At 61.6% G+C, this 56,533-nt stretch carries 51 protein-coding genes and 1 pseudogene (2 of these 52 cut by a window edge); 19 read left to right on the top strand and 33 right to left on the bottom strand.

The features are described from left to right. From ACQY1K_RS03450 to ACQY1K_RS03425, 6 genes and pseudogenes are all read right to left on the bottom strand, one after another. On the bottom strand, positions 1–318 hold the start of the coding sequence (locus ACQY1K_RS03450) for a F0F1 ATP synthase subunit A (RefSeq protein WP_062453688.1). 435 nt of this gene lie to the left of the window's left edge; 318 of the gene's 753 nt are visible here — the first part of the coding sequence; the start codon lies at positions 316–318; its stop codon lies beyond the left edge, outside the window. A 63-nt stretch (positions 319–381) separates the two neighbouring features. Further along, positions 382–735 (bottom strand): annotated as a pseudogene (locus ACQY1K_RS03445) (AtpZ/AtpI family protein). A gap of 242 nt (positions 736–977) precedes the next feature. Next, on the bottom strand, positions 978–2,153 hold the full coding sequence (locus ACQY1K_RS03440; protein WP_209903671.1) for a cell wall hydrolase: 1,176 nt from the start codon (positions 2,151–2,153) through the stop codon (positions 978–980). 251 nt (positions 2,154–2,404) lie between these two features. Then, entirely contained in the window at positions 2,405–4,306 is a 1,902-nt protein-coding gene (locus ACQY1K_RS03435) for a potassium transporter Kup (RefSeq protein WP_430258313.1), read from the bottom strand. 272 nt (positions 4,307–4,578) lie between these two features. Continuing rightward, the gene (locus ACQY1K_RS03430; RefSeq protein WP_184653999.1) at positions 4,579–5,745 is read right to left on the bottom strand and encodes an Mrp/NBP35 family ATP-binding protein; all 1,167 of its coding nucleotides are present in this window, start codon (positions 5,743–5,745) and stop codon (positions 4,579–4,581) included. Positions 5,746–6,124: 379 nt separating this feature from the next. Next, positions 6,125–6,859, bottom strand: a complete 735-nt coding sequence (locus ACQY1K_RS03425; protein ID WP_062453693.1) for a helix-turn-helix transcriptional regulator — start codon at positions 6,857–6,859, stop codon at positions 6,125–6,127. A 189-nt stretch (positions 6,860–7,048) separates the two neighbouring features. Here ACQY1K_RS03425 and ACQY1K_RS03420 point away from each other — a divergent pair, with 189 nt between their 5' ends. Continuing rightward, the gene (locus tag ACQY1K_RS03420) at positions 7,049–7,942 is read left to right on the top strand and encodes an SMP-30/gluconolactonase/LRE family protein (protein WP_430258312.1); all 894 of its coding nucleotides are present in this window, start codon (positions 7,049–7,051) and stop codon (positions 7,940–7,942) included. A 227-nt stretch (positions 7,943–8,169) separates the two neighbouring features. After that, positions 8,170–8,778, top strand: a complete 609-nt coding sequence (locus tag ACQY1K_RS03415; protein WP_184654001.1) for a PRC-barrel domain-containing protein — start codon at positions 8,170–8,172, stop codon at positions 8,776–8,778. A gap of 90 nt (positions 8,779–8,868) precedes the next feature. On the opposite strand, the gene ACQY1K_RS03410 is transcribed toward ACQY1K_RS03415, so the two are convergent. The 3 genes from ACQY1K_RS03410 to ACQY1K_RS03400 form a co-directional block, all read right to left on the bottom strand. Further along, a complete protein-coding gene (locus ACQY1K_RS03410; RefSeq protein ID WP_430258311.1) occupies positions 8,869–10,914 on the bottom strand; it encodes an FAD-dependent oxidoreductase in 2,046 nt (681 codons plus the stop codon). A gap of 124 nt (positions 10,915–11,038) precedes the next feature. After that, complete coding sequence (locus tag ACQY1K_RS03405; protein ID WP_062579341.1) at positions 11,039–12,394, bottom strand: putative bifunctional diguanylate cyclase/phosphodiesterase; 1,356 nt, start codon at positions 12,392–12,394, stop codon at positions 11,039–11,041. 111 nt (positions 12,395–12,505) lie between these two features. Next, positions 12,506–14,188 carry a response regulator gene (locus tag ACQY1K_RS03400; protein WP_430258310.1) on the bottom strand — a complete coding sequence of 561 codons (1,683 nt, stop codon included), beginning with the start codon at positions 14,186–14,188 and terminating at the stop codon, positions 12,506–12,508. A gap of 326 nt (positions 14,189–14,514) precedes the next feature. On the opposite strand from ACQY1K_RS03400, the gene mutL reads away from it, so the two are divergent. Together mutL and ACQY1K_RS03390 are read left to right on the top strand one after the other, a co-directional pair. Beyond that, positions 14,515–16,326 carry a DNA mismatch repair endonuclease MutL gene (mutL, locus tag ACQY1K_RS03395; protein ID WP_430258309.1) on the top strand — a complete coding sequence of 604 codons (1,812 nt, stop codon included), beginning with the start codon at positions 14,515–14,517 and terminating at the stop codon, positions 16,324–16,326. Positions 16,327–16,405: 79 nt separating this feature from the next. After that, on the top strand, positions 16,406–16,639 hold the full coding sequence (locus tag ACQY1K_RS03390; protein ID WP_062579337.1) for a DUF2093 domain-containing protein: 234 nt from the start codon (positions 16,406–16,408) through the stop codon (positions 16,637–16,639). Between the two features lie 32 nt (positions 16,640–16,671). Here the strand turns inward: ACQY1K_RS03390 and lpxK are convergent, their stop codons facing one another. From lpxK to ACQY1K_RS03360, 6 genes are all read right to left on the bottom strand, one after another. Then, complete coding sequence (gene lpxK / locus ACQY1K_RS03385) at positions 16,672–17,712, bottom strand: tetraacyldisaccharide 4'-kinase (RefSeq protein ID WP_430258308.1); 1,041 nt, start codon at positions 17,710–17,712, stop codon at positions 16,672–16,674. A 3-nt stretch (positions 17,713–17,715) separates the two neighbouring features. Next, positions 17,716–18,474 carry an HAD family hydrolase gene (locus ACQY1K_RS03380; RefSeq protein ID WP_430258307.1) on the bottom strand — a complete coding sequence of 253 codons (759 nt, stop codon included), beginning with the start codon at positions 18,472–18,474 and terminating at the stop codon, positions 17,716–17,718. Beyond that, on the bottom strand, positions 18,474–19,802 hold the full coding sequence (gene waaA / locus ACQY1K_RS03375; protein ID WP_062453702.1) for a lipid IV(A) 3-deoxy-D-manno-octulosonic acid transferase: 1,329 nt from the start codon (positions 19,800–19,802) through the stop codon (positions 18,474–18,476). The genes ACQY1K_RS03380 and waaA overlap by 1 nt, the downstream gene beginning before the upstream one ends. Before the next feature lie 167 nt (positions 19,803–19,969). Beyond that, positions 19,970–20,206, bottom strand: coding sequence for a DUF4170 domain-containing protein (locus ACQY1K_RS03370; RefSeq protein ID WP_062454846.1), 237 nt, complete (start codon positions 20,204–20,206; stop codon positions 19,970–19,972). 62 nt (positions 20,207–20,268) lie between these two features. Next, positions 20,269–21,072: a 3'(2'),5'-bisphosphate nucleotidase CysQ gene (locus tag ACQY1K_RS03365; RefSeq protein ID WP_430258306.1), complete on the bottom strand. Its 804-nt coding sequence runs from the start codon at positions 21,070–21,072 to the stop codon at positions 20,269–20,271. A gap of 3 nt (positions 21,073–21,075) precedes the next feature. Beyond that, positions 21,076–22,422, bottom strand: coding sequence for a TldD/PmbA family protein (locus tag ACQY1K_RS03360; protein ID WP_430258305.1), 1,347 nt, complete (start codon positions 22,420–22,422; stop codon positions 21,076–21,078). Between the two features lie 110 nt (positions 22,423–22,532). Between ACQY1K_RS03360 and ACQY1K_RS03355 the strand changes: the two genes are divergently transcribed. Next, entirely contained in the window at positions 22,533–24,341 is a 1,809-nt protein-coding gene (locus ACQY1K_RS03355; protein WP_062453704.1) for a monovalent cation:proton antiporter-2 (CPA2) family protein, read from the top strand. On the opposite strand, the gene ACQY1K_RS03350 is transcribed toward ACQY1K_RS03355, so the two are convergent. The 3 genes from ACQY1K_RS03350 to ACQY1K_RS03340 are packed head-to-tail and all read right to left on the bottom strand — an operon-like array spanning position 24,342 to position 28,042. Continuing rightward, positions 24,342–25,226, bottom strand: coding sequence for a patatin-like phospholipase family protein (locus ACQY1K_RS03350; RefSeq protein ID WP_430258304.1), 885 nt, complete (start codon positions 25,224–25,226; stop codon positions 24,342–24,344). It lies immediately after the preceding gene. A 20-nt stretch (positions 25,227–25,246) separates the two neighbouring features. After that, on the bottom strand, positions 25,247–25,807 hold the full coding sequence (rsmD, locus tag ACQY1K_RS03345; protein ID WP_113109555.1) for a 16S rRNA (guanine(966)-N(2))-methyltransferase RsmD: 561 nt from the start codon (positions 25,805–25,807) through the stop codon (positions 25,247–25,249). 3 nt (positions 25,808–25,810) lie between these two features. Then, positions 25,811–28,042: a pseudouridine synthase gene (locus ACQY1K_RS03340; protein ID WP_430258303.1), complete on the bottom strand. Its 2,232-nt coding sequence runs from the start codon at positions 28,040–28,042 to the stop codon at positions 25,811–25,813. 144 nt (positions 28,043–28,186) lie between these two features. On the opposite strand from ACQY1K_RS03340, the gene ACQY1K_RS03335 reads away from it, so the two are divergent. Further along, the gene (locus tag ACQY1K_RS03335) at positions 28,187–28,639 is read left to right on the top strand and encodes a nucleoside deaminase (RefSeq protein ID WP_113165577.1); all 453 of its coding nucleotides are present in this window, start codon (positions 28,187–28,189) and stop codon (positions 28,637–28,639) included. Positions 28,640–28,652: 13 nt separating this feature from the next. On the opposite strand, the gene ACQY1K_RS03330 is transcribed toward ACQY1K_RS03335, so the two are convergent. Further along, positions 28,653–29,291, bottom strand: a complete 639-nt coding sequence (locus tag ACQY1K_RS03330; RefSeq protein WP_092662408.1) for a hypothetical protein — start codon at positions 29,289–29,291, stop codon at positions 28,653–28,655. Positions 29,292–29,426: 135 nt separating this feature from the next. Continuing rightward, entirely contained in the window at positions 29,427–32,408 is a 2,982-nt protein-coding gene (ileS, locus tag ACQY1K_RS03325; RefSeq protein ID WP_430258302.1) for an isoleucine--tRNA ligase, read from the bottom strand. 297 nt (positions 32,409–32,705) lie between these two features. Between ileS and ACQY1K_RS03320 the strand changes: the two genes are divergently transcribed. Continuing rightward, positions 32,706–32,930: a hypothetical protein gene (locus ACQY1K_RS03320; RefSeq protein WP_113109552.1), complete on the top strand. Its 225-nt coding sequence runs from the start codon at positions 32,706–32,708 to the stop codon at positions 32,928–32,930. 5 nt (positions 32,931–32,935) lie between these two features. Here the strand turns inward: ACQY1K_RS03320 and ACQY1K_RS03315 are convergent, their stop codons facing one another. After that, positions 32,936–33,175: a BrnA antitoxin family protein gene (locus ACQY1K_RS03315; protein WP_092661361.1), complete on the bottom strand. Its 240-nt coding sequence runs from the start codon at positions 33,173–33,175 to the stop codon at positions 32,936–32,938. On the opposite strand from ACQY1K_RS03315, the gene ACQY1K_RS03310 reads away from it, so the two are divergent. After that, positions 33,169–33,507, top strand: a complete 339-nt coding sequence (locus tag ACQY1K_RS03310) for a DUF1902 domain-containing protein (protein WP_430258301.1) — start codon at positions 33,169–33,171, stop codon at positions 33,505–33,507. The two genes, ACQY1K_RS03315 and ACQY1K_RS03310, sit on opposite strands and share 7 nt — an antisense overlap. Before the next feature lie 200 nt (positions 33,508–33,707). Here the strand turns inward: ACQY1K_RS03310 and ACQY1K_RS03305 are convergent, their stop codons facing one another. The 3 genes from ACQY1K_RS03305 to chrA form a co-directional block, all read right to left on the bottom strand. Beyond that, a complete protein-coding gene (locus ACQY1K_RS03305; RefSeq protein WP_430258300.1) occupies positions 33,708–34,688 on the bottom strand; it encodes a bifunctional riboflavin kinase/FAD synthetase in 981 nt (326 codons plus the stop codon). Positions 34,689–34,701: 13 nt separating this feature from the next. Then, the gene (locus ACQY1K_RS03300) at positions 34,702–35,550 is read right to left on the bottom strand and encodes a TIGR01459 family HAD-type hydrolase (RefSeq protein WP_184654017.1); all 849 of its coding nucleotides are present in this window, start codon (positions 35,548–35,550) and stop codon (positions 34,702–34,704) included. 145 nt (positions 35,551–35,695) lie between these two features. Next, on the bottom strand, positions 35,696–37,045 hold the full coding sequence (gene chrA / locus ACQY1K_RS03295; RefSeq protein WP_430258299.1) for a chromate efflux transporter: 1,350 nt from the start codon (positions 37,043–37,045) through the stop codon (positions 35,696–35,698). 158 nt (positions 37,046–37,203) lie between these two features. On the opposite strand from chrA, the gene groES reads away from it, so the two are divergent. From groES to ACQY1K_RS03280, 3 genes are all read left to right on the top strand, one after another. Beyond that, positions 37,204–37,500, top strand: coding sequence for a co-chaperone GroES (gene groES, locus ACQY1K_RS03290; RefSeq protein WP_062453716.1), 297 nt, complete (start codon positions 37,204–37,206; stop codon positions 37,498–37,500). A gap of 59 nt (positions 37,501–37,559) precedes the next feature. Next, positions 37,560–39,206: a chaperonin GroEL gene (gene groL / locus ACQY1K_RS03285; protein ID WP_062453717.1), complete on the top strand. Its 1,647-nt coding sequence runs from the start codon at positions 37,560–37,562 to the stop codon at positions 39,204–39,206. 239 nt (positions 39,207–39,445) lie between these two features. Continuing rightward, positions 39,446–41,380, top strand: a complete 1,935-nt coding sequence (locus tag ACQY1K_RS03280; RefSeq protein WP_092661349.1) for a methyl-accepting chemotaxis protein — start codon at positions 39,446–39,448, stop codon at positions 41,378–41,380. A 118-nt stretch (positions 41,381–41,498) separates the two neighbouring features. Here the strand turns inward: ACQY1K_RS03280 and ACQY1K_RS03275 are convergent, their stop codons facing one another. Continuing rightward, positions 41,499–41,819, bottom strand: a complete 321-nt coding sequence (locus ACQY1K_RS03275; protein ID WP_062453719.1) for a hypothetical protein — start codon at positions 41,817–41,819, stop codon at positions 41,499–41,501. A gap of 267 nt (positions 41,820–42,086) precedes the next feature. On the opposite strand from ACQY1K_RS03275, the gene ACQY1K_RS03270 reads away from it, so the two are divergent. Further along, positions 42,087–42,533: a DoxX family protein gene (locus ACQY1K_RS03270; protein ID WP_062453720.1), complete on the top strand. Its 447-nt coding sequence runs from the start codon at positions 42,087–42,089 to the stop codon at positions 42,531–42,533. Positions 42,534–42,605: 72 nt separating this feature from the next. On the opposite strand, the gene ACQY1K_RS03265 is transcribed toward ACQY1K_RS03270, so the two are convergent. From ACQY1K_RS03265 to hisS, 4 genes are all read right to left on the bottom strand, one after another. Continuing rightward, on the bottom strand, positions 42,606–43,223 hold the full coding sequence (locus ACQY1K_RS03265; RefSeq protein WP_430258298.1) for a class I SAM-dependent DNA methyltransferase: 618 nt from the start codon (positions 43,221–43,223) through the stop codon (positions 42,606–42,608). Beyond that, positions 43,223–43,918 carry an ATP phosphoribosyltransferase gene (gene hisG, locus ACQY1K_RS03260; protein WP_062579299.1) on the bottom strand — a complete coding sequence of 232 codons (696 nt, stop codon included), beginning with the start codon at positions 43,916–43,918 and terminating at the stop codon, positions 43,223–43,225. The genes ACQY1K_RS03265 and hisG overlap by 1 nt, the downstream gene beginning before the upstream one ends. Continuing rightward, positions 43,918–45,033, bottom strand: a complete 1,116-nt coding sequence (locus ACQY1K_RS03255) for an ATP phosphoribosyltransferase regulatory subunit (RefSeq protein ID WP_430258297.1) — start codon at positions 45,031–45,033, stop codon at positions 43,918–43,920. Before ACQY1K_RS03255 ends, hisG begins: the two co-directional genes overlap by 1 nt. 199 nt (positions 45,034–45,232) lie before the next feature. Then, positions 45,233–46,753, bottom strand: a complete 1,521-nt coding sequence (gene hisS / locus ACQY1K_RS03250) for a histidine--tRNA ligase (protein ID WP_430258296.1) — start codon at positions 46,751–46,753, stop codon at positions 45,233–45,235. Positions 46,754–46,900: 147 nt separating this feature from the next. Here hisS and relB point away from each other — a divergent pair, with 147 nt between their 5' ends. The 4 genes from relB to ACQY1K_RS03230 are packed head-to-tail and all read left to right on the top strand — an operon-like array spanning position 46,901 to position 49,096. After that, positions 46,901–47,131, top strand: a complete 231-nt coding sequence (relB, locus tag ACQY1K_RS03245) for a type II toxin-antitoxin system RelB family antitoxin (RefSeq protein WP_430258295.1) — start codon at positions 46,901–46,903, stop codon at positions 47,129–47,131. 33 nt (positions 47,132–47,164) lie between these two features. Further along, positions 47,165–47,917, top strand: coding sequence for a hypothetical protein (locus tag ACQY1K_RS03240; protein ID WP_430258294.1), 753 nt, complete (start codon positions 47,165–47,167; stop codon positions 47,915–47,917). Positions 47,918–47,956: 39 nt separating this feature from the next. Then, positions 47,957–48,331 (top strand): CopM family metallochaperone, encoded by a 375-nt coding sequence (gene copM / locus ACQY1K_RS03235; protein WP_430251984.1) that lies wholly within the window; start codon positions 47,957–47,959, stop codon positions 48,329–48,331. 60 nt (positions 48,332–48,391) lie between these two features. Continuing rightward, positions 48,392–49,096, top strand: coding sequence for an HAD family hydrolase (locus ACQY1K_RS03230; protein ID WP_062453728.1), 705 nt, complete (start codon positions 48,392–48,394; stop codon positions 49,094–49,096). Here ACQY1K_RS03230 and ACQY1K_RS03225 read toward each other — a convergent pair. Then, the gene (locus ACQY1K_RS03225) at positions 49,083–49,724 is read right to left on the bottom strand and encodes a DNA-3-methyladenine glycosylase I (RefSeq protein WP_062453729.1); all 642 of its coding nucleotides are present in this window, start codon (positions 49,722–49,724) and stop codon (positions 49,083–49,085) included. The genes ACQY1K_RS03230 and ACQY1K_RS03225 overlap by 14 nt on opposite strands. Before the next feature lie 188 nt (positions 49,725–49,912). Here ACQY1K_RS03225 and ACQY1K_RS03220 point away from each other — a divergent pair, with 188 nt between their 5' ends. Together ACQY1K_RS03220 and ACQY1K_RS03215 are read left to right on the top strand one after the other, a co-directional pair. Beyond that, positions 49,913–50,707, top strand: a complete 795-nt coding sequence (locus tag ACQY1K_RS03220; protein ID WP_325261771.1) for a L,D-transpeptidase — start codon at positions 49,913–49,915, stop codon at positions 50,705–50,707. A gap of 149 nt (positions 50,708–50,856) precedes the next feature. After that, positions 50,857–51,558 carry a L,D-transpeptidase gene (locus ACQY1K_RS03215; protein WP_244473998.1) on the top strand — a complete coding sequence of 234 codons (702 nt, stop codon included), beginning with the start codon at positions 50,857–50,859 and terminating at the stop codon, positions 51,556–51,558. Between the two features lie 205 nt (positions 51,559–51,763). Here the strand turns inward: ACQY1K_RS03215 and glcF are convergent, their stop codons facing one another. The 3 genes from glcF to ACQY1K_RS03200 all read right to left on the bottom strand — a co-directional run bounded on the left by glcF (position 51,764) and on the right by ACQY1K_RS03200 (position 55,830). Beyond that, the gene (gene glcF / locus ACQY1K_RS03210; RefSeq protein WP_430258293.1) at positions 51,764–53,080 is read right to left on the bottom strand and encodes a glycolate oxidase subunit GlcF; all 1,317 of its coding nucleotides are present in this window, start codon (positions 53,078–53,080) and stop codon (positions 51,764–51,766) included. Positions 53,081–53,159: 79 nt separating this feature from the next. Beyond that, positions 53,160–54,356, bottom strand: a complete 1,197-nt coding sequence (locus tag ACQY1K_RS03205) for an FAD-binding protein (protein ID WP_430258292.1) — start codon at positions 54,354–54,356, stop codon at positions 53,160–53,162. Positions 54,357–54,396: 40 nt separating this feature from the next. Next, positions 54,397–55,830: an FAD-linked oxidase C-terminal domain-containing protein gene (locus ACQY1K_RS03200; protein ID WP_113109538.1), complete on the bottom strand. Its 1,434-nt coding sequence runs from the start codon at positions 55,828–55,830 to the stop codon at positions 54,397–54,399. Positions 55,831–56,122: 292 nt separating this feature from the next. Here ACQY1K_RS03200 and ACQY1K_RS03195 point away from each other — a divergent pair, with 292 nt between their 5' ends. Next, positions 56,123–56,533 carry the 5' portion of an NUDIX hydrolase gene (locus ACQY1K_RS03195; protein WP_174195683.1) on the top strand. Its footprint extends 96 nt past the window's final position, so the window shows 411 of its 507 coding nt (coding positions 1–411); it begins with the start codon at positions 56,123–56,125; the stop codon falls past the right edge of the window.

Raw genomic sequence — 56,533 nt, 5'->3', positions numbered from 1 at the left:
GTAAGGGAACATGCCGAGCAGGTTTGCCGTAAGCACGAACATGAACAGCGAGAAGACCAGCGGGAAGAACTTCATGCCGTGGCTGCCGGCGCCTTCGCGCAGCATGTTGGCAATGAACTGGTAGGACATTTCGGCGACCGACTGAGCGCGGCCCGGGATCAGGCTGCGGGCGGACGATGCGAAATACAGGAAGCCGGCTGCGCAGGCGACCGTAGCAGTCATGAACAGCGATGCATTGGTAAAGGATAAGTCGATACCGCCGATCTCGATCGGGACGATCTTGCTGATCTGGAACTGATGGATCGGATCGTTTGCCACCGCTTACCCTCTTTCATATGCCGCCATGCCGGCGGCTCAATTCGTGTTGCGAAACCGAGCATGTTAGTGCCCTGCCCCGTCCCCGCTGCCTTTTTTCCGCAAGGGCGGCGGCTCGGCCACCTTGCCCACGGATCGAAGCACGTTCAGAACACCGGCGCAGAAACCAAGAAGGAGAAGAATTATCATCCCCCACGGCGACGTGCCGGCATAGTAATCCAGTCCATAGCCCAGAATGGCGCCGACTGCGACAGCCGAGATGAATTCGGAGGAAATCTTGAAGCCGAGGGCCATGCCCTTTCAACTTTCTTCAGATTGCGCTTCCCGCTTCGCCTCTACCGCGTCACCAGCCTTCCGATCCGCCAATTGTGCGGACAGACGCTTTCGGCGTTCTTCCAGACCATCCTCGCGGTTGTCCATCCTCACGTCCTCCCATCCGCCCTTGTTCGGAGCGGACCAACCGCAACAGCAGCCAGCGGGGTTTCGCGCCTTCCGGCCCGCTTCTAAGTCGCGCGCAACATAGTTTTGAGAGGACTTATAGTCAAGGCGGTGCCGGGCCTTGATTCAGGGGAAATTAACACTTCGATTTCAATCGGTTATCGCTGAATTCCCGGCAACATGGCAAAACCTTCGCGGGAATATTCACAGATCGGCCGGGTTTATCAGCTCCAACCACCACCATAGGTACGGTAAAACACGTGCAGACCGATGCGTCCGACCTTTTTCATGGTCTTTGCCCAGTTCGGACGCACATAGACCGCGTGGTAGTGAGTGGCCGAGCCGACTTCCGGCAACCAGATCTTGCCGGCGGTCACCGCCATCGCTACTTCCTGGGCTGTTTCGAAATGATCCGGCGCGCGGATTCGATCCGGAATGTTGTCGCAGGCGAAGGAGAACTGGCAGCGGTTGCGCCAGTCTTCGTTCTGATAGACGACGTCGCAGATGCTTTTCGGATAGTGCGGATTGCGGACGCGGTTGAGAATAACCTGTGCGACCGCGGCCTGGCCACGCACTTCTTCTCCGCGCGCTTCAAAATAGATTCCGGCGGCCAGGCATTGCTGCTGCTTGGGCGAAAACGATTCTTCCGGCAGCGCCGTTGCTGCCCAGGCGTGGTCTTCCGGGCCGATCGGCGGAATGAAGCGGCCGGTTTCGGGCTTTGCGCCGAGGATCGCATCGAAGGGTGACTTGCGTGAGAAGTCGGGCTTGGCCGGTGCATAGGCGGTTGCCAGCACATCGGCCTTTTCGTTGGTGATGAGATCGGCGAGCATCGAAGGAAGACCGGGCTCCTTTACCTCGTCCTTGCGGAAATAGAATTCGGCGAGCTCGACCGGCTGGTCGTCGGCTTCGGCTTTGACGAAGGCGGTCATTTCATCGCTGGCATCCACAGGCGTGGTCAGTGAGCTGGAACGCTCGAGGATCGACCCGGCCGAAAAGGCCTTCGGCGGCTGCATCTGTTCGACGGCTACGATCCGGCTCTTCTTTTCCGCGCGGTTGACGCGGTCTTCGTCCGGCGTGTCCTCACCTGACTTCTCGTTGCCGGTGAATGCAACGCGGCGACCGTCGGGCAGCGTCATGCCGGCATCGCCGCCGAGCACGGAACCGCCACCCGGAAAGGCAAGCGATGCGTTATGAAGGGAGCCGGCCGGCGAGTTGGTCATGACCATGCGCCACTGGTCGCGGCCGCGGTCGATGCCGGAGAGGAGATCGGTGAGATCGCCTTGTGCGGGAACGGCTGGAAACACCAGCCAGGCAGCAAGTCCAAGGACGCCAGGCGCCAGCCAGATATCGCGGCGCGACAGGGCACGGTGCAAAAGAGACTTCGTCCGAGCCGCCGGCATGGCCACTTTAGAGGACTTTCGACGCTGTACGGTCTTCGAACGCAAAACCGGCTACTCCACAAGGCAGGTCAACCAGGGACCTCAATGACTGATCGATGGGTCAAACATCAATCATTAACCTTGATGAGCAGTTAACGCTTATAGACAGAATCCCTTGTAACGCTGGGATTTGGGCATTTTCACTTAAACGTCAGAGGCTCGTGTCCGAAATGCCACGCGGGTTTTAGGCGACCTCTCCGTCACCCTTTCCGTCAGATGATGACGTGCGAACCCAGTTCGACGACGCGGTTGGCCGGCAGGTGGAAATAGTCGGACGGATCGGTTGCGGCATTGGCGAGCGCGATAAACAGCCGGTCCTGCCACATGGGCATGCCGGAGGCTGCGTCCGGTACCAGCTTGCGTCGGCCGAGATAGAACGACGTCGACATGATATCGAACTTGAAGCCGGTCTTTCTCAAATAGGCAAGCGACTGCGAGACATTGTGGGATTGCATGAAGCCGAATCGCAGCTCGATCACCGTAAAACGATCCGACAGCTTCTCGACCCGGTAGCGGTCCTCGATCGAGACGCGCGGCTTGTTGACCGTGATGATGGTCAGGATGACGTTCTTCGCATGCAGCACGTGATTGTGCTTGATGTTGTGCAGCAAGGCCGCGGGTGCCGTCTGCGGATCACCGGTCAGGAAGATGGCGACGCCGGGCACGGACACCGGAGCATGATCGCTTTTCTTTTCCACCATGGGGATAAAGGTCTGCAGCGGCACATCGATGCGGCGGGTCTTTTCGAACAGGATCGCAGCACCCCGCTTCCAGGTCCACATGACGACGGTAAAGCCGATCGCCATCATGACCGGCACCCAGCCGCCATCATGGATCTTCAAGAGATTGGCGCCCAGGAAAACGAATTCGAGCAGCAGAAGCGGCGCGAGCACAAGGGTTGCCAGCACACGCGGCCAGCGCCATCTCAGCCGAACGAACTCGAACGCCATCAGCGTCGTCACCACCATGGCGCCGGTTACCGAGATGCCGTAGGCGGTGGCCAGAGCATCGGAGCTCTCGAAACCAAGAACCAGCGCGATGACGCCGACCAGAAGCAGCGTGTTGACGCCCGGCAGGAAGATCTGGCCGGTATTGGTTTCCGAGGTGAACAGGATCTGCATGCGCGGCAGATATCCGAGATGGATCGCCTGGCGCACCAGCGAGAAGGCGCCGGTAATGACAGCCTGGCTTGCGATGATGGTGGCGCAGGTGGCGAGAATGATGACCGGAACGAGCGCCCATTGCGGGAACATCAGATAGAACGGATCGCTCATCGCTGCGGGATGGCTCAGCACCATGGCGCCCTGACCGAGATAATTCAGCGTCAGTGCCGGAAAGACCAAAACGAACCAAGCCCACTGGATGGGACGGCGACCGAAATGGCCGAGATCAGCATAAAGCGCTTCCGCGCCGGTCACGGTCAGAAAGACGGCGCCGAGAACGACGACGCCGGCAAAGCCTTCTTCGCTCATGAACTGGAAGGCATGCAATGGATTGAAGGCGGCAAGAATACTAAGGTCGTCGAAAATATGCACCAGGCCGATGCCGCCCATGACGAGAAACCAGACGGTGGTGATCGGTCCGAAGAACTTTGCCACCATGCCGGTGCCCTTCGACTGGATGGCAAACAGCGCAACCAGGATGGCAATTGAGATCGGCAGAACGGCACTTTCGAAATGCGGGGATACGTATTTCAGGCCTTCCACCGCAGACAGGACCGACAGCGCCGGCGTGATCATCGCATCGCCCAGAAACAGCGCGGCGCCGATCAGTCCGAGCAGCATCAGGACAGCCCGATTACCGCACGCGCCTTTGGTCATGAGCGCCAGAAGCGACAGCGTGCCGCCCTCGCCATCGTTATCGGCACGCAGGAGAAACAGAACGTATTTGAAGGTGACGATGATAGTCAGCGTCCAGATCATCAACGAGATGAGGCTGATGATTTCCATCTGCGTGACGCCGTCATGGGCGACGGGCTTCAACGCCTCGCGAAAGGCATAGAGCGGACTCGTGCCGATATCGCCATAGACGACACCGACCGAGCCGAGCGCAAGCGCGAACAGCCCATGTCCTTTGGTTTTCTCGGCGGCACTATGTTCTGCTGGGTGGCCCATTCGGCATCTGGCGTTCGAGCCAGCCTTTCAACGGAAAAATGCGGATACTTCGCTCCGCCCGCGAAGAGCAAGGAAGCGCCCTCCGGCGGGAGGCGCCTATAAAGACAGCAATTGCACAAGGCAAGGGCTGCAACTGCACGCTTTCACTATCGCCGCAGACGTCTAGCGGCGATGTTTAACAATTTAGAAACAAAAAGAGAGGCGATTTCAGAGTATTGACCGCCACTGACCGTGTATTCCTGCCCGGGAGACCGTCCAAACTCGAATAGGTTCTATTCGAAAACGATGGCAGGCGCCTTGCGCAGCGGCTTGCCCTTAATCTCTGCCCAGGCCTTGGATGCGATCTCCCGATAAACGGCGGCGGATGCACTGTCCGGATCGGAAACGACGACCGGCGTGCCCGCGTCGGAGCGTTCGCGGATGTCCATCGTCAAAGGGATTTCGCCGAGGAAGGGAACGCCGATGCGCTCGGCTTCCGACTTTGCGCCACCATGGCCGAAGATGTCGTAGCGGGTGCCCGTATCGGGAGCGAGGAAGTAGCTCATGTTCTCGATGATGCCGAGGATAGGTATCTCGACCTTGCCGAACATGGCGATGGCCTTGCGGGCGTCGATCAGGGCGAGATCCTGCGGCGTCGAGACGATCACGGCTCCCGCAAGCGGCACCTGCTGGGCGAGCGTCAGCTGCACGTCGCCGGTTCCAGGCGGCATGTCGATTACGAGAATATCGAGCTCGCCCCAGCCGACTTCGCGCAGCATCTGCAGCAGTGCCGACTGGATCATCGGGCCGCGCCAGATCATCGCGGTGCCCTCCTCGACCAGAAAGCCGATCGACATCGCCTTCAGACCATAGTTCTGCATCGGGGCGATCTTCCGGTCTTCAAGCTGCTGCGGCTTGCCGGAGATGTTGAGGAGACGCGGGATGGACGGGCCGTAGATATCCGCATCGAGAATGCCCACCTTGAGACCGTTGGCCTGGAAACCGAGTGCCAGATTGACTGCTGTCGTCGATTTGCCGACGCCGCCCTTGCCGGACGCTACCGCGATGATGGCACCCACGCCCGGAACGCCGGCTTTCGGTGCGGGCTGTCTCGGCCCGGGTGTGGCGGGGGTGTGCGGATGCGCGTGACCGGCGGCAGACGCTTGCGGCTTTGGCGGAGGTGCCGTCTTCGCAGGTGCCGTTCCAGCTCTGCGATCGGCCGTCAGCGTAACCAGCGCGCCGTTGACGCCCTGCATCGCGGCGACCGTCCGTTCGGCGGCCATGCGCAGCGGCTCGAGTTCGGTTGCGCGATCGGCCGGCACCGTAATCGAGAAATAGACCTTCTTGTCGGAGATAAAGACGTCGGAGACCATTCCGCGAGAGACGATATCACCCTCGAGGTCGGGTCCGCGAACCTTCGCGAGAACCGCCAGAACCTGTTCCTTGGTGACGTCGGACATTGCCTGCTCCTGATAGCGATCTCGACACAAACTGCCCGCGCCGGATCCAAGGCTTATATAGGAAGTGTCACCGGTCTCGAGCAAGACGCTTCGTTGAAACGCCCCACGTCAGAAAAAAGAAAGCCGCTACCCGGATGGCAGCCAGACGGCGCCCCGGGTAGCGGCTTGTTTTTATCGCGCCTCTTGGGACGCTTTCAGCCCCCTCTGGACCTGCCTGTAGACAAGCACGAACCATGCCAGACCGTAATGCGGATGTTTACGTAGTCGAAACAGGGTGTTAGGGACAAGCAACTCGAGAGCGTTGGGAATTTGCCCAGTGAACGATCAATTGACCGCGTAGAAAACAGAGGCGTTGATCAAATAATGATCGCCCGCATCGTTACTTGATGATGCCGGATCGCAACGCCTTGGCAACCGCCTGGGTGCGGTTGACGGTATCGAGCTTGCGGGCCGTGCGGTTGAGATAATGGTTTACGGTGTGCTCGGAGAGTCCAAGGATCTCGGCAATTTCCGCGCTGGTCTTACCCGCAGCCGTCCAGTTCAGGCAATCGACTTCGCGTTCGGTCAGGACATCGTTGGTCTTGACGTCGAGGCTGCGGATCTGCGCCAGCTGTTCATAGACGTGAACCGAGAGATAATGCAGTTCCATCATCTGCTGCTGGTCAAATGTCTTGCCCGTACCGCCGAAGCAAACGGCGCCGCGATTGCCGAGCCGGTCATGGACGGGGAAACAGGCGCCGCGCTGGATGCCGAACCCGGAAAAGATCTGCGTGACCTCGTCGCTCGAATTGATCACGCCGCGATCGCTCGAGAGATCGAAGACGAAGGGCGTCGTGAACTTGCGCAGATGTGCAAGGCCGGAGCTGGTCTGCATCAGACCGCTTTTGTCGAACTGCGACATCAGCTCCGCCGGCCAATTGGTAACGACGGTATTTTCGGACAGTTCGCGAGACGTGATCGACGGAAGGTTGAGAACCATGAAGGTGCGACAGTTATAATACTGCGTCACTCGCTTCAGGAACCGGATGACATCAAACTGGGTCTGCAGGGTGGCGATTTCGGCGACACTGCCGTCGAGAAAGGACATCTCTTCGGCTTTTTCGGTCTTAGACATATACTGCTTCTTGCTCCGACCAGACCTTACGCACGCAAACGTCACCACGTGATGGTGATAGGTTCTCGCATTTGCGAATCTTGTCGCATGGTTTCAGGAATTTGTCAGGGAAAATCTGATGACGCGGCTAGCCATCGCGGCGGTTCGCGTTAATTCTGCAACGAACAGAAGCTTCTGCGGAGGATGCCCGTGACCACAGCCGATTTTGTCTCTCACCCGTTCCAGGGTAGCGTATTGTCCTCGACGCCTTGTGAACTTGGCGAAGGAGCCAGCTTTGATGCGGACACCGGGACGATCTGGTGGTTCAGCATTCTCGAAAAGCAGCTTCGCTCGCTCGACATCAACACCGGCAAAGAATCTGTGCAGATCCTCCCCATAATGGGGAGCGTTCTCGTGCCGGTCGACGCCGAGCGGCAGCTGATCGCCTCCGATCAAGGGCTCTTCATACGGGATCGCGCCACCGGCGAACTGACCCTGCACTGCGACCTCGAGAAGGACAAGCCGGACAACCGCTCCAACGACGGCCGGCTGCACCCTTCCGGTGCGCTGTGGATCGGCACGATGGGGCGCACCGCTGCGGAAGGCGCGGGTGCGATCTATCATGTCGTGGGCGGCAAGGTCACGACGCTGTTTGACAAGATGAGCATTCCGAATGCGATCTGCTTTTCGCCGGACGGAAGCATCGGCTATTATGTCGACACGCGCATCAACCACCTCATGCGTGTCGACCTTGATCCATTGACCGGACTCCCGACGTCAAAACCCACCCTCTTCATCGATGGCAGCGGCAGCCCCGGCGGAATGGATGGCGCGATCTGCGATCAGGACGGCACGATCTGGAACGCCCGCTGGGGTGAAGGTGCGGTCGACCATTATGGTCTGGACGGTGTCCTTCTCGCGCGTTTCGAAGTGCCCGCCAAGAGAACGACCTGCCCTGTCGTGATCGGAAATGGGCGCTTGGCTGTCACATCAGCCTGGGAGGGAATGGACCAGGACGCCCGAACCTCCGATCCGCTGGCGGGAGCGTTGTTCGAACTCGCCGTTCCAGTCACGCTTGGTCAGGAACCCCGATACTCGGCCTGACTTTAAGGATCTATATTCTCGCTGATAAAGCCCCAAACCCGCCAAGTGCTGAAACGTTCCGCAGTCTCTGCCTAATAAAACGGCATGGAAATGCGGAACCAAACCGGCGTTTCGGCCATTTCCCTACCGAAGCCAAGCAGAACGAACGCGTCCTTCTTGGTCGAGACGGCCCTTCAATCCGAGAAGCCGTCCTTCACGACGAATTAGATGGAAAAGGTAGGAACACGATGAAAAAGACTCTCAGCACGATCGCCGCAGCAGCCGTTCTCATGGCGTCCACCACACTTGCGCCGGCTTTTGCCCAGACGGCACAGCCTGCTCCGGCGACACCGGCAGCACCTTCGGCACCGGCCGATACCACGACAACGACTCCGGCTGCACCAGCAGGTGGCATGGCTGCCACTGCAGACGGCAATTACCTGACCGAACAGGCGACCACCCAGGTCAGCGCCAACGATTACATCGGCAAGTCGATCTACAATTCGGCTAACGAAAGCATCGGTGACGTCAACGACCTCCTGTTTGAAGAAAACGGCGGACTCGTTGCAGCAGTTGTCGGCGTCGGCGGCTTCCTCGGCATCGGCGAAAAGGATGTAGCCCTTCCGATCAGCAAGCTGACGCTCACCCGCGATGCACAGAACAACAACGAAGTGCGTCTGTCGACCACCGAAACGGCCGAAGCGCTGAAGTCTGCTCCAGAGTTCAAGACACTGGACGACAAGCAGGCAGCATCCGACACATCGACCACGTCGTCCACGATGAACCCGGCTCCGGGAACTCCGGCAGCACCGGCTGAAAATGGCGCCACAACTCCGTCGACGGCTCCTAAGAACTAATTTTAGGGACCTGGAACGGGCTACACGCCACGTGACAGACGATTGAATGGAAGAGGCGGCATTGATAATGCCGCCTTTTTCGTGCGCGGTTTACAGAAGCGAGCAGTATCGCAGCGCATCGTAGATCGCTGCATGGACATTGCGGCTTGCCACAGCGTCGCCGATCCTCACGAGATCGAAAGCCGCGCCGGGGTTCTTCGGCAGCAGCGGCGCTCTTCTGTTAATCAGCATCGCGTAGTCCACGGCGCCAAGATTGCGCGAGAGCGGCTTCAACTCGAAATAGAGATCCGCGTTCGCGGCCGTGCCGTGCTCGACCACGACCTGTGCGACACGCCTTTCCTCGACCACATCCTTTGCGTAATCGGATCCGAGGCTTGCCACCAATGCATTGCCGTCACGCCGCACCGACTTCAACCGCGTGTTGATCGTCACGCGGACACCCTTCTCGGCAAAAATCCGTGCGTAGGGGACATGGTTCATGCCCCCCATCTCAGGTGCGAAGAAGCGTTCGGGGGAGACAAGCTCGAGATCCGCGCCTGATGTGGCGATGACTTCGGCGGCACTCATACCCGGATGGCCGCCATTGTCATCGAACAGCAGAACCGGGCCTGCGGGTTTGGCAGATCCGGCGAGAATATCCCAGCTGGAGGTCAGAAGCTCTTCGCCCGCCTCAAGTTGCGGCGATTGCGGTATGCCGCCGGTTGCGACGACGACGAGTTCGGGCTCGAGTTCGAGGACATCGTCGGCGCCGGCAAACACGTCGTAGCAAATCTCGACACCCAACCGCTCAAGCTCCGCCAGCCGCCAGTCGATGATGCCGATCATCTCGCGGCGGCGCGGATTGCGAACCAGAAGATTGATCTGGCCACCCGCCTCCCCCGTTGCCTCAAGCACGGTGACGGAATGGCCGCGCTCTGCCAGCACGCGGGCCGCCTCGAGCCCGGCAGGACCGGCACCGATCACGACGGCCCTTCGGACAGCTGCTGACTTTTCGATCACATGCGGCAGCAAGGCTTCGCGCCCCGTCGCCGCATTGTGGATACAGAGAGCCTCTCCTCCCTCGTAGATGCGATCCAGACAGTAGGTCGCACCGACGCAGGGGCGAATGGTCGCCTCCTTGCCACTTGCTACCTTGTTCGCGATATGCGGATCGGCAATGTGGGCACGGGTCATGCCGACCATGTCGAGCTTGCCTTCGGCGACCGCATGCCGGGCCGTTGCAACATCGGCGATACGGGCCGCATGAAAGACCGGGAATTTCGTCGCCTTCCTGACATCGCCGACAAAGTCGAGATGCGGCGAGGATCGCATGCCCTGGATCGGGATAACCTCGTTCAGATCCGCATCGTGATCGATATGGCCGCGGATGACGTTCAGGAAGTCGATGCCGCCCGACGCCACCAGCCGGCGGGAGATCTCGATCCCCTCTTCGCGGGAAAACCCCTTGTCCCAGTTCTCGTCGGCAACCAAGCGGATGCCGACGATGAAATCCGGACCGACGGATTTGCGCACCGCATCGATCACCATGGTCGAAAACCGCATGCGGTTTTCGAGCGATCCGCCGAACGCATCGTCGCGGTGGTTGGTGGCGGGCGACCAGAACTGGTCGATCAGGTGGCCGTAGGCTTCGATCTCGATGCCATCGAGACCCGCCGCCTGCATGCGGCTGGCGGCATCGGCATAGTCTGCAACGATGCGCTCGATATCCCAGTCCTCGATCTCCTTCGGGAAGGCGCGGTGGGCGGGTTCGCGAATGGGAGATGGCGCCAGCACAGGAAGCCAGGCCCCCTTGTTCCATCCGGTCCGGCGCCCGAGATGGGTGAGCTGGATCATCACCGCCGTGCCGTATTCATGACAGTCATCGGTGAGCTTCTTCAGCCACGGCACGATGTCGTCGCGATAGGCGTGCAGGTTGCCGAATGCGGGTGGACTGTCCTGCGAGACGATCGCGGAACCTGCGGTCATGGTGAGCGCGATGCCGCCCTTTGCCTTTTCGAGATGGTAGAGCCTGTAACGATCCTTCGGCATGCCGTCTTCGGAATAGGCCGGTTCGTGCGCCGTCGACATGAAGCGGTTCTTGAGGGTGAGATGCTTCAGCTGAAACGGCTGCAGAAGGGGATCGTTCGAAACGGACATGGTGATCTCGCAATGCGGCTTGCAAAACCACATCATCGCGCAGCGGACAGCCCCGTGCGAGCATCAGACGCGGCGCGGACTGTCCACTCCGCGCCCTCTCCTCAACGGTGGTGGAGGCGGAAGATCAGTCCCGTTCGGGGGTCATGAAGTCGCGGTGATGGGTGCTCAGATAGCGCAGCGTCGAGGCCGTATCGGCGGGTCTGCCGTGGTAATAGCCCTGCCCCATGGCACAGCCCAGCGATCGCAGCATTTCCGCTTCTTCCGGCTGCTCGATGCCCTCGGCGACCACTTCCAGTTCCAGACCGTCGCACATGGCGATGATCGCCCTGACGATGTGTCCAGAGGCACGGTCCGAGGTGATGCGGGAGACGAAGGCGCGATCGATCTTGACCTTGTCGAAGGTGAAGTCGCGCAGACGTCCGAGACTGGACTGACCGGTGCCGAAATCATCGAGCGAGATGCGCGCGCCTGCCTTGCGAAGATCCGTGATGATGCGCTCTGCCGTATCGGCCGAGGTCATCACGGCGGTTTCGGTGATCTCGAATTCCAGCCGATGCGGATCGAGCCCGACGCGGGCGAGCGTCGAAAGGATGCTTTCCGTGGTCGTCGGGTCCATCAGCTGGGCGGAGGACAGATTGAAGGACAGGAACAGATCCCGCGGCCAGGACAGCGCTGCCTCGGCTGCCTTGCGCAGCAGGGTTTCCGACAGCGCATCGATGAAACCGCGCTCTTCGGCAAGCGGCACGAAGACGGCGGGCGATACGAAACCGAGATCCTTGTCGTTCCATCTCGCGAGTGCCTCGAACCCGACGACCGATCCATCGTCCAGGCGCACGATAGGCTGGAAATGGACATCCACGGCATCGCTGATGATCGCATGGCGCAGCGCCTGTTCAAGCTGCGTCGCGCGCATCATCTCCTGCGCGATTTCCTGGGAATAGACCGTGATCTGGCCGCGACCGCGGCGTTTGGACCGGTAAAGCGCGGTTTCAGCGCTCTTCAGCAGTTCCTCGAAATGCTCGCCGGCGAAGGGGTAGATGGCAAAGCCGAAGGACGCCGAGAGACGCACATTGCGATCCCCCAGATCATAGGGTGCGGAAAGAACATCCCGGATCATCTGGCCGATCCGTTCGGCACCGGTGCGCTCGAAGACGAGCGGCAGCACGAAGGCAAACTCGTCGCCGTCGTGACGAGTGACCGTTGCGCCATCCGGAATGCAGGCCTTGAGGCGATGCGCCACCTGGCAGAGGATCTCGTCGCCCGCTTCCATACCGAACAGGTCGTTGATCGGCTTGAAACCATCGAGATTGGCAATGCAAACAGTAAACGGGGCGGGATCGGCTGCACGCTCTGCGGCGAGAAGGTGAACCTTGTCGCGCATACGGTGTCGGTTTCCAAGACCCGTAAGCGGGTCGCTATAAGCCTTGGCCTGCAGCTCATGCTGACGGAGCTGCGGCAACGGGTTTTCCGCCAACGTCATAAGTTTATCCGCTTGCACCACATTTGATAGGCGACGATGCGGGACAAAGCTTAACATTTCATAGCGGAACCGTAGCGTTTCGGGATAGCCGCCCGCGCTTCCGATCCATGCTCAAGACAGCATCTGCTGCGAACCGGCAACGACGAGAAATTTCGCGAACAGGGTTTCCAGCACATCGGGACTGATCGGCTTCAGGATCACGTCGTCCATTCCCGATGCAAAGCATTCCTCGCGGTCGCGGTCGAATGCCTGGGCGAGGACGCCCACGATCGGTGTCGACGCTTGCCCTTCTTCCTCGAGCGTGCGGATCGCCCGCGCTGCCTCGAAGCCGTTCAGGGTCGGCAGAGTGACATCCATCAACACCAGCGAGGGACGAAGCTCGTGCCACATCCTGACCACCTCTTCTCCATCGACCGCAATCGCATAGCGGTACCCGAGGCTTTCGAGGATCTGCGAGAACACGATCTGGTTCACCTCGTTATCTTCAGCAACAAGGATATCGACGCAAGGCTGACGGTCATCGGGCAGTATCTGCCAGTTGTCTTCTTCGTCCTGTTCGACAGGTCCATGCAACTTGGTCAGTTCGCGGCTGAGGGTCGGAACGAGGTGCTCTTCGAGAGCCGCAGCATCGAAGGCCACGACCTGTTTGTCGTAATCCGAGCCGATGGCGCGGCAGGCGGACGCCAGATCGCGATCCGCGACGATGAGATCGACCCTGACCGCGGCGTTGGACACGAGTTCGAGGCAAAGCGCCAGTTCGTGTTCATCAACGACCGAGGATGCCTCGACCTGAAAATCCGCAAGGATCGCCTTCGCGGTTCCGGTGAAAAGCGGGTCGCTCGAGACGATCAGGATCTGGCTGCCGGCGATATCGGGATCCGCGCCCTGCAAAGCGTCGCGCATCTTGGTCTTGCGATGCAGCTTGGCGGAAAACAGATTGGGGTCGTCGAACAAGCGGATAAAGCCACGCCCGTCCTCTTCCACCTCTACCATCCGGGAAATGTCCTGCATGGCGGTGACGAGATAGTAGCGGCCCGGCTTGCCGATCCGGTACTTGTTGGCGACGATCACCATCTGCGAGCCATCCGGACGCGTCAGACGCTCCGGGAGCTGGATCTCCTCGCCGTCTTCCACCACCCGGCGGTTGATACCGTCGAGCCGCTGGGCCAAGGCCGGAGCATGGATGTCGGTCCCCGTGCAGCCGAGCAGCGCTTCGGCCGGGAGATCATGAAACCGGCAGGCAGCCTTGTTGACGGCGACGAAGGCGAGATTGGTGTCCTTGACCATGACCGGGAACGGCAGGTTGTCGAGGATATCCTCGGTCAACTGCACACGCTCCATGTCGGCGCGCCACTGCTCTTCGCGCTTGCGCTGTTCGGAAACGTCCCGGAGGATGCAGACGCCGTAGCCTGACGGCAGGCGCCGTTTGGCAAGACTGATCCAGCGATCGGCACCACGGCGCATCAGCGCCTCGTGCCGCTCCTTCCAGAGCGTGGCAATATTGTCGGAAATCCAGTCGTCGCGGCTGAGCAATCGTTTTGTGCCGCCGGTCTCGGACATGAACCGTCCGCCGCCGTCATAGATGGCACCAAGGAGATCGCGCAGCCGTGTACCGGGTGCAAGGACGCTGTCAGGAATGCCGAGAAGGATGGTCAGTTGTTGACCGGCAAAGATCAACAGGTCGTTCTTGTCGTAGACGACAAGGCCGCCTGAGTGCCCACCCGAGATCGCCTCGGAAATCACTTCCATCATCGCAGTCTGAATGTCCGCGTCCGCCGACGCCAAATCATTCATGTGACAAAACCCCCTGTGTGTTCACAGACTCGGCCAATCGCCGGCACCATGCGGTGCAATCCGTCTCAATTAATCAAGTCGGGTAAGACACATGCTGGCTTCAAGTCCTCGAACAAAGGGCCGATCCTCGTGTACGGGTGCCCAGCCGGCCCATACATCGGTTCCTCTGCGGAGAGCTGGCGCTCTCCCGGGTTCATCCTGTTCAACTCAGATTGAATATCGGTTTTCGGTTAAGGCCGAATTAAGATAGGCTTGCTGCAGGGCTTGCAGGGGACAAACCATCCGGCAGCCTTTCCTTCCCGCCGGAAATCCTTGAAAATAGCGCCATGTTCATCAAGCAGCTTTCCGAAACGCTTATCAACCAGATCGCTGCCGGCGAGGTCATCGAGCGACCCGCAAGCGCTGTCAAAGAACTGGTCGAAAACGCCATCGATGCGGGTGCGACGCGCATCGAGATCGCCACGGCGGGCGGTGGCAAGTCTCTTCTGCGCGTCACGGACAATGGATCGGGCATGGAGCCCGCCGATCTCAACCTCGCGATCCGCCGCCACTGCACCTCGAAGATCGCGACGACGCTCGACGATATCAGAACGCTCGGCTTTCGCGGCGAGGCACTGCCGTCGATCGGGTCGGTCGCGAAACTCACGATCACCAGCCGGCGCCAAGGTAGCGACAGCGGCTCGCAGGTGTCGGTGACCGGCGGCAAGACGACCGCGGCGCGGCCGGCACCGGCCAATCCCGGCACGGTGGTCGAAGTTCGTGACATCTTCTTTGCGACGCCGGCGCGCCTGAAATTCCTCAAGACCGAACGGGCGGAAGCCGGTGCGATCACCGAAATCGTCAAGCGGATGGCGATCGCTTTTCCGCATGTGCGTTTCGTTCTGTCGGGCTCCGACCGCACCACGCTGGACCTGCCGGCGACCGGCGAGGACCATCTGGCGCGCATGGCGCAGGTTCTCGGGGCCGAGTTTCGCGACAACGCGATCGAGATCGACGCGATGCGCGAGGATGTGGGCCTGACCGGCTTCGTCGGCCTGCCGACATTCCACCGGGGCAATTCGGGACATCAATACGCCTTCGTCAACGGACGGCCGGTGCAGGACAAGCTTATCCTGTCGGCCATCCGCGGCGCCTATGCGGAGCGGATGCCGTCCGGTCGCTATCCGGTGGCGGTTCTGTCCATCACGCTCGATCCGGCGCTGGTGGATGTCAACGTACACCCGGCCAAGGCCGACGTCCGGTTTCGCGATCCGGGGCTGGTACGCGGGCTGATCGTCGGCGCCATCCGCGAGGCGTTGCACCGCGAGGGCGACCGGGCGAACACGACCGGCGCATCCGGCATGATGCAGGCGTTCAGGCCGGGGTTTTCATCCGGCCACGCCTATCGGCCCCCGACGCCAGCGCCCTGGAGCCCTGCGGCATCGCCGTCCCGGCCGCTGCAGGCACCGTTCGGCTTCGGGGAACGGGCGCAGCAGGATTTCGACGGTCTAACCATGCCGGCGGCCCGCACGGACGATGCCATATCTGAAACGGTGCATGTCCCGGAGGACCGGCAGCGCCACCGGCTGGGTGCGGCCCGTGCGCAGGTGCACGAGAACTATATCGTCGCCCAGACGGAAAACGGCCTCGTCATCGTCGACCAGCATGCGGCCCATGAAAGGCTGGTCTACGAGGCGCTGCGTCAGGCTTTGAACGACAAGCGGCTGGCGTCCCAGGTTCTGCTCATTCCGGAGATCGTCGATCTGCCGGAAGAGGAATGCGACCGGCTGATGATGCATGCGGAAGAACTCGACCGGCTGGGGCTGGCAGTCGAGCGGTTCGGTCCCGGCGCGGTTGCCGTGCGCGAGACGCCGGCGATGCTGGGCGAAGTGGATGCATCCTCGCTGATCCGCGATCTCGCCGACGAAGTGGCTGAATGGGGCACGGCCGGTGCCCTGCGCGGCAAGCTCGAATATGTCGCGGCCACCATGGCCTGCCACGGCTCGGTGCGCTCAGGGCGCAGGCTTCGGCCCGACGAGATGAATGCACTTTTGCGCCAGATGGAGGCGACGCCGGGTTCCGGCACCTGCAACCACGGCCGCCCGACCTATATCGAACTCAAGCTCTCCGACATCGAACGCCTGTTCGGGCGGACTTGAAGGCGCGCCAGACGCGGTGTAGGGAATGACGGCATAACGCGCGAGCAATCCGATGTTTTTTCGCAGGAGACGCAGACAGATGAACCGGTTCGAAGGCGGCAGCTTCCGCGAGGCGAAAATCCGGTACCTGGATGGCGACTACCAGATCGTCAGCAGCGGTTCATACGTGATCTGCGCGATGACGGGTGCTCAGATCCCGGTTGACGAGCTCAAATACTGGAGCGTGGCGCGCCAGGAAGCCTATGCCGATTGCGCGTCCTCGCTGGAAGCCGACAAGCGCGCCGGCCTGCTGCCGAACCAGAGCCGGGCTTAAGCACAATCAACCGACGCGCGTTTGCGCCCTGATCAGGGTTTCACGCCGCTCTTCAGGCGACGCTCCCGAAACCTTGCGAAAGCCGCATCGATGATCTGGCCGGGCGCTTTCGGATTGTCGAAGCGCATCTCCACGTCCACCACCTGTACCCGGTTGAGCAGTTTTTCGGCCGGACCGTGATGACCGACGAGACGCACCGCGTCCTTGGCCGTCGTCACGAGATGGAGCCCGTCCCTGTCGGCTTCCTCTAGCAGGCTTTCGATTTCATCCGCCGTGAAGAAATGATGATCCGGGAACGACTGGCGCTCTGAAATCAACCCGCCGACGCTGTTGACGGTGCGGTAGAATTTCTCCGGATCGGCAATCCCGGTAAAGGCGAGAAGATTTGTGCCCGCCAGCGACTGGCCGGGGCTTGGATCGAGTGTCGCGACGTGGACCTGCTTGCCGGCGCGCGATGCCTGGCGCACGATCCTGTCGGCCGCGTCGCCGGTGCCGACCTTGAGGATGGCGGAGGCCTGGCGCATCTGCTCGGCCAGCGGTGCCCGCACGGGACCGCCCGGCACGAGATGGCCATTGCCGATGCCGCGGACGGAATCGATCACGACAAGCGCGAAATCGATCGAGAGACGGGCGCTCTGGAACCCGTCATCCATGATGATGAGATCGGCGCCGTTTTGCGCCAGCATTCTCGCACCGTCCACGCGGCGGCGGGAAATGACGGTCATCGCTTCGCGCTCGAGAAGCAGCGCTTCGTCGCCGACGGCTTCGGCCCTGTGTTTGGAGCGATCGACCATTGTCGTGACGTCAAGCGATCCGCCATAGCCACGGGTGAGGAAACCGGGCGTGAGGCCCTTCGCCTTAGCGGCGCGGGCAAGCGTGATCGCCGTCGGTGTCTTGCCGGCACCGCCGACGGTGAAGTTTCCGACGCAAATGACCGGCAGCGGCGCCTGCGCCCGCTTCGACTTCGCCATGCGGCGGCCGGAGACGGCACCATAGACAAACGACACCGGCGACAGCGCCCAGACGCGCCAGTCGGCCTTGGTCCACCAGAATGGCGGTGCTTCGGAAACCACCGCTCAGCCCGCCGCAGCCGGTGCCGAGCCCGGCAAGAGGGCGGCAAAGGCAGTAATATCGTCGAGGCAGAGATCGGCGGCAGTCGACAGCGTCTGGCGCGAACCGGTCCCGGTCAAAACCGCGACCTTGATGCCGGCGCCGGCCGCCTCGCCCATATGCATGTCGTGATTGTTGTCGCCGACCATCGCCACCTGTTCCGGTTCGAGACCGACGACCTCGCAGAATTTCAGGAACATGCCGGGTTTGGGCTTCACACCAAAACCGCTGTCATAGCCGCAGATGAAATCGACATGATCGATAAAGCCGAAACGGATCGCCGTCTGGCGGATGGCTTCCTCATTGTCGCTGGAGGCGATGCCGAGCTTCAGGCCGCGTGCCTTCAGCGCGCCGAAGAAGGCGGCGAGATCGGTGACCGGAACGGAATATTCGGCAGAGCGAACGAAGAGTGCATCGAGCTGACGGGTGAGATCTGCCACATCCATGGGGGCGCCTGCGGACACGAAACCTGCGGCGATCTCGGCGGCATTGCCGGCCGCAAGCAGGCTATCGGCACGGGTGTGGCCGGATACGGGATCCATGCCGCCGGCTTGCAGGAGGCGCATTTCGAGATCCGCATCGCCGCCCGACGCGATGCGGGCCGCTTCGCGGTTCACCGGGCCCCAGCTCGCATCATAGTGCAAAAGCGTGCCGTCCTTGTCGAACAGGATGCCGGCGATATGCGAGAAGTCCATATCCGCCACGTCGCTTGTCGCCCCGGCCATCAGCGTGCAGCACCGGCGGCGGCTGTCTTCGGCTGAAGCCTGGCGCTGACGGTGAGCGGATTGACGTAAGGTTCGAGCGCCTTGACGGTCTTGGCCAACGCGCCGCGCATTTCGTCCATCGCGTCATGGCCGGCTTCGACCATCTTGCGGCGGGCAAGGTCGTTGATCATCAGGTAATGCACGGCCTTTGCCAGCATCTCGACATCGCGGACCATCCGGGCGCCGCCCTTCTTGACCAGATGCTGGTAGGCATCGCGGAAATTGTCGATGTTCGGGCCGGACAGAACCGCAGATCCGAGCATGGCCGGCTCCAGCGGGTTCTGGCCGCCCTCGTTGGTCAACGACTTGCCGACAAAGGAGATTTCGGTCAGCCGCAGATAGAGACCCATTTCGCCGATGGAATCGCCGAGGAAAATATCGGTTTCCGGCGTGATCGTGTCGTTGCGCGAGCGGCGGGCGACGGTGAGCCCCTCCGCCTTCAGCATCTCCTCGATCGCATCTGCGCGATCCGGATGACGGGGCACGAGGATGGTCAACAGGTTGCTTTTCGGCTTCAGCGCCCGATGCACGGTGGCGGCGGCCTTTTCCTCGCCATCGAACGTGGAGATCGCAGCCCAGGTCTTGCGCTCGCCGATTTCGGCCTTGTAGCGGGCCAGGAGCTCCTCGTCGCATGGCGGCGGGTCGGTATCGGTCTTGAGGTTGCCGGACACGATCACCGGCCAGGCGCCGAGATCACGGAAACGCTCCGCATCGAGATCGGACTGGGCCACCACGAGGGCCAGCTTTTCGAACAGCGCTTCGGCGATGGTATTGTGATTGTGCCAGCGCGTGAACGAGCGATCCGACAGCCGGGCATTGACGCGGATCTGCGGGATCCGGCGGCGTGCCAGTTCGGCGACCGTCGTCGGCCAGATTTCGGACTCGGCCGTAATGCACGCATCCGGCTTCCAGTAGGAGACAAAGCGCTTGATGGAGAATTTTAGATCGAACGGCACATATTGATGAATGACTTCATCGCCGAGCCTGGCATCGACCAGTGCTGCGGATGTAACGGTCCCTGTCGTCAGCAGGACATGGATCTCGCGACGGCGAAGTTCGCGGATCAGCGGCATGATCGACATGGTTTCGCCGACGCTTGCGGCATGAACCCAGACCAGCGGTCCGCGCGGGCGCGGCAGGCTGGCATAGCCGAGCCTTTCGAGACGGCGCGAGGAATCTTCCTTGCCCTTCATCGACCTGTACGTGAGGTACGGCCCGGCAAATGGATAAAGCGCGATGCCGGCCAGACGGTATCCCGCCAGGGCCATGCGAGCCATACTGCCGCTCATCGCTTTTGCCCCCACTGCATGATGGCCGTCATCAATCCCGGTCGTCCTTCTGATATCGTATCAGTCGCCGAATTTCTGTCATGCACAAATGCGTCAAAAAGGGGTCCCGGACCCTATGTTCCAGACCCTGGCATTTCGAAACCTGGCAGATCAGGCTTGCTTCAGCGTTACTTGGGGCCCGGCTCGAGCAGGCGGTGCATGTGAACGATGAAATAGCGCATCTGGGCGTTGTCGACCGTCTGCTGTGCCTTGCTGCGCCAGGCCGTCAGGGCCGTTGCATAATCGGGATAGATGCCGACGATATCCAGCGCCGCAAGATCCTTGAACTGAACCTCTTCGAGGCTCGAAAGTTCGCCACCGAAAACCAGATGCAGAAGCTGTTTCTTGTCAGTCGTCGCGGTCATGTCCATCCTGTCCCGTTTATCCTCTCCGCCCGATCCTCATCTGCGGCATTACGCCACAAAGGTCAAGCGGCCGGAAATCGCTGGATCTGCGGCAATAGCCGTTCCAGTGCATGCTCTGCGCCAGCCACCAGCATCTCGTGGCGGACCTGCCGCCGGTTGTAGGTGAGCGGGCTTCCCGCAATGTCGGTCAACCGGCCGCCTGCGCATTCCAGGATAAGGTCGGCGGCGGCGAGATCCCAGTCATGCGAGTTGCGCTTGACGACGGTGCCATCGAGGCGTCCGTCCGCGACCATCGCCAGCCGGTAGGCGAGCGACGGGATATGCCGATGGCGTTCGACATGGCTGCGGAACGGCAGATCAAATTTCTTCACAAGGTTTTCATCGGCAGCGATCACAAGCTTATCATGATCATCCTTGGTAACAGAGATCGGCGCACCGTTGCGGATCGCCTGACCGCCCTTGACGGCAAAGAACTCCTCGCCGAGCGCCGGCGCTACCAGAACGCCCGCCACGGGTCGGCCGTGATGGACGACGGCGACCGAGACGCACCAGGTCTTTTCGCCATTGATGAAGGCGCGGGTGCCGTCGATCGGATCCACCACGAACAGCGTGTCGAGTGAAAGCCTGGCGTCGTCGTCATCCGTTTCTTCGGACAGCCAGCCGTAATTGGGACGGGCGGTCAGAAGCAGGCTCTGGAGAATGTCGTTTGCCGCAAAGTCTGCGGCACTGACGGGCGACGAGCCCTCGTTTTTCCACCAGACTTCCGGCGACTGGCCGAAAAAGCCATGCGCGATCTCGCCGGCCTGACGGGCGGCATCGCGGATCAGGTCCAGATCTTCAAGCCATTGCCCTTCCGCGCCAGCCATCGGTCAGCGTCCCGCCAGCGTCATGCCTTCGATTGCGATCGTCGGAGAGGCAGTGCCGAACTTGCGGTCGATATCGTTTGCCGGCGTCATCCGCATGAACATGTCCTTCAGATTGGAGGCGATCGTGACTTCGGAGACCGGATAGGCAAGCTCGCCATTCTCGATCCAGAAGCCGGTCGCGCCGCGCGAATACTCGCCGGTGATCATGTTGACGCCCTGGCCGATCAGTTCGGTGATGTAGAAACCGGTGCCGATCTGGCGGATCAGGTCTTCAGGCGAAATGTTGCCCGGTTCCAGCGCGAGGTTCGTGGAGGCCGGGGTGACGGACGTGCCGCCGCGCACGCCGCGGCCATTGGTCGGGAACCCGATCTCGCGTCCTGTCGAGGTGGAGAGGAACCAGTGGTTCAGCACGCCGTCCTCGATCATCACCAGACGCTCGCCCTTCACACCCTCGCCATCGAAGGGGCGCGAGGAGGAACCGCGCACGATCAAAGGATCGTCGGTGATATTGAGGCCTGGTTTCAGCACCTGCTGGCCCATCTTGTCGCGCAGGAAGGATGTCTTGCGGGCAACCGATCCGCCGTTGATGGCGCCGGCGATATGGCTGACGAAGCCGCGCGCGATGCGGGGTTCGAAGACGACGGTGACATTGCTGCCGGTATCGACCTGGCGCGGATTGATGCGCTTGACCACCCGCTCGCCGGCACGCCGGCCGATCAGCTTCGGATCATCGAGATCGGCTGCAAACAGACGGCTGTCGAAATCGTAGTCGCGCTCCATCTTCGTGCCTTCGCCGGCGATGACGCTGACGGAGCGGCCGAAGCGGCTGGCCATGTAGGAGCCGGAAAATCCGTGCGAGGTGACGAGAACCATTCCGCCCATTCCGGCGGAGGCGCCAGATCCCGATGAATTGGTGACGCCTGCGACATCGCGGGCTGCCTGTTCCATCTCGAGCGCGACCTCGCGCATCGTATCGGCTGAGACTTCGGTCGGGTCGAACAGGTCGAGATCGGGGTAGTCTCTTGCAAGGTCCTTTTCATCCGCCAGGCAGGCAAAGGGATCCTCGGGCGAGACCTTCGCCATCGCCACTGCGCGTTCGGCCAGCACCTTCAGATCGAAACCCGGGTTGGCGGAAACGCTTGCAACCTTGTTGCCGACGAAGACACGGAGCGAGAAGTCGTCGCTTTCCGACGATTCGGTTCCTTCCACCTTTCCGAGCCGGACGCTGACGGAACTGGAGCGGGAGCGGACGACCACCGCATCCGCCTTGTCGGCGCCCGCCGCCTTGGCCAGATCGATCAGTTCGCCGGCACGCGCCAGAAGGGAGGCGGAATCGATTTGCGAGGTCATGTTTGCAAGCCTTTCGTTTGCACACCATTTATTGTGCACCGACCGAAGCATCAAGGGCAGCGTTCCGATTCCCCGGTTGACGTTCCGCATTCCCGACCTGAAAGTGCCCTATGACTGCAAACGGCTCCCACTTTACAGAAATGTTGATGCTGCTTGCGGGTGCGGTGATCGCCGCCCCGCTGTTTCGCAGGCTCGGTCTTGGCACCGTGCTTGGATATCTCGCGGCCGGCATCCTGATCGGTCCGGTGCTGCAACAGGTGACCGATACGCAGGAAGTGCTGCATGTCGCGGAATTCGGCGTCGTGTTCCTGCTCTTCGTCATCGGGCTGGAGCTGAAACCCTCGCGTCTGTGGCAGATGCGGGCCGATGTGTTCGGGCTTGGGCCGGCGCAGGTGGCGATATCGGGTGGCATCCTGAGCGGGTTCGCCTACCTGTCGGAAATGGCGGACTGGCGCGGCAGCCTGATGATCGGCTTCGGGCTTGCCCTGTCGTCCACCGCCTTTGCGCTGCAGATCCTCAATGACACAGGTGAGATGAACAGCCGCTACGGGCAGCGCTCCTTCTCCGTTCTCTTGTTCCAGGATCTGGCGATCGTGCCGCTTCTGGCGTTGATCACAATCCTGGCACCCGGCACCAGCGAGGCAGCCGCCACCCCGATGCTGGACTTTGCAATCGCTGTCGCTGCCGTGGGCGCCATGGTAATTGCCGGCAAGTACCTGCTGACACCGATGTTCCAGATCATTGCCAGCAGCGGTGCCCGCGAGGTGATGATTGCCGCCGCCCTTCTCGTCGTGCTCGGTTCGGCGGCTGCGATGCAGGCCGTCGGTCTGTCGATGGCGATGGGTGCTTTCCTCTCCGGCGTCATGCTGGCGGAATCCTCCTATCGGCACGAGCTGGAAGCGGATATCGAACCCTTCCGCGGCCTGCTTCTGGCGCTGTTCTTCGTCGCTGTCGGGCTTTCGCTCGAAGTCCAGGTGATCTTCGAAAACCTTGCCTTCCTGATCCCGGCCGTTGCCGTGTTCATGGGCGTGAAGGCGGCCGTGGTCTACGCTCTCTCGCGTCTGTGGGGTTCGCCGCCCAATGACGCGCTGAAGATCGCGTTCCTGTTGCCGCAGGGTGGCGAGTTCGGCTTCGTGCTGTTTACCACCGCGACCGCGGCGGGCCTCCTCTCTTCCGCCACCGCTTCGCTTCTGATTGCCGGCGTGACGCTGTCGATGGCGCTGACGCCGCTTGGCTCTGCGCTTGCTAGGCGCCTGCAGAAGAGCGAGACGCGCGAACATCTGGAGGAGGATTTCGAAGGCGCCGGAGCCGATGTGCTGATGATCGGCTTTTCCCGTTTCGGCCAGATCGCGGCGCAGATCCTGCTTGCCGGCGGCAGTTCCGTGACTGTCATCGACGACAGTCCGGAGCGTATCCGGCAGGCGGCCAATTTCGGCTTCCGGATCTATTTCGGCGACGGTGCCCGCAAGGACGTTCTGATCGCGTCCGGTATCGAGAAGACGAAGATCGTCGTCGTAGCAACCCAGAAACGGGAAACGACGGACCGGATCGTCGACCTGATTGCGTCGGAATTTCCCGATGTGCGCCTGTTCGTGCGGTCCTACGACCGGGTTCATTCGCTGGCGCTGCGCGAAAAGAACGTCGAATACGAGTTGCGCGAAACGCTGGAGTCCGGGCTGCTGTTTGGGCGACGGACGCTGGAAGCGCTCGGCATGAGCGAGGCTGCCGCCTCCGAGATCGGCGACGATATCCGCCGTCGCGACGAGGAACGGCTGCAGGTCCAGGCCGTGCAGGGTTTGGGCGCCGGCCGCGAGATGCTCTTCAACAGTCCCGTTCGCCCCGAGCCGCTGATCAAGCCGAAACGCACCGGCAAAAGCCCGGAGGAAAAGGCTTCCGGTGTTTCGATCGGCAAGTGGTGATCAGGCAGCCCTTTCAAGAGCCTCGATCGCACGCTTCAGCTCGTCTCTTGTGCCTTCTGAGGCTTCGAGGATGTCGCGCGCCTTGTAGAAATCCATTACGCCGAAGCGATTAACGCTGGGACGCAGGAAGATGTGCGGCGGGTTGAGTTTCAGCTTGAGGGCAATGCTGGCCTGCATGGTGAGCTGGCTTGCGCCGAACAGGCTGTCGAAGCGGTTTGGCGGATGCAGGCCATCGCCTTCCGGCGCGCCGACCACATCGATGCCGATCACCACGTCGGCGAGATCCATCAACTGCTCGTAAGGGACGGGATTGAAGACGCCGCCATCGATCATGACGCGGTTGTTGACCCTGACCGGCATGAACAGGCCGGGAATGGCGGCAGAGGCCGCGATCGCCTTGCGCAGATTGCCCGTCTCGAGGATCACCTCCGCCTGGCCATAATAATCGGTGGCGGAGATCTTCAAGGGTATGACGAGATCGGCAAAATCCTGCGGGATCTGGCTCGGCAGGAAGGCCTCGAGGATCGGCTCCAGATTGAAGTGACCGAAGCGAAAGCCGCCGAGTGCATCGCGCATCGTGGACGGGCCGAGACCCCAGAGCCGGTTCACCAGCGAGCCGCGGTTGCCGACGGTCTCGACGGTATAGTCGCGAATCTCGCGGCCCGACATGCCCGATGCCATGGCGGCACCCATGATCGCGCCGATCGAAGAGCCGGAAATTGCTACCGGCCGGATGCCGAGTTCGTCCAGCGCTTCGATGACATGGATATGGGAAATGCCGCGGGCGCCGCCGCCGCCGAAGGCGACCGCGTACCGGAGATCGCCCTTCTTCCGGCCAACGCGATCCGCTGTCTCATGATCAGCAAGGGTCAGCCTCGTGTTCATGGATCGCCTCCCGCCTTTGCTCAGGCCGGCTCGTAGCGGAAGAAATCCATCCGCGTATCGCCGAATGTTCGGCTTTCGAGCAGCTTGTAGGCCGGATCGACTTCAACCGTCACATCGGCGCGTTCTTCGAGAATCGCGAGTGCGCCGGGCACCAGCCAGCCGCCGACATGGGCGGCAAACAGAGCCCCCTCACCCAGCTTCTGACCATAAGGCGGATCGGCGAAGAGGAAGTTGTAGGGTTCCAGCGTACCGACCGGGCCGAGCTTGGTGGCATCGCGGCGCAGGATGCGGGCGCGGCCATGCAGGCCGAAAGCGTCGATGTTCTCCCACAGGAGACCGCGACCTTCGACACCGTTTTCGACGAACAGCGCATGACGACAGCCGCGCGAGACGGCTTCCAGTCCGACGGCACCGGTGCCGGCGAAAAGATCGATCACCCGCGTGCCATCCAGCGCCTGCGGATAGACATGGCCGATGATGTTGAACAGGCTTTCGCGCGTCCGGTCGATGGTCGGCCGGATCGCGCTGGTTTTCGGCGTGGCGAGCGTGCGGCCGCGGAATTCACCCCCTACGATGCGCACGGATCAGCCTCTCGGGGTCCGCGGTTTTCCACCTGGGCCGCCTGATCGAGCGCCAGCCGGACGTCCGCCGGGCTTGCCACCCGAGGGGCGGCCACCCGAAGGCTTGCCACCGGACGGCTTACCGCCAAAGCTTGGCTTACCACCGCTCGGCTTGCCGCCGAAGGATTTGCCGGCAGGCCGTGCACCTCTGGGCTTATCGCCGAACGCGGGCTTGTCACCGAACGGACGATCCGAGCGCGGACGATCGGGACGACCTTCTCCAGCACTGAACGAGCGTGCGGGACGATCACCATCCTCGCGCGGGCGACGGTCGCCCGTTGGCCGGTCACGTGTTGGGCGGTCACCCGTCGGGCGGTCACCACGCGCAGGCCTGTCACCATAAGGGCGATCCGAGCGCGGACGATCGGAGCGGCCTTCTCCGGCGTTGAACGCACGGGCGGGACGGTCACCATCCTGACGCGGGCGACGGTCGCCGCTTGGGCGGTCACCTGTCGGACGATCTCCACGGGAGGGACGATCACCGAACGAACGCTCGCCACGGGGCTTGTCGCCATAGGGACGATCGCCGCTTTCGCGTGGCTTGCGGTCGCCGAAGGAGCGCTCGCCTCTCGGGCTGTCACCGCGGGGGCTATCGCTGCGGGGTCTGTCGCTTCTCGGCTTGTCGCCACGGGGTTTGTCACCGCGGGGTTTGTCACCGAAGGAACGCTTGGCGCCGAATTCGCCCTTTTCCGGCTCCGGCGGAGAATCCGCACGGATCCAGTCGGCGTCGTCATCGGCGCGCTTCACGATCACGCGGCGGTCATTTTCCGGCACCTGTTTCCTGAACAGCTGCTCTGCCTGGGCACGAGCGGAAACCGCCCGGACGCTGCCGTCGGCGTTTGGACGCGCACCCGGCGCCATCCAGACATTGGCGGTGCGGCTGGTGCCCATCGGCGGACGCTTCTTCGGCTTTTCGTCGCCGAGATCACGGTCGTTGGACTTGAAGCCTGGCTTTGCGCCGAACTTGCCCTCGGGCTTTGCGCCGAATTTGCCGGCCGGCTTTTCGGAGAACTTGCGTTCGGTCGCCTTGGTATCGAGACGGCCGAGCGAGCGCTCGCGTCTGTCCTCGTCGCGAGGACGTGCCGGGCGATCCGCCGGGCTCGACCATTCGGAGCGGGAGGAGCGCGCCGGCTTCTCGTCTTCAGCAGCGGCAGGCGTTTCGTTGTAGATCGGCGCGTCGAAATTCGCCTTCGCTTCTTCGATCAGGCGCGGACCGAGCTGGTCGCGCAGCGTGCGGCCGCGCACTTCCATGACCTCGCCTTCCGGCAGGTCACCGAGCTGGAACGGGCCGTAGGAGATACGGATCAGGCGGTTGACTTCAAGCCCGAGCGCGCCGAGGACGTTCTTGATCTCGCGGTTCTTGCCTTCGCGAAGACCCATGGTGATCCAGACGTTGCGGCCCTGCGAACGGTCGAGCGTGGCTTCGATCGAGCCGTAGAGAACGCCATCGACGGCAATGCCGTCCTTCAGCTTGTCGAGCGCTTCCTGATCCACCTCGCCATGGGCGCGGACGCGGTAGCGACGCAGCCAGCCGGTGGTCGGAAGTTCCAGCACGCGCGACAGACCGCCGTCGTTGGTCAGAAGCAGCAGGCCTTCGGTATTGATGTCGAGACGGCCGATGGAGAGAACCCGCGGCAGTTCGCCGGGCAGGCTTTCAAACACGGTCGGACGTCCTTCCGGATCGGAATTCGTCGTCACCAGGCCGCCGGGCTTGTGGTAGAGCCACAGGCGCGTGCGCTCGACACCGCGGATCGGCACGCCATCCACCTCGATCGCATCGTCGAAAGTGACGTTGACGACCGGCGTATCGAGAACCTTGCCGTTGAGCGACACACGGCCATCCATGATCATCCGCTCGATATCGCGGCGGGACGCCACGCCGACGCGGGCGAGGATCTTGGAAATACGCTCGGGCTTGCCATCCGACGCTGCCGTTTCGGCAGAGGCTGCCTGACGGCGCATCGGCTTTGCCGGCTTGTCGGCGGCAGCGTGTTCGGCGCGGGGCTTTTCAGCGCGGGGCGCATCGGAGCGCGGACGATCGGAGCGCGGCGCATCGGAACCGGGCTTTGCGGGCGCCCGTTTCTTGAAGCCCGTCCCCGTCTTTGTCTTGCCGGCTGCAGCATCTGCAGATTTCGGCTTGATCTCGCGGATGAAGGTTTTGGCTTCGCCGCGCTTCGGCTTGTCTTTTGAAGTCATTTGTTGTTTGCCTGAAGCATGATGTCTACGGAAACGAACCGGACATTCGTGTTCGTGGATGGTGATGAAACACGCGCACAGCGCGCTTCGTGTTGAATGCTTCCTACCAGTTCATGCGAGCCGGGTTAAGAGGAAATCGCGGAAATGCCCAAGAGCGACGGTTTCATGGATGCCGCACTCACAGAAGCCAGGCTTGCAGCGGCACAGGGCGAAGTTCCCGTGGGTGCCGTGCTGGTCATGGACGGCGAGATTATCGCCAGATCCGGCAACCTGACCCGCACCAAGAACGACGTGACGGCGCATGCCGAGATTGCGGTTATGCGGGCTGCGGCCGGGGTTCTCGGCCAGGAACGGCTTAGTGGTGCCGATCTTTACGTGACGCTGGAACCATGCACCATGTGTGCGGCGGCGATTTCGTTCGCGCGAATTCGCCGGCTGTATTACGGCGCGGGAGATCCGAAGGGTGGCGCTGTCGAAAATGGCGTGCGCTTCTTTGCGCAGCCGAGCTGCCATCATGCGCCGGATGTCTATTCCGGGCTCGGAGAGCGGGAAGCCGCCGACATTCTGACAGGCTTCTTTCGCTCACGCCGGGATTAGACAAGACAAGCTCTTACTGGAAGGGCTTCCACCAGCTGCTGTTCGACGCCTGGGTTGCGCTCTGCGCTTCCTTCTTGCGACGGCGCTCCTTCTCGTTCTCGGGTTCTCCGAGATCCTGAAGGGTTGCGGCATCGGCGGCACGGAATTCAGCCGGCGGCTCGGACAGCGAACGGCGGCGCGAGCCCATGTTGACCGTTTCGACATCCTGCTTGGCCTTGCGGAAGGCTTCCCATTTTTCCGTTTCGGTCATCTGACCACCCTGGCCACGACCGGCCATCAGCGGCGAACGGTAATTGTTGTTGCCTTCGTTTTCCTTGGCTTCCAGACGCAGGCGCGCACGGGTCTCTTCCGGAGATTCAACCCAGTTCGGGTTGCTTTCGCGGTTGGCGAGCGACTGCTGGGGTGCAGGAAGACTGCTCTGACCCTTGCCGGCAACAACCAGCGTCGGGCGGGGATTGTAGCGCAGCTTTTCTTTTTCTTCATCGCGGGCGCTGCCGAGAGCGACAGCTGCTCCAAGATCGTCGCCGAGCTGGGCCATTGCCGTCTTGTCGGTGCCATAGGTCGGGCCGCCCATGCAGCCGGAAAGAGACACGGTTGCAGCCAGCATGCCAACCGCACCGATCGCGGCACGAAACGCATAAGTCGTTTTCATCAAACCCCTACCATCGGCGCCCGTCCTGACGCCTTCAAAACCGGAAGTCATCTCGTGCCGGAACATTCCGGCCAATTTCAGGCAGGAATACCGGATGACGCGGCCAAGCGCAATCATCCGGTAATCTGCAAGCCATCAGAGCCGGCCAAGCTTGGCCAGTTCTGTCAATGCAGCCGCATCGCGGGCCGAAACATCCGGCCAGGCGGGATCTGACCCGACATCCGTCGTCACCCGCCACGAGCGGGCGCATTTGACGCCGTCAGCAGGCTTCGGCTCAACCGACACGCCCGAGACTTCCGCAAGACGGAACGCCGTCTGCGGGCCTTCGTCTGCCACGATCGTGATGGCGGATGTGATGCAGGTTTCTTCGAAATCCAGCCCGTCCAGCGCCTTCAAAAGCTCGGCATCGGCGACATGGACGACGGGTGCGGCTTCAAGCGACGAACCGATGCGCTTGTCCTTGCGCTCGATTTCGAGCGCGCCTGTGACGACCGAGCGAACCTTGCGGATCTTTGCCCATTTCTCGGCAACCGCATCGTTCTTCCACTCGGCCGGCACATCCGGGAACTGTTCCAGATGCACGGAGACGGCATCGGGCTTCAGGGACAGCCATGCCTCTTCCGTGGTGAAAGGCAGCATGGGTGCGAGCCATGTGACTGTGCATTCGAAGATCTTGCGGATGACCGCAAGCGAGGCGCGACGGCGCAACGCCGACGGGGCGTCGCAATAGAGCGCATCCTTGCGGATGTCGAAGTAGAAGGCCGACAGTTCGATATTGCAGAAATCGATCAGTGCGCGGGCGATCTTCTTGAATTCGAACGCATCGTAACCGGTGCGCACGACTTCATCGAGCTCGGACAGGCGGTGCAGCATCAGCTTTTCGAGCTCCGGCAGCTCGGCATAAGCGATCTCTTCGCCATCGTCGTGGGCCAGCGTGCCGAGCATCCAGCGGATGGTGTTGCGCAGCTTGCGATAGGCATCGACATTGGTCTGGATGATCGTCTTGCCGAGGCGCTGGTCTTCCCAGTAGTCGGTGGTCATGACCCACAGGCGCAGGATATCGGCGCCGGCATCCTTCATGACATCCTGCGGCGCCACGACATTGCCAAGCGACTTCGACATTTTCTGGCCCTTCTCATCCATGGTGAAACCATGGGTGACGACCGTGTCATAGGGCGCGCGGCCGCGGGTAGCAGCCGATTCCAGAAGCGACGAATGGAACCAGCCGCGATGCTGGTCGGAGCCTTCGAGATAGACGTCGGCCGGCCATTTCAGGTCCGGACGGTCTTCGAGGGTAAACGTGTGCGTCGAGCCTGAATCGAACCAGACGTCGAGGATGTCCATGACCTGCGTCCACTTGGCGCCGTCATGGGCGTTGCCCAGGAAGCGTTCCTTGGCACCTTCGGCAAACCAGGCATCGGCACCTTCTGCATCGAAGGCTTCCAGGATGCGGGCATTGACCTCTTCGTCCTGCAGGACATTGCCTTCCTCATCGGCAAACACGCAGATCGGGACGCCCCAGGCGCGCTGGCGCGACAGAACCCAGTCCGGGCGCTGCTCGATCATGGCGCGCAGGCGGTTCTGGCCGGCGGCGGGCACGAAGCGGGTATCGTCGATGGCGGTCAGCGCACGGGCGCGAAGCGTCGTTCCGTCCGCGAGGTCCTTGTCCATATAGACGAACCACTGCGGCGTGTTGCGGAAGATGATCGGCTTCTTCGAGCGCCAGGAATGCGGATAGGAATGCTTCAGGCGGCCACGGGCAAACAGCGCTTTGCGTTCGATCAGCGCCTTGATGACGCGATCGTTGGCATCGCCCTTCTTGCCGTTGTCATCCATGACGCGAGCACCCTCGAAACCGGGGGCGTCGGTCGTGTAGGTGCCCGAGTCATCGACCGGGAACGGGATGCGCGGATCGATGCCGCGGGCTTCGAGTTCCTTGACGCTGGACATCCAGGCCTCGAAATCCTCGCGGCCGTGGGACGGCGCGGTGTGGACGAAACCGGTACCGGCGTCATCGGTGACATGGTCGCCGGCGAGGAGTGGGACGGTGAAGTCGTAGCCGAGATCCTTGAGGGGATGAGAGAGCGTCATCGCAGCGAGGTGAGCAGCGGAAACGCCGCGCAACTTTTTAAGGGAAAGCTTGGCCTTCGTTGCCGATTCTTCAGCCAGCGAGTCAGCAAAAATTAGCTTTTCGCCCGGCTGCGGACCAAACTCATTGGTGGCTTCCGTCACCTCATAAAGGCCGTAAGCAACCTTTGGCGAGTAAGCGACGGCACGGTTGCCCGGGATGGTCCAAGGGGTGGTCGTCCAGATGACGACATGCGCGTCGCGCAGGTCTTTCTTTATCGCTAAGTCATCCTCGGCAAGTTTCTGTAGATCCTCGTCGCCAACCCACTGGCCGCCAGTCCCAAAGGCAGCAGTTGTCACCGGGAACTTCACCCAGATCGTGTCGCTCTCGTAGTCGTGGTATTCCACCTCGGCTTCGGCAAGCGCCGTGCGCTCGACCACCGACCACATGATCGGCTTCGAGCCGCGATAGAGCTGGCCGCTCATGGCGATCTTCAGAAGTTCGCCGGCGATCCGGCTTTCCGAATGGAAATCCATGGTCAGGTAGGGTTTGTCGAAATCGCCGACGATGCCGAGGCGCTTGAATTCTTCGGCCTGGATGGCGATCCACTTCTGCGCATAGGCGCGGCATTCCTTGCGGAACTCGATCATCGCGTCCGGCTGCTTCAGGTCGGGCTTGGCCTTGCCCTTGGCGCGATAATTCTCTTCCTCGATCTTCCACTCGATCGGCAGGCCGTGACAATCCCAGCCGGGAACGTAGTTGGCGTCGTAGCCACGCATCTGGAACGAGCGGGTGATGACGTCCTTCAGGATCTTGTTGAGCGCATGGCCGATATGGATGTTGCCGTTGGCATAGGGAGGGCCATCGTGCAGCACGAACTTTTCGCGGCCGGCGGCAGAAGCACGCAGCTTCTTGTAGAGATCCATCTCGCGCCAGCGGGCAACGGTTTCCGGCTCTTTCTGCGGCAGGCCCGCGCGCATCGGAAACTCGGTCTCGGGCAGATAGAGGGTCTTCGAGTAATCGAGCTTTTCAGTCACTGTATCGGTCATATTGGCTATCGTCTCTGGCGCCGGGACAAAGGCGCATGCGGATGAAATCGGTGGCAGAAGCGCTCCTGGAAGCGCCGAAAACCCGGACCCTCCGGCCGACTGTTCAAGCCGCGCGGAAGGCCGGGCCGATAATTCGTATGAACATCGCGGCCACGATCCTGGCCCGCCGGAAATCTGTCATGGGGGCGGTTATTACGGTGTTTTTCGGGTGAAAGGAAGGGGCAAAACGGTAGCCCGTCCTGCGCGCTTGTTGGCAATTCGGACAGCGTGTATCTTCCAGCCTGAGAGGTAACGCCGATGACGAAAGACGCTTCGTTGACACTGCAGATCGATCGGTCGCTGCATGACGAGTTCATGGAAGCTGCCGAGGCTGCCAATCAATCGCCATCGAAAGTTCTGCTGGGCCTGATGCAGGACTATATCCTGCAGCAGAAGATGGCTCCGGATTATCTCGCATTTCTGCAGAAGAAGGCAGACATTGCTCGCGGCGAACTGACCGCGGGCGAAAGTTTTTCGGGCTAGGACCGTTAATCCTTCGGGTTCGCCTTCATCACCGCCACCAACGCATCGTTGATGCGGTCCTGCCAGCCGGGGCCGTCGTCCTGGAAATATTCGATCACGGCGCTGTCGAGCTTCAGGGACACGAGTTCCTTTGCCTGAGGAGCGGCGCGTCGTTCCACTGCCGGAGCAGCGGGTTTCTTGACCGGCTTGAACAGCGCTTCGGCCGCTTCCATCGGGTTTACGGGCCTGCGGGGTGGAGTTGCCATGGGATATCATTCCTGCGTTGCGGACTACTGATGACAGATATATGGTTTTCGGGAAACCGCAGACCTTCAGAGTAGACACCGTGAAGAGAACATTCTTTATCAAAGCTGTCTGGGATGAAGAAGCCAGGGTCTTCTATTCGGAGAGCGACATCGAGGGCCTTCATATCGAGGCGCCCGACGTGGATTCTTTTGAAGACGTCATCTTCGATGCAGCCATCGATCTCATCGTTGCCAATCATATATCCGCAGAGGATCTGGCACAGACGCCGGTGAAGGACCTCATCCCGGCAATTCTCTGGCAACGGCCCGCCGAGATGACGGCGGCCGCCTGATGGTGGACGGTTTTTACAAGACCGTCCGCTCGATCATTTCAGAACTCGGCTATGTTTACCTGACGAATGCCAAGGGCTCTCACGAAAAGTGGCAATCGAAGGCGACGGGGAAGATAATTCTCGTACCCCGCACTCTTCTCAGCCGCCACACAGCGAATGCCATTCTGAAAGACGCCGGGTCGGACAGGCGCCTCTAAAGCCTAAAACGCGATCTTCATGTCCAGTTCGCCGAGCGGCTTTACGCCTGAAAGCAGTGCCCTCGCCTCTTCCTCGTCGTTTTTCATCTGCGCGACCAAGGGGTCGAGGCCGTCGAATTTGAGTTCGGGGCGCAGATAGCCGAAGAAGGAGACCGAGCTGATCTCGCCGTAGAGGTTTCCGGAGAAATCGAACAGATAGGTTTCGAGGAGCGGTGCACCGTCGTCCGTCACCGTCGGGCGGCGACCGTAGCTTGCAACGCCGTCATGCAGCGTGCCGTCGGCTCGTCTGAAGCGCACGGCGTAGATGCCGGGCTTGAGTTCCGTTTCAGGGGCAAGCTTCATGTTCGCTGTGGGATAGCCGAGCTGTCGGCCAAGCTGTTCGCCGCCGATCACTTCCGCCTCGACCGTGTAGCGATAGCCGAGCAGGCCTGCCGCAGCGACAACGTCTCCTTCGGCGATCAGATCGCGAATGCGGCTCGACGACACGACTTCCGCGTTTTCATCGCGAAACGCATCCACCAGCGACACGGTGAAGTCGTGACGATCGCCGGCGGTCATCAGGAAGGCCGGTCCGCCTTCGCGGCCCTTGCCGAAATGGAAGTCGAAGCCCGTGACGACGGCGCTTGCGCCCAGCCAGTCGGTCAGGATCGTCTTCACGAAATCTTCTGCCGAACGGGTCGCGAAGTCGCGGTCGAACGGGTACTCGATCACGGAGCGAAATCCCATCGCTTCCAAGAGCCGTGCCTTCAGCGGTGCCGGCGTCAGCCGGAAGACAGGCTGGTCAGGCTTGAAGACGGTGCGCGGATGCGGCTCGAACGTCAACACGAGTGCGGGCACGCCGCGTTCACTGGCGAGTTCCAGCGCCCGATCGAGCACACTGCGATGGCCGCGATGGACGCCATCGAAATTGCCGATCGCGACGACGCCGCCCTTGAGGCTTTCGGACAGCGGCTCCTTCATTTCGTTGCGGTGAAATACGGTCATGACAGGTTCCGGATCAGGCGAGGCGCGGCATCCAGAATTTCGGCGCCGCGTTCTCGCTTTTCAGCCATTCCTGCATGATCGCCTCATCGGTTTCGCCATCGACAGAATATTCCGCGATGTGAATGCCGGCACTGATATAAAGCAGGTCGAGGCCTTGCGAAAGCGCGCCACGAACATCGGTCGGCATGCCGTCGCCGATCGCGAGAACCCTCGCCTTGTCGACATCGCCGCGCTCCTGGCGGGCAATCGAGAGCGCCTCGTCGTAGATCGGCTTGTGCGGCTTGCCGGCGACGCGGACCTGGCCACCGAGCTGCTCGTAATAGGCGGCGACCGCACCGGCGCAGGGGATGATCCGGTGACCGCGCTCGACCACCAGATCCGGGTTGGCGCAGATCATCGGCACGTCGCGCGCAATGAAGGTGTTCAGCATCTGGGTATAGTCTTCGGGCACTTCCTTCTCGTCGTCGAAGAAGCCGGTGCAGACGACGCAATCGGCGTCGGCTTCAGAAACGATCTCGATACCCAGTCCATCGAAGAAATTGAGGTCGCGTTCAGGCCCCAGCAGAAACACCTTCTTCGGGCCTTCGGCGACCAGATGCCGGGTGACATCGCCAGACGTGACGATCCGGTCATAGGTTCCATCGGGAACGCCGAGATGCTTCATCTGTTCGATGACGCCAGGTGCGGGGCGCGGCGAGTTGGTGATCAGCACGACAGTGGCGCCGGCTTCTCTCGCGGCGGCCAAGGCTGTGCAGGAATGCTGGAAGGCTTCGACACCGTTATGGACCACGCCCCAGACGTCCGAAAGCACGACATCGTAGCCCTCGATCACGTCGTTCAAATTCTGGATGCGCTTTGCCATATCAAAAGTTCCTGCCGGTTTTGCCTGCTCGATTAGGAGGCTGACATCGCAAACCGTTGGCGAGATTACAAGGGACAAGGCGGTGAAAGGCGCCGCTGCGAGGCAGAACCTGGGAAAACTTCATATTTTTGCAATGGTCCGATCTTCACTGGATCAGGACGATTTGGGCGAGGAAACCGGCCGCCGCGCTGATGGCTAGCACCGGCACCATGCCGAGCTTCAGGACGAACAGCATGACGGAGGAGGCTGCGAAAAGCACGAGCGCGATGGGATCGAGGCTGGACCAGACCGGGACGGAAAGGCCAAATCCTGCTAGCGCAAAGAGATCGACGTGGCGAACCTCTCTGAACAGAACATGCAGGCCGAACCAGATCGCGAGGTTGAGGATGACGCCGACGACCGCGGCGGTGATGGCCGACAGCGCGCCCGATAAAAGGGCGTTGCCGCGCAGGCGCTCGATCAGAGGGGCGCCCGCAAAGATGAAGACGAAGCTCGGCACGAAGGTTGCCCAGGCGACAAGCAGGCCGCCGATTATTCCGCCCGTGACGGGGCCGAGACCGGAGGCTTCGCGGAAGCCGACGAGGAACCCGACAAAGGACAGAACCAGCACGAGCGGGCCCGGCGTGGTTTCGGCAAGTGCCAGGCCGTCCAGCATTTCGCCCGGTTTCAGCCAGCCGTAATCGGCGACTGCGACCTGCGCCACATAGGCCAGAACCGCATAGGCGCCGCCGAAGGTGACCAGCGCCATCTTGGAGAAGAAGGCGAACAGACTGGACAGGCTGTCCGGGGCACCGAAGGCCCAGAGCACCAGGACAGGCGACTGCCAGACGAGGATCCAGAATACAAGCGTTGCGATCGTGCGGGCGACACCAGGTGTTTTCGCGCCGGGAGGACTGTCCTCTTTGGCGATGCTGTCTTGCGTTTGCTGCGCCCCTGCCCGCGTTATCAGATAGCCTGCAAGACCGGCCGCGAACACGACCAGCGGAAACGGCAGACTGAAGAAGAACAGGGCCACGAAGGCCGCAGCCGCGACGCCGCGCAGAAAGCTGGTTTTCAGCGTCCGGCGTCCGAGGCGGATCACCGCCTCCACCACGATCGCAAGGACCGCGGCCTTCAGGCCGAAGAACAGGCCGGCAAGCCATGTCGCGTCCTGATAGAGGACGTAAGCCGCCGAAAGCCCCAGAATGATGGCAAGGCCGGGAAGCACGAAAAGCAGACCCGAAACGATGCCGCCGCGCACGCCGAACAGCAGCCAGCCGATATAGGTGGCCAGTTGCTGCGCTTCCGGGCCGGGCAGCAGCATGCAGTAGTTGAGGGCGTGCAGAAACCGCTCTTCCGAGAGCCAGCGTCTTTCTTCCACCAAAGTCTTGTGCATCATGCCGATCTGTCCGGCAGGCCCTCCGAAACTGAGGGCACCGATCCGGGCAAACACCGCCACGAGCTCACGAAAGCTCGGCGCTGCGCCCGGGTTTTGGTCGTTAAGCGTATTCTGCATGGCCGCTCCTTGAGCCCTGAATTTTTCAAGCCCGTTCTTGACTCAGCTCGCAGCCATCCTTATCTCGGGTCTCGTTAGCACTCTCGATAGATGAGTGCTAAACGTCACTCCGCGGGTCCTTGAGACCCGTCCATGTCATTTGATCGAGGGATTAGACAATGACAAGCACCAATTTTCGCCCCCTGCACGACCGCGTTGTAGTCAAGCGCGTCGAGTCTGAAGAAAAGACCAAGGGCGGCATCATCATTCCCGATACCGCCAAGGAAAAGCCAGCTGAAGGCGAAATCATCGCCGTTGGTCCTGGCGCCCGCGACGAAAGCGGCAAGCAGGTTGCACTCGACGTCAAGGTCGGCGACCGCGTTCTGTTCGGCAAGTGGTCGGGCACCGAAGTCAAGCTCGATGGCGTCGACCTTCTGATCATGAAGGAAGCCGACATCATGGGCATCATCGGCTGATTTTAGCCGACTGCTCTTCTTCCAATATTTGCTGACACCCCTTTTCAGGAGTTCCCAACATGGCAGCTAAAGAAATCAAGTTTGGCCGCACCGCGCGCGAAAAGATGCTTCACGGCGTCGATATCCTCGCTGACGCAGTGAAGGTCACGCTCGGCCCAAAGGGTCGTAACGTCATCATCGACAAGTCCTTCGGCGCTCCGCGCATCACCAAGGACGGTGTTTCGGTCGCCAAGGAAATCGAACTTGAAGACAAGTTCGAAAACATGGGCGCCCAGATGGTCCGCGAAGTTGCTTCGAAGACCAACGACATCGCCGGCGACGGCACCACGACTGCTACCGTTCTTGCACAGGCCATCGTTCGCGAAGGCAACAAGGCAGTGGCCGCCGGCATGAACCCGATGGACCTGAAGCGCGGCATCGATCTCGCCGTTGCAGAAGTCGTCAAGGATCTCCAGGCCAACGCCAAGAAGATCTCGACTTCGGAAGAAGTTGCACAGGTCGGCACGATTTCGGCAAACGGCGACGCACAGGTCGGCCGTGACATTGCTGAAGCCATGCAGAAGGTCGGCAACGAAGGTGTTATCACCGTTGAAGAAGCCAAGACCGCTGAAACCGAACTCGAAGTCGTCGAAGGCATGCAGTTCGACCGCGGCTACCTGTCGCCTTACTTCGTGACCAACCCGGAAAAGATGGTCGCCGATCTCGACGACGCTTACATCCTTCTGCACGAAAAGAAGCTTTCGAACCTTCAGGCCATGCTGCCTGTTCTCGAAGCTGTCGTTCAGACCGGCAAGCCGCTCCTCATCATCGCTGAAGACGTCGAAGGCGAAGCTCTTGCTACGCTCGTCGTCAACAAGCTGCGTGGCGGCCTGAAGATTGCTGCTGTCAAGGCTCCTGGCTTCGGCGATCGCCGCAAGGCCATGCTGGAAGACATCGCCATCCTGACGGGCGGCACTGTCATCTCCGAAGACCTCGGCATCAAGCTCGAAACCGTAACGCTCGACATGCTCGGCCGTTCGAAGAAGGTCTCGATCACCAAGGAAAACACGACGATCGTCGACGGCGCCGGTCAGAAGACCGACATCGAAGGCCGCGTTGCACAGATCAAGGCACAGATCGAAGAAACATCTTCGGACTATGACCGCGAGAAGCTGCAGGAACGTCTTGCCAAGCTCGCTGGCGGCGTTGCCGTCATCCGCGTCGGCGGTTCCACGGAAATCGAAGTCAAGGAACGCAAGGACCGCATCGACGACGCGCTCAACGCGACGCGCGCTGCCGTTCAGGAAGGCATCGTCCCAGGCGGCGGTACCGCACTCCTGCGCGCTTCGACCAAGATCACGTCCAAGGGCGCGAACGACGACCAGGAAGCCGGCATCAACATCGTCCGCAAGGCGCTGCAGTCGCTGGTTCGCCAGATCGCAACCAACGCTGGTGACGAAGCTTCGATCGTTGTCGGCAAGATCCTCGACGGCGACAGCGACAACTTCGGCTACAACGCCCAGACGTCGGAATATGGCGACATGATCGCCATGGGTATCGTCGACCCGGTCAAGGTCGTTCGCACGGCTCTGCAGAACGCAGCTTCGGTTGCTTCGCTGCTGATCACCACCGAAGCCATGATTGCCGAACTTCCTAAGAAGGAATCGGCTGGCGGCGGCATGGGCGGCGGCGGCATGGGCGGCATGGGCGGAATGGACATGATGTGATCAGGCCGTAAGGTCTGCACATCTGATCCTTCAGGTTCAGTGTTTCGGAAAGGGCGTCGGGCAACCGGCGCCCTTTCTGCTATTGAGGCATACAGCATGCATAGCATTTCCCCCTCTGAACTTACCGAACGACAAGGACTGATAATTTTTATTCGTATAAAATAGTAATTCGGCAGTGACGCTCTTCTAAGCAACTTCACATTAACTGCGCTTAATCAAACACCAACGCGCAGGTTGCCATGAAGCACGTATCTTTGATCGGTAAATTTCTGACGCTCATGTCGTTCTTCGGCATATTCGTCGTCGCAACTGCCTTCTACAGCAGCAACAGCATTCGAACGCTGGATAGCGAGTATGGCGGGCTTCTCCAGCAGGAAAGCCTGGCAACTTTGGCAATTGCACGCGCCAATCGCTACATGCAGACCGGGCACGCTGCCGCTGGCGACCTGCTTGTGTCGCGCACTGACGAAGAGAACGCGAGCAATCTTGCGGCGTTTGAAAAAGCCAAATCCTCTTTTGGTGGCTGGATGGACAAGGCGATGGCGGCCCTTCCCGCTAATGCCAAGCTGGCGCCGATCAAGGCGGAAGGTTTGAGCGTTCTCAATGACGCTTGCGGCCCTGTGGTTCAGGCCGCAGCTCAGGCCACGGACGAGGCTGCCGTGCTGGCGTCTCAGGAAGCCTTCATGAGGGACTGCAAGCCGAAGTTTGCGGCCGTTACCGAAAAACTCACGGTGGTGACCGACGAAGTGATGACAGCTGCAAATCAGGAAAGTGAAAATCTCAGCGCCAGTGCGAAGACAACCATCTACGCCACTTTCGGGGCCGTTATCGGAGGTCTCGCCCTCGTGCTCGTCGCAGGCTTCTTCCTGATCCGTGCCTGGCTTGCACGACCCATCCAGCACTTGCAGCGCACGATGCTGACCCTTGCAAACGGGGATCTGTCGGCGCTGGTGGCCGGCGCGGACCGCCGCGACGAGGTCGGCAGCATGGCCAAGGCCTTGCAGGTGTTCAAGGACAATGCTCTGCGCAGCAAGGAAATGGAGCATGAAGCCGAGCTGAACCGTACGACCCAGGAAGCGGACCGTGTCCGCAACGCGGAGAGCGAACGCCAACGCAGCGAGGCGATGGCCGAGGCGACCAATGGTCTGGCGGAAGGCCTCAAGCGGCTCTCGGCCGGAGACCTCACCTTCCAGTTGGACCGGGCTTTCGCCGCAGACTTCGAAGGCTTGCGAGCGGATTTCAACGACTCGGTCGCCAAGCTGCGCGACACGCTCCACTCCGTCGCCAACGCCACCAACGCGATCGACGGCGGATCCCGCGAACTCAGCCAGAGCGCCGGCGACCTGTCGAAACGTACCGAACAGCAGGCCGCCTCGCTCGAAGAGACAGCTGCAGCGCTCGACCAGATCACGGCCAATGTCAGCACCTCCACCAGCCGCACGGAAGAAGCCCGGTCGATGGCGATCGAAGCCAATCAATCGGCTGCCCAGTCCGGCGCCGTCGTTGCAAAAGCGGTCGATGCGATGCAGCGGATCGAACAGTCGTCCTCGCAGATCTCCAACATCATCGGCGTGATCGACGAAATCGCCTTCCAGACCAACCTTCTCGCCCTCAATGCGGGCGTTGAGGCGGCGCGCGCCGGTGAAGCCGGCAAGGGCTTTGCGGTGGTTGCCCAGGAAGTGCGCGAGCTCGCGCAGCGCTCCGCGCAGGCCGCAAAGGAGATCAAGGACCTGATCCGGAACTCGGCGTCCGAAGTCAAGAATGGCGTCGAACTGGTGAGCGCCACAGGCACTGCGCTTCAGGTGATCCAGAATCATGTCGTGGCGATCAACTCGCAGCTCGATGCGATTGCCACGTCCGCAAAGGAACAGTCGGTCGGCCTGTCGGAAGTCAATGTTGCCGTCAACCAGATGGACCAGGTAACCCAGCAGAACGCCGCGATGGTGGAAGAAGCAACGGCGGCAAGCGCTGCGCTTGCCCAGGAAGCCCAGCGCCTGCGCGAGCTCGTCGGCCGGTTCAACACCGAAGGCGACCGCGGAATGTCCGCATCGGTGCGCGTCGCCGATCACGCAACCGCCCGCGCCACCCCCTCGCCGGCACGCACCCTCGCCAAGAAGGTTGCGTCAGCCTTCGGTTCGCTAGCGCCAGCCGCCTCCAACTGGGAAGAGTTCTGATTGACCACATTGACGAACCGAAAGGGCGGTCTTCGGGCCGCCTTTTTTTGTTTCGCGCCCATAAAAAAACCGCCCGGCAGAGCCGGACGGTGAAGGGTCATTTCAAGTGCCGCTCGGCTTAGTACATCGTGCGGCCGTTGTTGTTCTTGCGGTAGATGTTGCGCGACGCGTTGTTCTGGCGGCGCTCGATCTCGCGGCGCTCGCGCGGGGTGATCACGCCATCGCGGGCTGCGCGGTTCTGGGCGCGATCGATGCGGTTCTGCTGGCGAGCGATGTTGCGAAGCTCCTGCGGCGTCAGTTTGCCGGTGACGGCACCGCGGTAGATCCGGTTTTCCTGCCGGTTTTCGCGGCTTTCGCTGCGGTATGTCTGCGCGAAGCTCGGCACTGCAAATGCAGACGCCATGACGAGTGCGAGCGTGGTGATGGCGATCTTCTTCATATCTTCCTCCTAGTTCGAGGTCGAACTCAATGTGAGAACGACCCGATGGTAGGTGCCAAACGGTGAACCCCGGCTGAAGGTTGCGTTCACCTTCGCTTGCATATGCGGTTTTTTGCACATTCTAAAATGGCCGTTATCGTTCACTTTTATGAGACAAACAGTCTCCGATCGTTCATCTTTCGCGTTTGGCAGAAAGGGGTAATGTCCGGTTCAAGAATTCACACGCGGCGGGGAGAAAGATCCAGCGCCGCAACCCGGAGACTTCCCATGTCCAGCACCAACAACATCATCATTCTCGTCGCACGCATTCTTCTGTCGTTCATGTTCATCTTTGCCGGCTTCGGCAAGCTGGCCGATCCTGCAGGCACTGCCGGCATGATCGCAGGCGCCGGCATGCCGGCTGCAACCGCCCTTGCCTATCTCGCCGGCCTGTTCGAATTCGTTGCCGGTCTTGCCGTTCTCGTCGGCTTCCAGACCAAGATCGCCGGCTGGGCCATCGCCCTGTTCTGCATCTTCACCGGCGTGATGTTCCATTCGGGCACCGTTGCCGTTCCCGGCTGGCCGGATGCCGCTCTCGGCTGGATCAACACGCTCAACGGCATCATGCTGATGAAGAACGTGACGCTGGCCGGCGCCTACATCCTGCTCGCCACCTACGGCCCAGGTCTCTACTCGGTCGACGCACGCCGCGGTAAGGTCGCAATCGCTGCCTAACCTTTGAGCGTTCCCTGCCATGAAGGCCCGCCAGTCAACTGACTGGTGGGCTTTTTTTTTATTCTGGAATTGCTATGATGTCCGGCGGCGGATGTTCTTTGCCAGCCAGACGGTTGCGCCACCGCATTGCGGATCCTGGGCGACGCTCGCCACCACCTCGAAGCCGTTTTTCGTGAGGAGCGCTTCGTATTCCTCCGGTGACAGGCTGGCGTGGTAAAGCGGTTCACCGCCGAACTCCCCCATCGCCTCGCCTTCGAAATGGCCGGCGGTAAACATCAGCGCCGCACCGGAGCCAGCGAGTGCTGCAAAGCGCGGAAACATGGCGCGCTGGTCCTGCGGGTTGAGGTGGAAGAAGCTGTGCCAGGCAATGATGCCGTCGAACTTGGTCGGCTGGTAAAACTTGCGCATGTCGGCAACGATCCAGGCGCGGCCCGGAAACCGTTCGCGGGCAAGCCCGATCAGCGTTTCCGATGTATCGACGCCGGTGAGCCGATGATTACGGCGGATGAGGTCGGCGGCGATGGGTTCCGCGGCACCGCAGCCGAGATCGAGCACGTGACCGCGCGGCGGCATGGTGGCCGCAAACCTGTCGAGCCACGGCCTCTCGAACAGGGTCTTGCCGCGCAGCTTGTCGAAGGCAGCTGCGTGGCGTTCGTAGAGCCCGATGATATTGGCGTCTTCGCCGGCCATCAGAGCGCGTTGCGCACGGCGTCGACGATATGCGCGATGCGCGGATCGCTCTCATGCGCGGATTTGCGCGCTCTCACCAGGCAGGCCTGCGACTTGAGGATGACGCCATCCGACAGGATCTTCAGGTGGTTGGCGCGCAGTGTCGAGCCGGTCGAGGTAATATCGACGATGATATCGGCCTGGCCTGCCGCCGGTGCGCCTTCCGTGGCGCCGAGGCTTTCGACGATGCGGTAAAGCTGAATGCCGTGCTGCGACGAGAAATGCTGCTGGGTGAGCCGCCAGTATTTCGTGGCGATCTGCAACCGCCGCCCGTGACGCGCGCGGAAATCGGCAGCGACATCGCCGAGATCGGCCATGGTATCGACGTCAAGCCAGATTTCCGGAACGGCGACGACCACATCCGCATGGCCGAAACCGAGGCGGGCGACGATCTCGACCTGCCGGTCTGCATCGACCAGTCCCTCGCGCACGAGATCCTCGCCAGTGACGCCGAAATCAACGGCGCCGGCGCCCAGTTCACGGGCGATCTCGGAGGCCGAGAGAAAGGCGATCTCGATATCCTCATGGCCTTCGACGCGACCGCGATAGGAGCGGTCATTGCCGACGGCGACGATGGGAAGGCCGGCGCGCTCGAAGATCGCCGAGGCGTCGTCCTTCATGCGGCCCTTGGAGGGCAAAGCGATGGTTATGGTCATCAGCGCGCCCTCGCCTGTTCGATCCGGTCGAGCCACAGCGAGAAGCCGACGGCCGGAATGTCGTCGACGGCGCCGAGCAGCGTCAGCAGCCGGTCAAAGCGACCGCCGCCGACCAGAACCGCATCCGACCCCTTTTGCGTGACCTCGAAAACGAGGCCGGTGTAATAATCGAGCGGACGACCGAAGGCCGCACGATAGGTGATGCGCGACGGGTCCATGCCGAGATCCTGAAGCGCTGCAACGCGGGCTTCGAATTCGGAAAGCGCGTGGCCGAACGACAGCCCTGCGGCATCGGCAAAACCGGCAAGGGCGGCGGCTGCCTCCGAAAGCGGCAGTTCCAGCGACAGGAACTCGCTCAGCAGAAGAAGTGCTGCGCCATCCAGCCGGGTTTCGGCGAGCGCCAGCTTTTCCGTCAACCGGGCGGCGATCTCGCGCGGAGAGCGGCTGGCATTGGTGGAATAGCCGGTGTCCTGCATGGTCTGGTCGATATGGTCGATCAGCGCCGCCTCGTCCTGTTTCAGGAGATCGGCAAGCTCGGGCGACAGGCCGGCGACGGGCTGCGGGGTGGCGAGTGTCAGCAGCAGTTGCTTGAGAAGCGCGGTATTGCCAAACGCCTGGATCAGCCGCTTCTGCCAGCCGAGCGGCAGGCCGAGCGAGCGCACGACCGCTTCGAACACGGTCTGATCGCCGAGCGTGATCGTGAGAGCGCGACCGGGAAGCAGGCTTGCGATGATTTCGACCGCATCGGTGACGGCCCGGGCATCGGCGCTTGCGACGTTCTTTTCGCCGAGATCCTCGATGCCGGCCTGATAGAACTCGTTGTCGCCGTCACGCCGCTGGCGAAACACTTCGCCGAGATAGCAATAGCGCCGCGGCGTGCCGGTGGCGGTCTCGATATGGCGCAGGCAGACGGGAATGGTGAATTCCGGCCGCAGACACAGGCTTTCGCCGCGCTCGCTTTCGGTGAGGAAGATGCGGCGGCGAAGATCCTCGCCGGCCATGTCGAGAAAGGGTGCTGCCGGCTGGATCACCGGCGTATCGATGCGGGCCGCACCGCGACCGGCAAATTCATCGAGCAGGCGGCCGGAGAATTCGGGCATGTTGATCAGCGGCATGGGACGGCTCCTGCGGTAGGGGAGAAAGTCCCCCTCTGGGCTGCCGCCCATCTCCCCCACAAGGGGGGAGAAGACTCGTGGCCGGCGCCGATCTCACCAGCGAGGCGCAGCGGGAAATCGGACGCCGGCGTCGCGCACCAACGCGCTCCCTCCCCCTTGTGGGGAGGGTTGGGGAGGGGAAAAGCCACCGTCACAGACATCATTCGCCCTTCGCCCGCGTTCGATCTTCGGCCTGAGCTGCCAGGATTTCCTGCACCTTGGTGACGAGATCGGTTTCGGAGACCGTATCCTGCGCGACGCGGGCTTCGCGCCATTCGGCATTGTCGGTGATCTCGCCGGAGAGGCGCTTGCCCTCGAACAGGTCCTTCAGCTGCACGACACCCTCGGCGCGCTCGTCGCCGCCCTGGATGATGGCGATCGGGCAACCTCTGCGGTCGGCATATTTCAGCTGGTTGCCGAATTTCTTCCAGTTGCCCTGGTACATTTCGGCACGGATGCCGGCATTGCGCAGATCCTGCGTGAATTTCTGGTAGCGTCCCATGCTCTCGACATCGCCATCCATGACGGTGACGAGAACGGGTGCGACGACCTCATCCTGGCCGAGCTTGCCAAGGTTCTTCAGCGCCGTCAGCAGCCGCGAGACGCCGATGGAGAAACCAGTGGCCGGCACCGGCTGGCCCATGAAGCGCGACACGAGACCATCGTAACGACCACCGCCGCCAACGGACCCGAACACGACCTTTTCGCCTTTATCGTTTGTGACGTCGAAGGTGAGTTCGGCTTCGAAGACCGGGCCGGTGTAGTATTCGAGGCCGCGGACGACGGAGGGGTCGATCTTGATACGATCGGGGCCGTAACCGGCACCTGTTGCCAGCGCGCCGATGATGTTCAGTTCCTCAACGCCCTCGCTGCCCCTGGCTGTTCCAGCAACCAGTTCGCCGAGTTCAGCCGCGCTTTCCGCGTAATCCTTGATGCCAACGAAGAAGAGAACCTTTTCGATCTGTTCCTCGCCAAGTCCCGCACCCTTGGTGAAGTCGCCACTCTCATCCTTGCGGCCGGCACCCAGCAACAGAGCAACGCCCTCAGAGCCGAACTTGTCGAGCTTATCGATGGCGCGCAGCACGTTCAGCCGCTGGCCGGCCTTGTCGTCGCCACCGAGGCCGATCGCCTCCATGACGCCATCCAGAACCTTGCGGTTGTTTACCCGGATCACGTAATCGCCGCGCTTGATACCCAGCGCTTCCATCGTGTCGGCCATCATCATGCACATTTCGGCATCGGCCTGGACGCCGGGTGCGCCGACCGTATCGGCGTCGAACTGCATGAACTGGCGGAAACGGCCGGGGCCGGGCTTTTCGTTGCGGAACACGTAGCCGGCGCGGTAGGTGCGGAACGGCAGCTGGATCTCGTTGAAGTTTTCGGCAACGTGGCGGGCGAGCGGCGCGGTCAGATCGTAGCGCAGCGACATCCACTGTTCGTCGTCGTCCTGCAGCGAGAACACGCCCTCGTTGGGGCGGTCGCTGTCGGGCAGGAACTTGCCGAGCGCATCGGTATATTCGAACAGCGGCGTCTCGAGCGGATCGAAACCGTAGCGCTCGTAGACTTCGCGGATTTTTCCGACCATTTCGTTGGTGGCGTGGATATCGGCGCTCGAACGATCGACAAAGCCGCGCGGCAGGCGGGCCTTCAGTTTCTGGGGCTTCTTTTGTTTGTCGCTCATGATCGATATTCCATTGCCTTCGGGCCTTCGGGAAAGGCCGGATTAGTGTGCGGTTTCTTAGAGGATGACAGCCGGAGCGGCAAGGGCGGCGGCTGGCGAACAGGCGAGAGCGGTGGTATATATTGCGCCACCACAAGGGTTACGGCCATGAACAAGCGCGTCACGATCGAAATGCCGGATGAAATGCTGAAGCTTGTCGAAGACTACGCCGCAGAGGCCGGCTCCGCGCCGGACGTCTATATGCGAGACGTCATCGAGCAGCATCTTGAGAATATGTACGACATCGCGGCCGGGGAAGCGGCCATGGAACGTCTCCAGGCCGGTGAGAAAACCTACACCTGGGACGAGATGGAGCGCGAGCTTGGCCTGAATGCTTGACAGAACTGGGAGCCAGGCCTCTATCGCTCACCCATGATCCTCGAAGCGCTCCATTACACCGCGACCCTGCCGGTCACGCCAGCCGAATTCCGGCCGTTCATCCGGTCATCAGTCAATCTCTGGTCGCGTGCCAGACGTTGCGCCGACGCCTGGGCACCGCATGAGGAGAATTGCAAGACGTTCATTCGCGAGACTATCGCGGACATGAAGCAGCGGCGGACCGTCGTCGTGCTTGGCTCCGGTCTGTTGCGCGACGTGCCGATCGAGGATCTGGCGAAGGGTTTCGATACGGTCGTTCTGGTCGATCTGGTGCATCTCGCCTCCGTGCGGCTGCGGATGCTTGCGCGCAGATACCGGAATGGGCGGCTGATTTCGCGCAATCTCTCCGGTCTCGACAAGGCGCTTGCCGGCACGGTGCCGGAGCCTTTGGCGTTTCTGCGGCAGGTGCCGTATCTCGATCTCGTCGTCTCGGCCAACATCCTGTCTCAGATCGGCGTCGGTGCGAGGCGGCAGCTTGAGGAGATGAGGCACCCGGAGCCGGATGCCATCGTTGCCAAGCTTGTCAGCGCGCATCTGGACGGGATCTCCGCCCTGCCCTGCCGCCAGATTCTGTTGACCGATACCGCCTATAGAATTGTCGATCGGCAGGGAGAGGTTCTGGAGACAACGGATCTTCTGGCCGGCGTTACGCCGCCGCAGGCGGTCCGAGCCTGGTCCTGGCCGGTCGCGCCCTACGGCGAACTTGGCCGTGAGTATCAGGCTGTCCATGATGTGATCGCGCGGTAGCTTGATTTGCGCGAAGCTGCGTTTTAGCTTTGGTGCATGATGACACGCACGCTCCCCATCGCCGCCGCCGTTCTTGCCCTTTCCTTCAGCCTGGCCGTTGCGCAGGACATGAAGGGGCATGACCATTCCTCGACAAAGCCGCAGGGACAGACGGACACAAGCCCGTCTACGAAGGCTTACAAGGATGCGGCCGCAAAAATGCACAGCGACATGTCGCTGAACTATTCCGGCGATGCAGATGTCGATTTCGCGCGCGGCATGATCGCTCACCACCAGGGCGCGATCGACATGGCCAAAGTCGAGCTGGAACACGGCAAGGACCCTGACCTGCGCAAGCTGGCTGGAGAGATCATCAAGGCGCAGGAAAAGGAAATTGCCGAGATGCAGGCATGGCTGAAGGCGAAGGGACAGTAAGCTTCGAAGCTTGTCCAACGTCGCATCCTTCCGTATCTTGATGGTCTGGAGGCTAGTGACATGCGCCCGATTACCGCAATCGGTTTTGATGCCGACGACACGCTCTGGCAGAACGAACAATACTACCGCCTGACGGAACGGCACTTCCAAAAGCTGCTTGGCGATTTTGGCGATGGCGCCGATATTTCCGCGCGACTGCTGGAGGCCGAGAAGCGCAATCTCGGATATTATGGTTTCGGCATAAAGGGCTTTACCCTGTCGATGATCGAAACCGCGATCGAAGTGACGGACGGCAACGTACCATCCCGCACCATCGGCGAAATCCTCGATATCGGCCGGGAGCTGCTGCGTCACCCGGTCGAGGCGCTGCCGCATGTGGAAGAAACGCTGAGATCGCTGAACGGCCATTATCTGCTGGTGCTGATTACCAAGGGCGACCTGTTCGACCAGGAACGCAAGCTGGCGCAATCGGGCCTCGGTGATTTCTTCGACGCGGTGGAGATCGTTTCGGACAAGACGGCCACCACCTATCGGCGCATTTTCCAAAAATTGGCCGACGGGCCTGAACGGGCGATGATGGTGGGCAACTCGCTCAAGTCGGATATCGTGCCGGCCATCGCCGCGGGATCCTGGGGCGTTTACGTGCCGCATGCCCTGACCTGGGTCCTGGAACATGTGGACGCGCCGACCGAAGCGCCGCGTTTCCGCAAGATCGAGAACCTTGGCGAGTTGCAGCGGGTCCTTACCGAAGTCATGGCCGTTTGAAATTCAGCCGTGCCTGCGCGACCTCCGGCTGGCAGAAACAGCCCTCGAAATGATCGTTGACGAGGCCCATCGCCTGCATGAAGGCATAGACGGTTGTCGGGCCAACGAAGGTCCAGCCGCGCTTCTTGAGCACCTTGGACAGTGTGACGGAGACTGGCGTCGTGGGGTTGGCGCATAGCGTGGCGAGATCCATGATCGCGGGTCGGTCTTCCTCGCGGGGTTCGAAACTCCAGAAGAATTTGGCGAGGGTGCCAAACTCATCGCGCATCTCGACGGCGCGCTTGGCATTGTTGATGGTGGACACGATCTTGCCGCGATGGCGGATGATGCCCGCATCGAGCACCAGTCGTTCGACATCGTCTGGACCGAACTGCGCCACGGTGTCGAAATCGAAGCCTGCGAAGGCTGCGCGGAAATTCTCGCGCTTGCGCAGGATCGTCAGCCACGAGAGACCGGACTGGAAGCCTTCGAGGCAGATCTTTTCGAACAGCCTGATATCGTCGGCCATCGGCCGGCCCCATTCCTCGTCATGATAGCGGCGGTAGTCTTCGAGACCGCCGTGCCAGAAGCAGCGGCCCTTCCCATCTTCGCTCGTGATGATGCCGGCCACTTGCTTCTCCCAAACCATGACAATCCAATCCTTAACGTCAGTCTGACAGGTCTTCAGCTTGCGGCAACCATGTTTACACACGGGCCGGTAACCCTGCCAAAAGCTTTATGCGAATTCCAGCGCCGAACACCCCACCCGTTTACCAAACGCTTTGACGTGGCATTCACCATGGCCGCCAGATCCGTAAACGAGTGGACGTGGAACCGATGACGACGAAGACCCTGCTTCTGGCCCTAGGCCTGACGACCGCGCTTTGCAACACAGCTTTGGCAAACGACCGCTACGGCGACCGCCCGCCGGTCATCGTCAGCCCGGATCTTGCCGCTCCGTGGGTGATGCAGCTTGCCGGACCGAATGGACGATCGGCAGCAACCGTGCGCCAATATCGCCAGCCGCAGAACGACCGGCAGCAGACCGCACAGCCGCGGGTGATATACCGCGAGCAGGCCCAGCCGCGGCCGGTCCGCCGTGGCGTATTCGATCGCGGTCAGCCGAGAGCGCAACAGGTCGCCATGCGGCCCAACGCGCCGGCACGCAGCCGCATCGATCCGCAGTTTCTGCCGCAGATGGTGGCCTATGACACCAAGGAAAAGCCGGGCACGCTCGTCATCGATACGAACAACCGCTTCCTCTATCTCGTGATGGCGGACGGCCAGGCACGGCGCTACGGCGTCGGCGTCGGCAAGCCGGGCTTCGAATGGGCCGGCGAACACAAGGTGACCCGCAAGGCCGAATGGCCGAGCTGGATCCCGCCGCAGGAAATGATCAGCCGCGAGGCCGCCAAGGGCCACTATCTTCCCGCCCGCATGGACGGCGGACCGGAAAACCCGCTCGGCGCCCGTGCCCTCTATCTCGGCTCTACGCTCTACCGCATCCACGGCACCAACGCGCCCTGGACGATCGGCAGCGCCGTCTCCTCCGGCTGTATCCGCATGCGCAACGAGGACGTGACAGACCTCTACGGTCGTGTTGATGTCGGCACCAAAGTCATCGTGATGTAAGCGCCACCGCGGCTGCTGTGGCCATATGGCCACGGTGGCTTCGGCGATCGTTGAGCGCCCGTGTATATTCACCTCGTCTCATCTTGCCGCAGGCGATGGGTCGGGACATGTTTTCCTGCAGTTCAAGACGAAAATACCAGGGGGTAAGAATGAAATCGGGTAAAATGCTGTTTGCCGTGGCCGGCATGATGGTTTCGATTCTGGCAGTGGATGCTTCGACCCACGCAGCCTCAGCGCAGAGCTCCAGTTCGGCGCGGCCGCAGACGACCGCCAGCGACGTGGCGCCTTCGGTGCGCAACCGCACGGTGCCGGAGAAATTCCAGCGCCGGAAGGTTCGGTTTGCCACCAATGAAGCGCCGGGCACGATCATCGTCGATACGAACAACAAGTTTCTCTACTACGTCGAGGGCAACAACCGCGCTACCCGCTACGGGATCGGCGTCGGTCGCGAAGGCTTCGGCTGGTCGGGCGTGGTCTCGATCGGCCGCAAGTCGGAATGGCCGACCTGGACGCCCCCTGCCGAAATGCGCGCCCGTGAGGCCCGCCGCGGCATCAAGCTGCCCGTCGTCATGCAGGGCGGCCCGGAAAACCCGCTCGGCGCCCGCGCCATGTACCTCTACAAGGGCGGCCGTGATACGATCTTCCGCATCCACGGCACCAACCAGCCCTGGACGATCGGCCTCAACCTCTCGTCCGGCTGCATCCGCATGATGAACAAGGATGTCGAGCATCTTTACGCGCGCGCTGCTGTCGGCTCCAAGGTGGTCGTCATCGGCCCCGGCAGCAAGCCGGGCGACGTCGCCTTCGAAGACCGCGGCCTCGACATTTTCCGCACCATCTTCGGCGGCTGATTGTTAGGCATCTCTTCTCGCATTCCTGTGCGCGTCACAGGAATGCGGTCGGTCTAGGTTAAAGGACTGAAGAGATTCTTCCGCATCGCAGACGCGACGCTGCTCAATCCCTGTGACAAGCACAGGCATGAGGGTGGAGAGTGGGCGGTGCCGGCGGCAATCAGACGACGATGTCGCCTTTTAGGGTAAGATCGGCCGGCCTCGCCTAGACGAGTGCCTTTGCCTTTCTCGCGAGCTTTGCCGGTTCGGGCCCGCCATAGGCCCAGTCCAGCAGCTCCACCGTATGGACGATCGGGATGGCTGTTCCAGACGCGATCTGGGTGATGCAGCCGATATTGCCTGTGGCGATCACATCCGGCTTGGTCGCCTCGATATTCCTGACCTTGCGGGCTTTCAGCTGGCCTGAAATCTCCGGCTGCAGAATATTGTAGGTGCCGGCAGACCCGCAGCAGAGATGGCCTTCGGCGGGATCGCGGACGGTAAAGCCCGCTGCCTTCAGAAGCTGCTTCGGGGCTGCGACGATCTTCTGGCCGTGCTGCATTGAACAGGCGGAATGATAGGTGACGGTGAGCTTTTTCGGCTCCAGCTTGGCAAGATCAAGCGTGAACAGGTATTCGGTGATGTCCTTTGCGAGCGCCGAGACTGTTGCTGCCTTCTCCGCATAGGCCGGGTCCAGCCGCAGCATGTGGCCGTAATCCTTGATCGTGGTGCCGCATCCGGACGTGGTGATGATGATCGCGTCGAGACCGCCCTTTTCGATTTCGCTGATCCACACATCGACATTGGTGCGGGCGAAATCCAGCGCCTGTTCCTCGCGGCCCATGTGATGCACCAGTGCGCCGCAGCAGCCTTCCCCTTGCGGGCTCACGACCTCGACGCCGAGGCGCGACAGCAGCCTGTGTGTTGCGCCATTGATGCCGGGATCGAGCACCGGCTGGGCGCAACCCGACAGGATTGCGACCCGCCCGCGGCGTTCGGCGTTCGGAATCTGAGATATCGCCGGGGCTGATCCGGCCGGTGGGGCGGCTCTCGGCGCAAGTTCCAGCATGGCTGCGAGGGGCCGAAGCGGCTTGATGCGCTTTAACAGCGGGCCGAAGGGCCGGCCGAGCCTTGCCAGCGACAATGCCGTCCTGAACCGTGCCGGATAGGGAAGGACCGCGGCCAGCAGGCTGCGGATCAGCCGGTCGGCAAGCGGCCGGCGATAGGTGTTTTCGATATGGATGCGGGCGTGATCGACCAGATGCATGTAGTCGACGCCGGACGGACAGGTGGTGACGCAGGAGAGGCAGGACAGACAGCGATCGATATGGGTGACGACCTGCTCATCCGCCGCCCGATCGTTTTCCAGCATGTCCTTGATGAGATAGATGCGGCCACGCGGACTGTCGAGCTCGTCGCCCAGCGTCACATAGGTGGGACAGGTGGCGGTGCAGAAGCCGCAATGAACACAGCGGCGCAGGATCTTTTCGGATTCCGCCACATGCGGATCGAGCAGTTGTTCGGGGGTGAAGGAGGTCTGCATCAGTACGCTTCTTCCCTGTCAACTTGGCCCCGCCTGCCGCAGGCGGCGCAGGACCTCGATACCGATGATGGTCTCATGATCACCACCCCATCTTGCCCGGCGAGAAGATCCCGGCCGGGTCGAGTTTCTGTTTAACCCGGGCCGAGAGTGCGGCCACGGCATCCGGCACCGGCTCGAATGACGGGGTCGCGGCTCTTGCGGATTTCGAGGCGCGGATGAGCGTGGCATGGCCTCCGCCGAGTGCGCGAATATAGCCGCGCAGGAAGTCGGCTTCGGGATCTGCCTCCATCTGCATCCAGGCCAGTCCGCCCTGCCAGTCGTAATAGGCATCGACGCCCGCCTCCATGCGAAGAGCGGCGACAAGCTGGCAGCCGGCCATCGGCGCCATCGAGACGCGCCAGAGGGGCCGACCGGCACCGTTGGCATAGGGATGAACGTCGCGGATCTCGCGCCAGAGCGACAGGCTGTCTTCCATGCCGAGTCGGATGACGGGACCAAAGGCCTGCATCACGGCGACCAGCTTTTCGGCACGCACCGCGACGGATGCGGCGAGACCTTCGAGACGCAGGACGGTTGCTTCGTTCTCGGGCAAGGCGCCATCGATAAACCGGGCTCGCACGGTATGGGGCAGATGGGCGGCACCGGACACCTCCACCGGCAGCGCCATGGCGGCCGCCATTGCCTTGGCGGCGGTCTCGTCATCGAGGCCGGAGATGACGATGGTTTCCACCGTCTGCGGCACCGGAAGGACGCGAAAGGTCACTTCAGTCAGAAATCCCAGCGTGCCGTGCGAACCGGCGAGAAGTTTGACCAGATCGAGGCCGGTAACGTTCTTCATCACCCGCCCGCCCGCGCGCAGCAATTCGCCGCTGCCGTTGACGAAACGGATGCCGAGAAGACTGTCCCTCGCCGCTCCCGCCACGAAGCGGCGCGGACCGGAGACATTGGAGGCAAACACGCCGCCGATCGTGGGCTCTCCTGACGTGCCCATGATGCCGCGGTGATCCATCGGCTCGAACGCCATCATCTGGCGGTTTTCGGCAAGGGCCGCTTCCACCTCGGCGACGGGTGTGCCGGCCTTGACGGTCATCACCATTTCGGCCGGGTCGTAATCGACGATGCCGGTCAGGCCGCGTGATGACAGGGCCTCTGCGCCCTCGGTGGCATTGCCGAAGCCGGAGCGGGTGTTGCCGCCGCAGAGCGCGAACTTCCGGCCATCGGCCACGGCGCTGCGGATGACATAGGCGGCATCGGTTTCGGAATGGGGTATCAGCAAGGGAAACCCACTTCACGCACGGGGTTGGAGATCATGACATTCACCTTCGCCCCTCGAGCGGAAACACCTTGGACGGGTTCAATATCCATTGCTCATCGAAGGCTGAGCGGATTGCCATCTGCTGGTCGAGTTCGGGCTGGGTAAACTGATGCCGCATCAGGTCGCGCTTCTCGATACCGACGCCATGCTCGCCGGTGAGACAGCCGCCGGCATCGACGCAGAGCTTCAGGATCTCGTTGCCGGCTTCCTCCGCCTTCATGGCTTCTTCGGGATCATTGGCATTGAACAGGATCAGCGGATGCATGTTGCCGTCACCCGCATGAAACACGTTCGCCACCCGTAGGCCGAAGCGTTCGACGATTTCGGCTGTCTTTTCGAGCACGTAGGAGAGTTTGCCGAGCGGCACCGTGCCATCCATGCAGATATAGTCGGCGATGCGGCCGGTTGCGCCGAAGGCGGATTTGCGGCCTTTCCAGATCAGCGCCGCCTCGGTGGCCGACTGGCATTCGCGCACGGTCTTGACCTGATGCCTTCGGGCGATTTCGACGATGTCTTTGAGCGTCGCGTCCATCTCCGCTTCCGATCCCTCGACCTCGACAATCAGGAGCGCTGCCACATCCAGCGGATAACCGGCCTTGGCGAACGCTTCGCAGATCTCGATCGCAGGCTTGTCCATGAACTCGATCGCCACCGGAATGATGCCGGAGCCGATGATATCGGCGACGCAGGCCCCTGCCTCTTCCGAGCTATCGAACCCGAACAGAACCGGGCGCGCGCCCTCCGGCTTGGCAATCAGGCGCACCGTCGCCTCGGTGACGATGCCGAGCTGGCCTTCCGAGCCGCAGACGAGGCCGAGAAGATCGTAACCTGCGGCATCCAGATGCTTGCCGCCAAGCTCGATCACCGTGCCATCGACAAGCACCATCCTGACGCCGAGCAGGTTGTTGGTGGTGACGCCGTATTTCAGGCAGTGGGCGCCGCCGGAATTCATGCCGATATTGCCGCCGATCGTGCAGGCAAGCTGCGAACTCGGGTCCGGCGCATAGAAAAACCCATCGATGCCGACCGTCTCCGAAATGCTGAGATTGGTGACGCCGGCCTGCACGGTGGCGGTGCGATTGCTGTAGTCCACTTCCAGCACCCGCGACATCTTGGAAAGGCCCAGAACGACCGCATCCTCCTGCGGAATGGCTCCACCCGAAAGCGAGGTTCCCGCCCCCCTTGCAACGACCGGAATGGCGTGGCGATGGCAGTATTTCATCACAGCCGCAACCTGCGCGGTGGTGCGCGGCAGGACGACGGCAAGCGGGACGCGCCGATAGGAGATGAAGGCGTCGGTCTCGAACGGTGCGAGTTCGCGTTCTTCGTGGATGAGACAGTCCGCCGGTACGAGACGGGCAAGATCGGTCACGATGTTATCCCGCCGCGACAGGACGGACGCGCGTGGCGGCAGGAAAGCGATTGCCTCGGCCATGGCCTCCTCCTCAGAACGCGTCGCTTTCTCTATCTCGTTACAGCGTATGCCATGACGGTGTCGCACATCAACTCGAATGCGGGTTGCCCACGCATAAACCACAGATCCGCTCTCGACATTATCAGCGTACAAAGCGCGGTCCGCGCAAAATAGACGTTGACGCAACAGTAGCCGGCTTCAGAATGGAGAATGCGCCTTTAGAGATGATTCTCCTAAAATAATCCTCTTTTGCTCGTTAAGCCCGGCGCAAGCATTATATTAGCAACATACATTTTTTGGAGGCGTTTCGAAATTGGGCTTGATGGACCGACTGACCGGCAATCTTCGTTTGATGCTGCAGCGCCCTGCGCGACAGCAGTATGCCGCGTTGTGCTATCGCCTGACGAAGAAGCGGACGCAGCTGGAAGTTCTGGTCGCCACAAGCCGCGATACGGGGCGTTGGGTCATTCCCAAGGGATGGCCGATGAAGGACAAGAAGGCGCATCAGGTAGCCGAACGCGAGGCTTACGAGGAAGTGGGCGTCAAGGGTAAGGTCGAGAAGGACGCGCTTGGCTTTTTCCACTACCGCAAGACCCTCGACAGCGGCCTGAAAGTGCTGGTGCGCGTGCAGGTTCACGCACTGGAAGTTGCCGATTGCCTGAAGAATTTTCCGGAAAAAGGATCCCGGAAGCTGGAATGGGTCTCCTGCGAGGAAGCGGCCAAC

Source organism: Neorhizobium sp. IRS_2294 (assembly GCF_050500145.1).
Lineage (GTDB): Bacteria > Pseudomonadota > Alphaproteobacteria > Rhizobiales > Rhizobiaceae > Neorhizobium > Neorhizobium soli.
This window is presented reverse-complemented; position numbering and strand designations above follow the sequence as displayed.

What these genes read in the sequence shown, in the direction of transcription:
- ACQY1K_RS03320 (WP_113109552.1), top strand. Translation starts at nt 32,706, where the DNA reads ATGACGAAAGACGCTTCGTTGACACTGCAGATCGATCGGTCGCTGCAT.
- glcF (WP_430258293.1), bottom strand. Translation starts at nt 53,080, where the DNA reads ATGCAGACCTCCTTCACCCCCGAACAACTGCTCGATCCGCATGTGGCG.
- ACQY1K_RS03240 (WP_430258294.1), top strand. Translation starts at nt 47,165, where the DNA reads ATGATCCTCGAAGCGCTCCATTACACCGCGACCCTGCCGGTCACGCCA.
- relB (WP_430258295.1), top strand. Translation starts at nt 46,901, where the DNA reads ATGAACAAGCGCGTCACGATCGAAATGCCGGATGAAATGCTGAAGCTT.
- mutL (WP_430258309.1), top strand. Translation starts at nt 14,515, where the DNA reads ATGTTCATCAAGCAGCTTTCCGAAACGCTTATCAACCAGATCGCTGCC.
- ACQY1K_RS03305 (WP_430258300.1), bottom strand. Translation starts at nt 34,688, where the DNA reads ATGACCGTATTTCACCGCAACGAAATGAAGGAGCCGCTGTCCGAAAGC.
- ACQY1K_RS03415 (WP_184654001.1), top strand. Translation starts at nt 8,170, where the DNA reads ATGAAAAAGACTCTCAGCACGATCGCCGCAGCAGCCGTTCTCATGGCG.
- ACQY1K_RS03400 (WP_430258310.1), bottom strand. Translation starts at nt 14,188, where the DNA reads ATGAATGATTTGGCGTCGGCGGACGCGGACATTCAGACTGCGATGATG.
- ACQY1K_RS03440 (WP_209903671.1), bottom strand. Translation starts at nt 2,153, where the DNA reads ATGCCGGCGGCTCGGACGAAGTCTCTTTTGCACCGTGCCCTGTCGCGC.
- ACQY1K_RS03200 (WP_113109538.1), bottom strand. Translation starts at nt 55,830, where the DNA reads ATGGCCGAGGCAATCGCTTTCCTGCCGCCACGCGCGTCCGTCCTGTCG.
- hisS (WP_430258296.1), bottom strand. Translation starts at nt 46,753, where the DNA reads ATGAGCGACAAACAAAAGAAGCCCCAGAAACTGAAGGCCCGCCTGCCG.
- ACQY1K_RS03380 (WP_430258307.1), bottom strand. Translation starts at nt 18,474, where the DNA reads ATGGCCGGGGCGACAAGCGACGTGGCGGATATGGACTTCTCGCATATC.
- ACQY1K_RS03230 (WP_062453728.1), top strand. Translation starts at nt 48,392, where the DNA reads ATGCGCCCGATTACCGCAATCGGTTTTGATGCCGACGACACGCTCTGG.
- groES (WP_062453716.1), top strand. Translation starts at nt 37,204, where the DNA reads ATGACAAGCACCAATTTTCGCCCCCTGCACGACCGCGTTGTAGTCAAG.
- ACQY1K_RS03405 (WP_062579341.1), bottom strand. Translation starts at nt 12,394, where the DNA reads ATGACGTTGGCGGAAAACCCGTTGCCGCAGCTCCGTCAGCATGAGCTG.
- hisG (WP_062579299.1), bottom strand. Translation starts at nt 43,918, where the DNA reads ATGACCATAACCATCGCTTTGCCCTCCAAGGGCCGCATGAAGGACGAC.
- groL (WP_062453717.1), top strand. Translation starts at nt 37,560, where the DNA reads ATGGCAGCTAAAGAAATCAAGTTTGGCCGCACCGCGCGCGAAAAGATG.
- ACQY1K_RS03370 (WP_062454846.1), bottom strand. Translation starts at nt 20,206, where the DNA reads ATGACCGCGACGACTGACAAGAAACAGCTTCTGCATCTGGTTTTCGGT.
- ACQY1K_RS03220 (WP_325261771.1), top strand. Translation starts at nt 49,913, where the DNA reads ATGACGACGAAGACCCTGCTTCTGGCCCTAGGCCTGACGACCGCGCTT.
- ACQY1K_RS03300 (WP_184654017.1), bottom strand. Translation starts at nt 35,550, where the DNA reads ATGGCAAAGCGCATCCAGAATTTGAACGACGTGATCGAGGGCTACGAT.
- ACQY1K_RS03225 (WP_062453729.1), bottom strand. Translation starts at nt 49,724, where the DNA reads ATGGTTTGGGAGAAGCAAGTGGCCGGCATCATCACGAGCGAAGATGGG.
- ACQY1K_RS03270 (WP_062453720.1), top strand. Translation starts at nt 42,087, where the DNA reads ATGTCCAGCACCAACAACATCATCATTCTCGTCGCACGCATTCTTCTG.
- ACQY1K_RS03255 (WP_430258297.1), bottom strand. Translation starts at nt 45,033, where the DNA reads ATGCCGCTGATCAACATGCCCGAATTCTCCGGCCGCCTGCTCGATGAA.
- chrA (WP_430258299.1), bottom strand. Translation starts at nt 37,045, where the DNA reads ATGCAGAATACGCTTAACGACCAAAACCCGGGCGCAGCGCCGAGCTTT.
- ACQY1K_RS03360 (WP_430258305.1), bottom strand. Translation starts at nt 22,422, where the DNA reads ATGACCTCGCAAATCGATTCCGCCTCCCTTCTGGCGCGTGCCGGCGAA.
- ACQY1K_RS03355 (WP_062453704.1), top strand. Translation starts at nt 22,533, where the DNA reads ATGACTGCAAACGGCTCCCACTTTACAGAAATGTTGATGCTGCTTGCG.
- ACQY1K_RS03265 (WP_430258298.1), bottom strand. Translation starts at nt 43,223, where the DNA reads ATGGCCGGCGAAGACGCCAATATCATCGGGCTCTACGAACGCCACGCA.
- ACQY1K_RS03425 (WP_062453693.1), bottom strand. Translation starts at nt 6,859, where the DNA reads ATGTCTAAGACCGAAAAAGCCGAAGAGATGTCCTTTCTCGACGGCAGT.
- ACQY1K_RS03435 (WP_430258313.1), bottom strand. Translation starts at nt 4,306, where the DNA reads ATGGGCCACCCAGCAGAACATAGTGCCGCCGAGAAAACCAAAGGACAT.
- ACQY1K_RS03340 (WP_430258303.1), bottom strand. Translation starts at nt 28,042, where the DNA reads ATGACTTCAAAAGACAAGCCGAAGCGCGGCGAAGCCAAAACCTTCATC.
- ACQY1K_RS03280 (WP_092661349.1), top strand. Translation starts at nt 39,446, where the DNA reads ATGAAGCACGTATCTTTGATCGGTAAATTTCTGACGCTCATGTCGTTC.
- ACQY1K_RS03390 (WP_062579337.1), top strand. Translation starts at nt 16,406, where the DNA reads ATGAACCGGTTCGAAGGCGGCAGCTTCCGCGAGGCGAAAATCCGGTAC.
- copM (WP_430251984.1), top strand. Translation starts at nt 47,957, where the DNA reads ATGACACGCACGCTCCCCATCGCCGCCGCCGTTCTTGCCCTTTCCTTC.
- ACQY1K_RS03215 (WP_244473998.1), top strand. Translation starts at nt 50,857, where the DNA reads ATGAAATCGGGTAAAATGCTGTTTGCCGTGGCCGGCATGATGGTTTCG.
- ACQY1K_RS03330 (WP_092662408.1), bottom strand. Translation starts at nt 29,291, where the DNA reads ATGAAAACGACTTATGCGTTTCGTGCCGCGATCGGTGCGGTTGGCATG.
- ACQY1K_RS03410 (WP_430258311.1), bottom strand. Translation starts at nt 10,914, where the DNA reads ATGTCCGTTTCGAACGATCCCCTTCTGCAGCCGTTTCAGCTGAAGCAT.
- ACQY1K_RS03275 (WP_062453719.1), bottom strand. Translation starts at nt 41,819, where the DNA reads ATGAAGAAGATCGCCATCACCACGCTCGCACTCGTCATGGCGTCTGCA.
- ACQY1K_RS03335 (WP_113165577.1), top strand. Translation starts at nt 28,187, where the DNA reads ATGCCCAAGAGCGACGGTTTCATGGATGCCGCACTCACAGAAGCCAGG.
- ACQY1K_RS03315 (WP_092661361.1), bottom strand. Translation starts at nt 33,175, where the DNA reads ATGGCAACTCCACCCCGCAGGCCCGTAAACCCGATGGAAGCGGCCGAA.
- waaA (WP_062453702.1), bottom strand. Translation starts at nt 19,802, where the DNA reads ATGAGCGGCAGTATGGCTCGCATGGCCCTGGCGGGATACCGTCTGGCC.
- ACQY1K_RS03350 (WP_430258304.1), bottom strand. Translation starts at nt 25,226, where the DNA reads ATGAACACGAGGCTGACCCTTGCTGATCATGAGACAGCGGATCGCGTT.
- ACQY1K_RS03430 (WP_184653999.1), bottom strand. Translation starts at nt 5,745, where the DNA reads ATGTCCGACGTCACCAAGGAACAGGTTCTGGCGGTTCTCGCGAAGGTT.
- ileS (WP_430258302.1), bottom strand. Translation starts at nt 32,408, where the DNA reads ATGACCGATACAGTGACTGAAAAGCTCGATTACTCGAAGACCCTCTAT.
- ACQY1K_RS03365 (WP_430258306.1), bottom strand. Translation starts at nt 21,072, where the DNA reads ATGGCTGGCGCGGAAGGGCAATGGCTTGAAGATCTGGACCTGATCCGC.